We start from the raw sequence: 56,204 nt of genomic DNA on the forward strand, positions 1-56,204 counted from the left end.
TGGAACCAGCGGTAGCCGTCTTCGGCTGCGTTGAACAGGCGGTGTTCCACATCCAGCCCGCCGGTACGCGCACTGTCATGCCAGGCATTCAGGGTCAGCTCGCGCTCGTCCGGATGCACCACCTGCAGCCAGCCCAGTTCCAGGCTCTCGCCATCGCGCTGGCCGGTGTAGCTGGACCATTGCGGGCTGGACCAAGTCCAGCGGCCGCCATCGAGCGAGCGCCACACCAGTTGCGGAATGCCTTCCATCAAGGTGCGCAGCCGCTGCTCGCTGCTGCGCAACGCGCGCTCGGCGCGCGTCAGCGGGGTGACGTCCATGAAGGTCAACACCGCACCGCCGATGAAATTGTTGACGGTGCGGTACGGCAGTACGCGCACCATGTAGCGCGCGCGCGTGGCGGGGTTTTCCACCTCGCGGTCCAGCACCGCCAGCGTGCGGATCACCCGGCGCACATCGTCCTGCAGTTCATCGTAGGCCACGTGCAGCTTGATGTTGCTGATCGGCCGGTGGATGTCACTTTCCACCAGCGGCAGGATGTCGGTGACCGCGGGAGTGAAGTTGGTGACGCGCAGCTCGTTGTCCAGGAACACGGTGGCGATCTGGGTGCTTTCCAGCAGGTTCTTCAGGTCGCTGTTGGCATGCGCGAGTTCCTGCACGCGGTGGGCCAGCTCACCGTTGACCGTGGTGACCTCCTCGTTGACCGACTGCAGCTCTTCCTTGGAGGTTTCCAGCTCTTCGTTGGCGCTCTGCAGTTCTTCGTTGAGCGACTGGTACTCCTCGTTGGAGGACTTGAGCTCCTCGTTGGTGCTTTCCAGCTCCTCGATCATCGACTGCAGACGCTCGCGGGTCATACGCAGCTCGTTCTCCAGCGCCTGCACGTGCGCATTGTCGGACACCGTATCTTTGGGCGGCGCCAGCTCGGCCAGTTCACGCGCTTCCACTTCCTGGAACAACACCACATAGCCGCGCGGCACGTCCGAATCGGAGGTCGGCTCCACGAACAGGTCCACCGCCAGGGTCGCCGCGTCCTCGTGCATCTGGATGCCCCTGGCCTGCACCGGCGTCATGTCCGCTTCGGCACGGCTGAGCGCGCTGCGCAACTCCAGCCGCAGGTCGCGGTGAACCAGGTTGAGCAGGTTGAGGCTGGGTGCGCCGCCGCCGGGACGAATGAAACGCCCGGCCTGGGAAGAGAAATGCAGCACGTCGAAATGCTCGTCCAGCACCGCATAGGCCGGGGCATAGCGATCGGCGATGCGCTCGCCGGCGCGCACCAGTGCATTGCTGACGCTGTGCTGCTGGCGGTTGGCCGCCGGTGCATGGCCGTCCAGTCCCAGCGAAGACGACGGGAAGGTCGCATGCATGCGGCTGTCGGCATCGATCTTCTGGAACACGCGGAAGCTGCGCTCCACCGGTGCGAACAACTTGGCATGCCGCGAGACGTTTTCGGCGTTGCCCAGGAACAGATAGCCGCCGGGCTTGAGGGCGAAGTGAAACACCGGGATCACCCGGTTCTGCAGCTCGGCGTCCAGGTAGATCAGCAGATTGCGGCACGACACCAGATCCAGCCGCGAGAACGGCGGGTCCTTGACGATGCTGTGCTGCGAGAACACGCACAGCTCGCGCAGCTGCTTGCTCACCACATAGGTATCGCCCTCCTTGACGAACCAGCGCTGCAGGCGCTCCGGCCCCACGTCGGCGACGATGCTGGACGAATAACGCCCCACCCGTGCGATGGCCAACGCCCGCCCGTCGATGTCGCTGGCGAAGATCTGGATGCGCGGCGCCACGTCCAGCGTCTGCGCATGCTCGCGCAACAGCATCGCCAACGAATAGGCCTCTTCGCCGGTGGAGCAACCCAGCACCCACACCCGCAGGTGATCGCCCGGCTGCTTGCCCTGGAACAGGCGCGGAATCACCTGCTGCTCCAGAAATTCGAACTCGCGGCGGTCGCGGAAGAACTGGGTGACGCCGATCAGCAGATCGTTGAACAGCAGCAGCGGTTCGTCGAAGCGGCTGCGCAGCTGCTCCAGATACTGTTCCAGCGTGTCCACCTGCACCACCTGCATGCGTCGCTGCACGCGGCGCAGGAACGTGGCGCGCTTGTAGCCGTGGAAATCATGGCCGGTGGCATTGCGCAGGATGCTGGCGACCTGGCTGAGCTGATCGTTCTCGCTGCCGTTGCGCACGCCCACCGGTGCCGGATGACCGAAGCGATGGTGGCGTTGCATATGCGCGGCGATGCGTGCGGCCACGCGCGGCAGCGGCAGGATGTCGTCGCTGATGGCGGCCGGGTTGCCGGAACTGCGCAGATCCATGCCATGTAACGACGGGTCGTCCACCGCCAGCGCCAGACCGCCACATTCCTTGATCGCGGCGGTGCCCAGGGTGCCGTCGCCATCGAAGCGGCCCATGATCAGGCCGATCACGTTGCCGTCCTGATCGTGCGCCATCGAAACGAAGAAACTGTCGATCAAGCCGTGATCGCTGGCTTCCTCCAACGGGCGCAGCCGCAGCCGGCCTTCTTCCAGGGTCACCAGGGTCTGGCTGGGCGGTAGGTAAATGCGCCCGGGATGCAGCGCATCGCCGTCCTCCGGCGCCAGCAGCAGGCTGGATTGCGGGCCGAGCAACTCGCGCAGGCGCGGCTCGTCCAGCAAGTGGCGATCGCGCAGCAACAGCATGATGACCAGATTGGGCGCCCCGGCGACCGCGTCGAGCAGCTCGGCCAGGCGGGTGGCATCCAGGCCATCGGCGCCGACACCGAGAACGAATAACGGCGGTGGCGCCACGGCGTCGTGCACGGGGGGCGCTGCGGTGTCGTCGCAGGAAGTGTCGTCGTCAGTCATCGCATCGATCGCGTCGGGTGTGAGGCGCAATCGTCAATGATGGCGCAAACCCGCCTCTACTGCTACGCGGGGTCTGAGCGGTACAGCTGCCTTGCACGACCGGTTCTGGAAGCGCCTGCTTACGCGCGGCGTTAACCGACGCGACGCGCACTATGGCTTGCGCGTCGCCAGACAGCGCCACCGCTCCAGGAGCTCGCCATGCAGGACAATCCACTCAACGGCCGTCGCATCCTCGTGGTCGAGGACGACTATCTGCTGGCCGAATCGCTCAACGATCTGTTAGTGGAAGCCGGCGTCTATGTACTCGGGCCGGTGGGCAATGTGCCGGAGGCATTGTCGCTGGTGGCCTCCGGCCAGACCATCGACGGCGCTTTGCTCGACGTCAACGTGCGTGGCCAACCGGTGTTTCCGGTCGCCGATGCGCTGCTGGAGCGTGGCGTGCCGTTCTCGTTCTGCTCCGGCTACGACCGCTACACGCTACCGCCGCGCTTTGCGCACCTGTCGTACTGCATGAAGCCCTACAACCCGCGCACCATCACCGCCCTGCTCAGCAACCAGACCCAGCCTGCCGAGCATTACTGATCGGTGCTGTCGGTGGACATCGCATCGTCCTGGCGCAGGGCGCGCTCTTCTTCGCCCAGTTGATTGAGCAACTCCACCGCCGACTGATGGGTAGTGCGCAGGGTCTCCATGGGCTTGGAGGTCTCGTTGCGTAACGCATACAACGCAAAGCCCATCACGTTGAGGCGGTTGCGCAACTGATGCAGCAGCTCGCGCCGCCGCCCCTGGGATGCATCGCCCACTACGCGTCCTTGTCGCTGAGCCGGTTGTGCAGGGTGCGCACACTGATCCCCAACTCGCGCGCCGCTGCCTTCTTGTTGAAACGCGTGCGCGCCAGCGCTGCCTCGATCATGGCGTCCTCGGCCTGGCGCATGGTCCATCCCGCCGGAATCAGCAAGCCGTCTTCGTCGGCCTGCGGCACGGTCTGCACCACATCCGGCGCGCTCAGCAGATCGCCGTCCGCGCGCAGGTACAGATAGCGGATGAACGAGCGCAGCTCGCGCACGTTGCCCGGCCAGGTGTGGTACGCCAGATAGCGTAGCAACGACTTGGTCGGCAGCTTGCGGGTGCCGTACTTGACGTTGAGCTCATCGATCACGCGCAGGCCCAGCAGCCGCGCATCGCCACGACGCTCGCGCAGCGGCGGCACCTGGATCGGGTACTCGTTGAGCCGGTAGAACAGATCCTCGCGCAGCACGCCGTGCTCGCGTTGCACATGCTGGTGGGTTGCCGCGACCACGCGCGCGTCCAGCGGGATCTCCTCGCTGCCTCCCACGCGCATGAAGCTGCGCGACTCGATCGCGCGCAGCAGGTAGACCTGCAGGCGGGTCGGCATCTCGCCGATCTCATCCAGGAACAGCGTGCCATCGGCGGCCTGCTCCAGGAAGCCGGCGTGCCGACGATCGGCACCGGTGAAGCTGCCGCGCTCGTGGCCGAACAACTGGCTGGCGAGCAGCTCCTCGGGAATGGCACCGCAGTTGACCGGCACGAAGCGACCACGCCGGCCGGAGACCCGGTGGATCGCGCGCGCGACCAGATCCTTGCCTGTGCCGGTCTCGCCGGTCACCAGCACATTCAGATCGGTCGGCGCCACGCGCAGGATGTCCTTGCGCAGCAGCACGATGCTGTCGCTGTTGCCGATGATGCCCAGATTGCCCTGCTGCGCGTCGCGCAGGCCGCCGAGCACGCGCTCCAGCCGCTCGGGCGCAAACGGCTTGGTGAGGAACTCACTGACGCCGAACTGCTGCGCGCGGCCCTGGGTTTCGTAGGCGTAATCGCCCGAAACCACCACAATCTGCGGCGTGTGATCCGGGTCGAGCCGTTCGATGAGATCGAAACCGCTACCGTCGGGCAGACCAACGTCCACCACCAACAGGTCGGGGAAGTTGCTGTCCAGCCAACGGCTGGCTTCGCCAAGGGTGTGGATGCCCTTGGCACGGAAGCCGCTATCGGTGGCTAACTCAACCACCTGATCGCAGAACTCCACGTCGTCGTCGATGATGGCGCAGGAAAGACGGTCCATGGGCGCTTCTGTCCGCAATGACTAATACATGTTCAGTTGAGAATTGTGACGGCTGCGCGAAAAACGCGCCTGTACGTCACCACGAGATGGCACATCCGTGTCACGGCCATCCGGCCGTATGGCGCCCGCTTCCCCCCAAGTCGAGCTCGCCGTAAATGGTCGACCGAAGTACGCATGGCGGCGCTGGATTACGCCAGTGCCAAGCGTCATGGTCGGGGTCGGTCAGCGCGTCGTCTTGGGCGAAACGCCAAGGAGCGCAAGGTTTGCGGGAGATGGAGGGCAACCCGGACACGGGTACCGTTGGACTGAACTGACGGATCAGCTCGCTTGGCCTGCGCTACGACGCGCCTGCTGGACTGTCGGCTCGCGCCGACGTGGATCATTGCCGGTGGATGCCTTGTGCACGCCCGGCCGCGAGCCGTCGGATGCGCTGTGTTGCCAATAGCCTACGCACCGGCCGTGGAGAAAACATGCATGGAGCTGCCAAGGCCGGCGCTGTGACACGACGGCAGAGTTGCGTGCGCCTGCATCGCGAACGCCGGAACTGCAGCGTCCAGCGCGACTCAGCGCTTCTCGGAGCCGTCCGGTCGCTCGTAATCGTGCTCGGGGTCGGCCTTGTTCACATCGCGGTCTTCGTCGGGCATGTCGTGCACCTTCCACTCGACATCCTCGTTGCGCTGTTCCTGCGGCGTAAACGGCTTTTGCTGGTCGTCGTCCGGACCCCATGGCTTTTTCGGTTCACTGCCCATCGTCGTTCTCCTGCGTTTGTGGTCGTGAGCCCACGCTAGGCCGGCGTGCATTGCACAGCAGTGAACAAAGCTGCGCGATGGCGTGAAGCAATCGCCACATGCACAGGCGGCGACATCGTCAACACACACGCCGCCGACATCGCCTAGCCCGCCCGTTTACGTCTGCGCACGCACACTGCGGTTCATCGTGATGCGTCACACCGCCAGGAGACTGAAATGCCCGTACCCAATTACCCGCGCCCGCCATTCAAACCGCAGCAGCAGAACTTTCCTGGGCGTACCGAGAAGATGGACCCACGCCCGGATCACGGCGAAGACAGTTATGTCGGTCATGGGCAGCTCACCGGCAAGCGTGCCCTGATCACCGGCGGCGACAGCGGCATCGGTGCGGCCGTGGCGATCGCTTATGCACGCGAGGGTGCCGACGTGGCGATCGCCTATCTTCCCGACGAGCAGGAAGACGCCGCCAGAATCGGCGCATTGATCGAAAAGGCCGGCGTCAAGGCCTTGCTGGTGGGCTGCGACATCAGCGACCCGGCCCAGGCGGCTGCGTTGATCGAACAGGTCAACAGCACGTTCGGCGGCCTGGATATCTTGGTCAACAACGCCGGCTATCAGAAATATTTTGAGAACTTCGAAGACATCACGCTGGACGAATGGCGCAAGACCTTCGACACCAACGTGCATGCCGTGTTCCACCTGGTGCAGCTGTCGGTACCGCTGATGAAGGACGGCGGCTCCATCATCAATACCGCCTCGGTGCAGTCCAAGAAGCCGACGCCGAACATCCTGCCGTATGCCGCCACCAAGGGTGCGCTGGCCAACCTGACGATTGGCCTGGCAGGCGTGCTGGCCGACAGGCACATCCGCGTCAACGCGGTGCTGCCGGGTCCGATCTGGACGCCGTTCATTCCGGCCGGCATGGATGAGGAGTCGGTGGAAAACTTCGGCGGCCAGACGCCGATGGGTCGCCCCGGGCAACCGGTGGAGCTGGCATCGGCGTACGTGATGCTGGCAGCAGATACCGCCAGCTACACCTCGGGCACATTACTCACCATTGCCGGTGGCGCGGTCACGCTGTAACGCCGTCCAGCGCTGCAGCTGCGCGTAAAGCCCGCCTCGCTTGCTTAGCGAGGCGGCAGGCCGCGCGCGTGGGCGGCGAGCTGGTGGATGCGGTGTCCACTGTGTGGACGATCAAGGCGTTTGCGGCGCGCGACCGTGAAAGCGCGCGGCTTGCCGAGCAGATCGGCGACGAGGCGGTCGCCCATCGCCGTAGCTGGATGTACGTGGAAAAGGCCCGCGTGATCCACGACATCTGCCTGTCGGTGATGGCCGGCGGCATGCTGATCTGGACGATCAGCATGTGGCGCGCCGGCACGGTGAGCGCGGGCGACGTGGTGCTGGTCAGCGCGCTGACGTTCCGCATCCTGCACGGCTCGCGCGACCTGGCGCTGACGCTGGTGGACACCACCCAGCAGTTGGGCGCCCTCGCCGACACGCTGCAGATCATCCTGCAGCCACATGCCATCGTCGGTGCGGACGCACCGCTGGCCCTGGCCCAGGGCGATGTGCGGTTCGAAGAGGTGCGCTTTGCCTATCCGGATCGGGCGGCGGTGCTGGATGGATTGAACCTGCACATCCCTGCCGGCCAGAAGGTCGGCATCGTCGGGCCCTCCGGTGCCGGCAAGTCCACCTTGATCGCGCTGATCCAGCGCCTGGACGATGTGCAATCCGGACGCGTGCTGATCGATGGCCAGGACATCCGCAGCCTCAGCCAGGACAGCCTGCGCGAAAAGATTGGGGTGGTTCTGCAGGAAACCGCGCTGTTCAATCGCAGCATTGCCGACAACATCCGCTACGGCCGCCCGGAGGCCAGCGATGCGGAAGTGCAGGACGCTGTGCGGCACGCATTCTGCGATGGCTTCATCCGGCAGCTGCCGCAGGGCTACGACACCCAGGTCGGCGAACGCGGGGTCATGCTCTCCGCTGGTCAACGCCAGCGTCTGGGCATCGCACGCGCGTTCCTGAAGGACCCGCCGATCCTGATCCTGGACGAAGCCACCTCGGCACTGGACACCGAATCGGAAGCGGAAATCCAGGCCGCGCTGGATCACCTGATGCGCGACCGCACGGTACTGGCGGTGGCGCATCGCCTGTCCACGGTGATCGGCTTCGATCGCATCGTGGTGCTGCAGGAAGGCCGCGTGGTCGAGGACGGCAACCCGGCACAGCTGCGTGGTCACGGTGGTGTGTTCGATGGCCTGTGGCAGCGCCAGGCGGCGGGATTCGAACAGGCTGCGCCTGATGCGTCATGAAGACGGCCTTGCGATGCGATCGCCCGGTACCGGCCGAGCATGCTGCAGGTGTGCAGCAGATCGAGTAGACACGCCCCACGCATGCCCACAACGACAACAGGCAGCCGAAGCTGCCTGTTGCCTGCATCGCACCGCGCATCACGCGGTGCTGATCAACATCTCTGCCTGATCAGTGCGGCTGGCTCGACTTGGCGCGCAGCGACTTGGCATGCTCCAGATGCTGGGCGATGGTCTCGCGTGCACGCTGCAATTCCTTGCCCAGATCGCTCGAACCCGGCTCGCTGGCCAGCTGCGCATCCAGCAACGTCAACGCCTGCTCATGGCTGGTCACGCTGGCCTGCAGGTACTGCGTTTCGAACTCCTTGCCGTTCAAGCCTTCCAGACGCTTGCGGGTGCCGTCAGCGCGGGTGGTTGCAGCCTGCGCCAGCGTGCCGCTGCGATCCGGTGCAAACCGGCTGAGATCGGTGAGCGCCGCACTGTGGGCCTCGTCCATCTTGCGCGCGAACTGCAAGGTCTCGCCACCAAGTCCCTTGACGACTGCCAACTGCGCCAGCGTGCGCTCCTGCTCGTTGAAGACCACCAGCGCACCAAGCGCCTGCTTGCGATCGCCGGAGATTGCAGCGGCATCACGCAACGGGTCGCCATGCGGCGGCGTGCTGCCCGCATTGGCCGGCGCGCTCAGCGTCTGCGGTTGAATATCGCGATCGTTGTTCTTCGGGCCGGCTACTTCACCGGACTCGTTCTGACGACGCTGCCATGCCTTGTAAGCCACGTAGCCCACTGCACCGGCGGTCACCATCTTGAAGATTCCCATCGTTGTCTCCTGATTGATCGCGCAAGGCACGATCGTTGATTGTCGGGGTCGCATGGTCGCTTCACGCATGAGCTGCGAACGATTCAGCGTGGCATTCGAGAGTGCGAGCGCGCGGGTTATCCAGGCGTGACACACGCATCAACGCCGCGTCGCCAATCGAACGCGTCCACACCGTGCGCACGTGCCGTGCTGACGGACTTAACGGCGCGCTACCGACACTGACTGTGTTGCCGCACATCGACGGCCTTTCCGGAGAACCCCCATGCTCGCCCTCAATTACCACGGCTCACGCGATGTCCGGGTCGAAACCGTGCCGGACCCGGTCCTGGTCGAACGCGACGATCTCATCCTGCGCGTGACCGCCACCGCCATCTGCGGTTCGGATCTGCATCTGTACCGCGGCAAGATTCCGGATCTGCGGCACGGCGATATCCTCGGCCATGAGTTCATGGGCATTGTCGAAGACGTGGGCCCAGACGTCACCGCCGTCAAACGCGGCGACCGCGTGGTGATCCCCTTCGTGGTGGCCTGCGGGCGTTGCTTCCACTGCATGCTGCAGGAGTTTTCCGCCTGCGAGACCACCAATACCGGCAAGGGCGCGGCGCTCAACCACAAGGACATGCGGCCGCCGGCGGCGCTGTTCGGCTTCAGTCATCTGTATGGCGGTCTGTCCGGTGGGCAGGCCGAATACGTGCGCGTGCCCAAGGCCAATGTCGGGCCGCTGGTGGTGCCCGATGCACTGCATGACGAGCAGGTGCTGTTCCTGTCCGACATCCTGCCGACCGGCTATCAGGCTGTCATCGATGCCGGGGTCAAGCAAGGCTCGACGGTGGCGATCTTCGGTGCCGGCCCGGTGGGCCTGATGGCAGCGGCATGCTGCCGCATGCTGGGCGCCGAGCGCATCTTCATGGTCGACCGGCATGCCTACCGGCTGGACTTCGCGTCCAAGGCCTACGGCATCATTCCGATCAACTTCGACGAGGTCGACGACCCGGCCGATGTCATCGTGTCGCAAACCGATGGCCGCGGCGTGGATGCCAGCATCGAAGCGGTGGGCTTCGAGGCCGAAGGCAGCGCGATCGAAACCGCGTTGACCAACTTGAAGCTGGAGGGCAGCAGCGGTGTTGCAATCCGCCAATGCATCGCGGCAACGCGCCGCTGCGGTGTGGTCAGCGTGCCGGGCGTGTATGCCGGCTTCATCCATGCCTTCATGTTCGGCGATGCCTTCGACAAGGGGCTGAGCTTCAAGATGGGCCAGACCCATGTGCAGAAGCACATGCCGCATTTGCTGGAATGCATTGGCAATGGCGAACTCAAGCCCAGCGCGATCATCTCCCATCGCATGCCGCTGGCCGATGCGGCGCGTGGCTATGAGCTGTTCGACAAGAAGCAGGACGATTGCCGCAAGGTGGTGTTGACGCCGTAACAGCCGGCCAGCAACGCTGCAAACGCAAACGGCGCGGTCGATGACCGCGCCGTTTGCGTTCCCGGCTAATGTGGCCGGGTCAGTCCAGCGGTTTGGCCGGCACGAACGGCGATACCGGATCGCTGGCCGGAAAGGTTTCTTCCAGCGCATCGTCCTGCAAGGCGTCCTGTTTTTCCTTCTCGCTGCGTTGGTCGTCGTGATCGCCGGCAAGATCGGGCGCAGTTGCGTGTTGATGGGCAGTATTCATGGGATCTCCTGTCGCGTTGATGCAGACCACCCAACGCTACGGTGGCCTGACGACGGCGCAGGTGAAAGAGGTCTTCGCATCGGCGCGACAAAGGCAACCGTTTAGGCAAACGTCGGATGCATCGGCACGTTGTCGCAACATGGCGATCGTACGCGCGCGGACCACAGCACGATTGAGCGCGCAGGATGCCGTGCTTGCGTCCACAGGCAGACACAACGCACGGCACTGCCGGCAACGCGATCATCGCGTTTTTACGCCGCGAGAAAACAGCCTGCCGCCGCCACGGCGGGGACCGGTTCACACCCCGGCGCGCCCAGGGTGTATGGTGCAAGGGCGGCCGGACTCCGGTGTCGCCTTCACTCTATCTGGCCTTCTCCATCAAGAATCTCTGCGAACGTTGCGACGCCGTCTGTTGCCGGCTCACCGTCATGGTCGATCCATCCGACCGCATCCCCAACCACTTGACCAGCGTGACACCGCAAGGTTGGCACGTGATGGCGCGTGACGAGGAAGGCTGGTGCGTGGCCATCGATGCAGCGCGCATGTGTTGTTCGATCTACGAGACGCGGCCGGCAATCTGCCGGCGTTTCGTCATGTCCGGGCCGTATTGCCGCGACGTGCGTGCCACCTACGACGACCAACGCCGGCGGGGCATTCCCTTGACGCTGTACAACGCATGAGGATTTCGCCATGAACAACTCCCGCCGTCAGTCGATGACCGTGAGCAATCAGCCAGGCAAGCCGCGTTTGTCCGAGCAACGGCTGGCCGCCGATCTGGAGGCGTTCCAGCAATCCGGTGGCGCGATCGAGCGTCTGGGCGATACCCCGCTGCGTCGCGACAAGAAGCGTGGCGAGCCCGAGGCCGCCCCTGCCAAGGCAGTCAAGAAACCTGCTGCCAAGGCAACCGACGCGTCTGAAGCAGAGACCGCGACAACCGCAACAACCGACGCCGAGTAAGCGCGTCGCAGTGGCAGCACACCTGCGGTGTGGCTGTCGCTGTTGGAGTTGGGTGATCGATGCCGCGCTGCGTGCAGACACCGCGGCCGGCTGAACCAACAGCGCCGGCATCGTCGGCTTCGAAATGACCGCCTTCCGGCACGCAGACCCGCGTCGCCAACAGGGAAGCGCGGATTACAGCAGTTGCGCGTGCTTGGTCGCGCCCAGTCCCTGTGCCAGCGAAGCCATCTCGTTGGCCAGTGTGATCAGATCGCCGCCGGCTTGCGCGGCAAGGGTCATGATGCGTTGATACGCGTCCCAGAAGTCCGGTCCACTGCCATAGGCATCGTGGAACCCTTGTAACTCCAGGACCATGAGATCGGACACCTGCATGTCGCAGCGGTCCATTGTGGTCACCTCGTTGGGGAGTCGTCCCCGGACCGGCAGCCTACACGCGTTCACCTTACAAAACAGGGTCGGCCGTGAGACAGCGCAGTTGGAGCTGAATTGGTCAGAGAGCAGGCGCAGACCGGCGTGATTGTGCTTGATCGCGCCCGCTGTCGCGTGTGCTGGCATGTGCGCTGACCCGAACCTGGCGCTGCATTGCGGCGCGTCGATGTGCACCATGCGCAACCGCTGCCGCGATCATGCACGACCCCACGCCAGGCGCCGCACTCACGCCGCATCCTGCAAGCCCTGCTGCAGGCACTCCAGCAACCGGCTCAGCTTGGGCAGCAGCTGGCGCGCGCGCATCCACACCAGATGCAGCGGCAGGCCTTCGGTATCGCACTGCGGCAGTACCGCGATCAGGCTGCCGCGCTGCAGATGCTGGTCGATCAGCCAGGTCGGCAGCTGTGCGATACCCAGCCCGGCCACCACCGCGTCCACCTGCGCCTCGGCATTGCCGAACACCACCCGCGCGTCCATCGCACGCTGTTCCACCGGCCCTGCGCCATGCCGCAGCAACCACGGGCTACTGCTGCCATCGGCCTTGCCGTAGAGCACCGCATCGTGCGCCAGCAGTGCGGCGATGCTGTCGGGCGTGCCGCGCTGCGCCAGGTACTGCGGCGCGGCGCAGAACACGCGTTTTTCATGGCCCAGATAGCGGTGCCCCAGGCTGCTGTGCCAGTGATCCGGCCCGCCGATGCGCACCGCGATGTCGATGCCTTCTTCGGCCATGTCGACGAAGCGATCGGTGAACGAAATGACCGGTTGCAGGCCGGGATAACGCTGGAAGAACGGCAGCAGCACCGGCAACACCTTGTGCCGGCCGAAGCTCACCGGCAGGTCCAGCCGCAGCCGGCCGGTGGGCGCCTGGCCTTCGGCACGCAGCACATGCTCGGCCTCCTCCAGCTCGTCGAGCACCTTGACGCAGACCCGGTAGAACGCCGCGCCGGCGTCGGTCAGCGCCAGCCGCCGGGTGGTGCGTGCGAACAGGCGCACCCCCAGGCGCGTCTCCAGGCGTGCGATGGCCTTGCCCACTGCCGAGCTGGTCAGGCTGAGCCGCTCGGCGGCGGCGGTAAAGCTGCCGGCATCGGCGGCGCTGACGAAGATATCGATGCCTTTGACGCGTTCAGAGGGATGCATGGAGACACATTCAAGAACTGAAGTCCGCAATGTACGGAAAATACTCCCGATATACGATCTTAATTCTTTCCTATGATGACCAGCCCACACTGCGGCGCATGCCATGTCTGCTGTCGGCTCTACTTCCTCTCCCGTTTCCGCCACCGCGGCACCGGCCGCTGCTCGCAGCGGCCTGGCGATCTTCATCCTGGCGTTTGCCGCGTTCGTGATCGTCACCACCGAGTACCTGATCGTCGGGCTGCTGCCCGGCCTTGCACGCGACATGGAAATTTCCATCTCCGCGGCCGGCCAGCTGGTGACCTTGTTCGCCTTCACCGTGATGCTGTTCGGCCCGCCGCTGACCGCGTGGCTGTCGCATCTGGATCGCAAGCGCCTGTTTGTGATGATCCTGCTGGTGTTTGCGGTCTCCAACGCAGTGGCCGCGCTGGCGCCCAATATCTGGGTGCTGGCCTTTGCCCGCTTCGTGCCGGCGCTGGCGCTGCCGGTGTTCTGGGGAACCGCCAGCGAAACCGCCGGGCAACTGGCCGGGCCGCAGCACGCCGGGCGCGCGGTATCGCGGGTGTATCTGGGCATTTCGGCGGCGCTGCTGTTCGGCATTCCGCTGGGCACGGTGGCGGCCAACAGCATCGGCTGGCGTGGCGCGTTCTGGATCCTGGCCGCCCTGTCGCTGGCGATGGCCGCGGCGCTGGCGCTCTGGATGCCGACCGTGGCCCGCAGCGAGCGGGTGAATCTGCGTCAGCAGGCCGGCATCTTCGGCGAGCGCTTCTTCCTGGCCAATGTGATCCTGTCGGTGGTGGTCTTCACCGCCATGTTCACCGCCTACACCTATCTGGCCGACCTGCTGGAACGCAGCGTGGGCGTGCCGGCGGCGAATGTGGGCTGGTGGCTGATGGGCTTCGGCGCGATCGGCCTGATCGGCAACTGGCTGGGCGGGCGGGTGGTGGATCGCTCGCCGTTGCGTGCCACGGCGGTGTTCCTGCTGCTGCTCGCGCTGGGCATGGCCCTGTGCGTGCCGGTGGCCAAGACCGGCGTGCTGCTCTATCTGACCCTGGCGGTCTGGGGCATCGCCTACACCGCGCTGTTTCCGATCAGCCAGGTGCGGGTGATGAACTCGGTGACCCACTCGCAGGCGCTGGCCGGCACCACCAATGTGTCGGCAGCCAATGCCGGCATCGGCATCGGCGCCATCATCGGCGGGCTGGTGATTCCGGCCTGGGGGCTGGGCAGCACCGGCTATGTGGCCGCCGCAGTGGCACTGCTGGGCGTGGTGCTGATTCCGTTGGTACATCGCGCCCGAGGGTGAGAGATCGCGTTGCGGGCCAGGCGCATCCGGCCCGCAGCGTTGGTCGCGCTCGCTGTGCATGATCACGGAGCGCGCAGGCCAGATACCGCTAAAGATGGACTTGATCCTTGGGCGCTGCGCCCGCTGGATCGCTGCGCTGCACGCTGCAATCGCGCGCACGCCCCCACACCAGGCCGGCTGAATGCCGCCAGGGCCGGCCTGCGCGGCCAAGCCCGCAGCTGCCGGGCAAAGCGCCGAACCGCGCAGTTTCCCGTGTAAAATGCGCGGTCTTTGACCGGAACAATGGCGAAAGCTTCTCCACGGGCGCCCCTGTCGGGCCCGGCGTTCATTCGCCTGCTTGCTCGCCTCACCGATGCCCACGTGGCCCAGTCCAACCATGCGCTCGCCGACCGGCTCAGCCAATGGATCGACTGGACGCGCGCGGTCGCCGTGTCCAAGGCGCTGGATGGCAAGCTGCCGGAGATCGACGCGCTGCCCGACACGCGCAGACTCGACACCGAGGCCTGCGCCCGCGTGCGCACCGGGCTGGCGACCAGCAGCGTGGTCGAGCTGGATGCCGTGCTCGCGCGCGCGCGCCGCGATGCGCGCAGCGCCGCCGCTGTCGACATCGACGCAGCGGCGCCTGCGCTCGACTATGCCCCGTTCCGCCAGCACTACCTGGCGATGCAACGCGCCATGCGCACCGCCACCGGCGACCTGCGTGGCCGCCTGCGCGACATGCTGGCGCTGGAATCGGCGCCGATGGCGCGGCTGGCCGAGGTGGATGCGGTGATGGAGCTGACCTTGAGCCCACGCGAGCAGACCCTGCTGAATCACGTGCCGAACCTGCTCGGCGCGCATTTCGAGCGCCTGCGCGATGCCGCGCAGGCGCAGAACCCGGCACCCGACGGCGAGGCCGCGCCACGCGCGCTCTCCGACGGCTGGCTGGATGTGTTTCGCAAAGACATGCAGAGCGTGTTGCTCGCCGAACTGGATGTCCGTTTTCACCCGATCGAAGGCCTGCTCGCAGCGCTTCGTACCCGCTAACTGGGACCTCATGTTCAGAACTTTCGTCCACCTGTGTGTGTTTGTCGTCGGCCTGTTGGCGGTTTGCTGGGTCGGCATCGGTTATCTGGGCTCCAACCCGCTCGGCGCCTGCGTCGCGGCGGTGATCGGCGCCTGTTATGTGGCCGGCGCGCTGGAGCTGTACCGCTATCGCCAGGCCAGCGCGACGCTGGACGATGCCGTCACCGCATTGACCACCGCGCCATCGGCACTGGGCGAATGGCTGGAGCGCCTGCATCCGAGCCTGCGCAATGCGGTGCGCCTGCGCATCAAGGGCGAGCGCGTGGCGTTGCCGGCACCGGTGCTGACGCCGTATCTGGTCGGCCTGCTGGTGTTGCTGGGCATGCTCGGCACCCTGCTCGGCATGATGGCCACGCTCAAGGGCACCGGCTTCGCATTGCAGAGCGCCACCGACCTGCAGGCCATCCGCGGCTCGCTGGCCGCGCCGGTGGAAGGCCTGGCGTTTGCGTTCGGCACCTCGATCGCCGGCGTTGCAAGCTCCGCAATGCTGGGGCTGTTGTCGGCCTTGTGCCGGCGCGAGCGGCTGCAGGCAGTGCAACGACTGGACCTGAAGATCGCTTCCGAACTGCATCCGCATTCGGACGCGCACCAGCGTGGCGAAGTGTTCAAGTTGCAGCAGCAGCAAAGCGCACTGATGCCGGCGCTGATCGATCGCCTGCAGACGCTGATGCGCAGCATCGAGCAGCAGAGCATCGCCGCCGATGAGCGCCTGGCCGCGCAGCAGGCCGAATTCCACGCCCGGAGCGAAGCGGCGTATGCGCGCCTGGCCACGGCGATGCAGCAATCGCTGCAGAGCGGCGTGGCAGAAAGCGCACGCGCGGTGGGCGCGGCCTTGCAGCCGGCGATGGAAGCGACCATGACCAGCATCGCGCGCGACACCGCCGCCTTGCACGAGCGCCTCACCCATGCCGTGCAGCAGCAACTGGACGGCATCACCAGCGGCTTCCAGCACAGCGCCAGTGCCGCGGCCGCGCACTGGACCAGCGCGCTCGCCGCACAGGAACGCGCGCAGCAAGCGCTCGACACGCGTCTGCAGACCACGCTGGAGCAGATCGCACAGCAGACCGCTGACGTGCAGGACGGCGTCGGCACCGCCGTGCAGCAGCAGTTGCATGCGCTCAACGACGGCTTCCAGCACAGTGCGCAGACGGCTGCCGAGCACTGGCAGGCCGTGCTGGCTGCACAGGACCGTGCGCAGCACGCGTTGACCGAGCAGTTGCAGACCACGCTGGCGCAGATCGATCAGCGCAGCATCGCGGTGCAGGACGGCGTGACCCACGCGGTGCAGCAGCAGCTGGCCGCGCTCAATGACGGGTTCGAACGCAGCAACGCCGCCACGGCCGAGCACTGGGCCGCGGTGATCGCCGAGCAGCAGCGCGCAGGCGCGGCGTTGAACGCGCAATTGCAGGCCACACTCGCACAGCTCGCCCAGCAGACCAGCGCGCTGCAGGACGGCGTGCACCAGGCCGTACAGCAGCAACTCGATGGACTGAGCAGCGGCTTCGAAAGCAGCACCGCCGCTGCAGCCGCCACCTGGACCGCGGCAGTGGCCGAACAGCAACGCGCAAACCACGCGCTGACGCAGGAGTTGCAGGGCACCCTGACCCAGTTCGCCAGCACCTTCGACGCACGCTCCAGCGCCCTGGTCGATGCGGTATCCAGGCGCATGGATCAGTCCAGCAGCGAGACCGCCAGCGCCTGGAGCGCCGCGCTGGCGCAGCAACAGGACGCCAGCGCCGCATTGGCCGACCAGCACCAGCGCGCACTGGCAGCCGCCACCGCCAGCTTCGACGCGCATGCCGCCGCCCTGGTCGGCACCCTGCAGCAATCGCACACCGAGCTGCAGGCCGCACTGGAAGCCCGCGACACCCAGCGCCTGGCGCTGTGGAGCGAGCGCTTCAGCGCGATGAGCGCAGACCTGAGCACGCAGTGGGAGCGCACCGGCGAGCGCGTCACCCAGCAACAGCAGGCGATCTGCGACACCCTAGCCAGCACCGCCAGCGAGCTGTCCACGCAGGCGCAGGCACAGGCCAGTGCCACCATCAGCGAAGTGGCGCGCCTGATGCAGATCGCCTCCGAAGCGCCCAAGGCGGCCGCCGATGTGGTGGCCGAGCTGCGCCAGAACCTGTCCGAGAGCATGGTGCGCGACACCGCCATGCTGGAAGAACGCAGCAAGCTGCTCGCCACCCTGGACACCTTGCTCAACGCGGTCAATCACGCCTCCACCGAACAACGCGCAGCGGTCGATGCGCTGGTCACCACCTCGGCCGACCTGCTGCAACGCGTGGGCACCCAGCTCACCGAGCAGATCGGCAGCGAGACCGGCAAGCTCGGCGCGGTGGCCGCACATGTCAGCGGCAGCGCGGTGGAAGTGGCCAGCCTGGGCGAAGCCTTCGGCGTGGCGGTGCAGCTGTTCAGCGGCTCCACCAGCGAACTCAACGAGCGCCTGCAGCATGTCGCCAGCGCACTGGATGCCTCGCTTGCACGCAGCGACGACCAACTGGCGTACTACGTGGCGCAGGCGCGCGAGGTGGTCGACCTCAGCATGCTGTCGCAGAAGCAGATCATCGAAGAACTGCGCCAGCTCGATCGCGGTCGCGGCGATGCCGGTGAGGCCGCTGCCGGCGAGGCCAGCGCGGCATGAGCGACGAGATCGACATCGACGGCGAATCGGGCACACCGATCTGGGCTGCCTTCGGCGACCTGATGTCGGTGCTGCTGGGCGCGTTCGTGCTGATCCTGGTCGGGGTGATCGGTGTGCAGCTACAGCTATCCAGCCGCCTGGACGAAGAGGTCAAACAGCGTCAGGCCGAAGCGCAGCGCCGCAAGACGCTGGAGCAGGCACTGGCGGCGCCGCTGGCCGCCGGCCGCGTGACCCTGGTCGACGGCCGCATCGGCATCCGCGGCAATGTGCTGTTCGCCTTCAATTCCGATCAGTTGCAGCCGGAGGGCCGCGAGGTGCTGAAGACGCTGGCCGCGCCGCTGACCGAATACCTGGCGGCGCGCGAGGAGATCCTGATGGTCAGCGGCTTTACCGACGACCGCCCGGTGCTGGGCGGCAACCGGCGCTACGCCGACAACTGGGAACTGTCTGCCCAACGCGCACTCACGGTGACGCGTGCATTGATCGCCGAAGGCGTGCCCGCAGCATCGGTGTTTGCCGCAGCCTTCGGCTCGCAACAGCCGGTGGATTCCAATGCCGATGAAGCGCGCCGCGCCAGGAACCGCCGTGTGGAGATCGCGCCGATTGCGCGCCCGTCCACGTCGCGCGCCTCCTCTGCCGCCAAGCCGACAGCAGCCGCAGGCACGCGATGAGCACGCAGGCGACATCCGCGCACGCGCGCCTGCAGCGCTGGCGCAGCCAGGGCGCCGACCAGCTGGACCCGGTACGTTTCCATCTGATGGAAACGCTGGCCGCGCGTGCCGGCACACAGGCCGAGCCGGTGCGCGAGGTGCTGGAAGAAAAGCTGGGCAAGCTGGTCGATGCGTATGCGGCAACGGTGAAGCAAGCCGCGCGCCGCCGTGTCGCCAGCGCTGCCGCACAGCCGTCGCAACGCAGCGCGCTTGGCGCGTTAGCCGACCGGATGGCAGGCCACGCCGCGTTGATGGAAGTGGACAGCAGAAAGACCGCCAGCGCCGAAGCCACGCAGTTTCCCGAGCTGCCGGCGCTGGAGGATTTTCGCCGCACCTGGACCACGGTGCGCACTGCCAGCCAGGTGCGGCAGTCGCTGCAGGACGCCCCCAAGGACGCCGGCCCGCTCAATTCCAGCGTGCTGGTGCATCGCTGCATCAGCCTGATGCGCGAGTGCTCACCGGGCTATCTGCAGCACTTCCTCGGCTATGTCGACGCGCTGTCGTGGCTGGAACAGCTGCACAGCGGTGGCGCGTTGGCCAGCGAGGATGCCGCGCCGGTGGCGCCGGGCAAGAAGCGCAGCAGGCGTGCCCCCACGCGGCGCAGCTAGCGCGACCGGTCAGTCGCGCTGGCGCTGCACGCACATGGCCGTTGGCTGAAACCCGCCTGGCGCATGTGTCCGGCATGATCGCAGCCAGTGCGCGGGTCGTTCGCATCCGCCCGACCGGCGCTGGCGCGGTCCATCAAACGCGCAGAGGCGACTGTCGCCAGTCGGTGTAGTCAGCCAGCGACGCAGCGTGGACAACGAAGGCGGAGGGTGAATCGCAGCTGCCGCTATGACGCAGGATCGGCGCTTGCATCGAAACGTGGCGCGCGCCCGAAGTCCTCGCGCGTAAACGGGCGGTCGCGGAACAGATAGCCGTAATAGAACGTCCGCAGTGCCTGGTGGTAGGCGCGGATGCGGTCCTGGTACGCCAGTTGCGCGCGCAGATCGGTGCCTGCCAGGCGCGTCAACGCGGCCTGCAACGCCACCGGCGGCAACACGCTGGCCACGCGCTGCGCCAGCGCCTCGCGCCGCTGCAAACCTTGGCGATACGCTGCGACCTGTGGGGCCACCTGTTGGTCGCCGTTTTCGTGGAAGGCGAAATACCACTTGTAGTGGAACGCGCCGGTCAGCGGCGCCGAGTCCGCCCACTGCGGGTTCTGCGCGTAGAAGGCGCGCATGGTGTGCTGGCGCGGAATGTCCCAGGCGTGGTTGACCGCCTCGCGCTGCAGCCGCGCGATCTCGCTGCCTTGGTTGACCGGCACTGCCTGATTGATCGCCACATGCGCCAACGCCGGTGCGACCAGCGCCAGCACCACCCAGCAGGTCGCCAGGGCGGTGGCATGCGCGGCCGGGCGCCAGTGGAGGCGCCCGGCCAGCACCGACAGCAACACCCAGAACAGCAGATAGGCGCAGGTCATTGCCAGCACCGCGAGCTGTTGCAGCAGCGGCACCGCATTGAAGGTTGCGGCAATCACAAACGGCACACTCAGACACACCAGCACCGCAGCGGCACGCACCGCCACGCGCCGCACCAGCAACGCCGTGCCCGCACCCGGCAATGCGGCGAGCATGCGGGCACGCCCGGCCTCGCGCTCGCCCGAGCGCAGATCGAACAGCAGCGCGATCACGAACAACGGCAGCAGGAACACCAGCACGAAGGCGTAGTCGAAGCGCCCGGCCAATGCCAGCTCCGGGTTGTAGCTGTCGCCATCGTGGATCTGCGCTTCCAGGCCCAGCGCGCGGACACGCAGGATGTACGGCGAGACATCGCGCATGCCCACCGCGGCAAATGCCAGTGGTGTGGGCACATCCCAGGTCGGATGAAAGCTGTAGTAGGCCGCGCTGCCGGCGTCGTTGGAGCGCGCCACATAGTCCTGCACCGCTGCGATGTCCTCCTGCTGCAGCGCTGCAATGCGCGCGATGTTGGCGCGTTGCGCAGCGATGAGGTGCTGGCCGGAGAGCAGGCTGCACACGGTCAACACCGCCAGCAACAGCAAGCCGGCCAGCGCGGCGCGTGCGCGCAGCAACAGCAGCAGTTCGTATTTCCACAGCAGCATCAGCGCGCCACTCCCACACGCCGGCCGGCCACCACCAGCATGCACAGCGCCGCCAGCAGCCAGGCACCGACCAAGCCGAGCGCCGCGCCCGCGGCGCGCAATACCTCGGTGGTGGCCGGCGGCTGGAATGCGAACACCGGGATCGCATGCCAATGCGCGGAGGAGATGCGCTTGCGTTGGTCGGCACCGGCATCCTGCGCGGTGTCGTCGGCCATGCTTACCGCATCGGCCTGCAGCTGGTTGAGCTGCTGCACCAGCGTGTAGCGGTAATGCTCGGCCTGGGCGAGAAACCGCTCGTGCGCACGCAGGTCGGTTTCTGCCAGCGTCATCGACAGCTCGCGCAGCGCAACCGTGGGGCTCAGCAAGGCGAACGTGCGCACCAACAGATTCTGTTGCTGTTGGATGGCCGAATCACGCGCGGCATAGCGCTCGAACAGGCTCGCGGTGAGCCGCTCGCCTTCCAGCGCCAGCAGGCCCTTGTAGTTGACCGGCAGCTCTTCCACCCGCTGCACGCCATAGCGCGCCAGTGTCTGCTGCTTGAACTGCGCAAAGTGCGGGTCATCCGGGTTGTGGCTGTCGCCGAGCGTGCGCAAGTCGCGCTGGATCGCCACATCGGTCTCCAGCCGCGTCGGCAGGCGGTGCGCCGCACTGGCCACATCCGGCGCCACGCGCGGCACCAGCAGGGCCAGCCACACCCACACCGCCAGCGACACCAGCAACGCATCGCGGCCGCGCCGGCACAGCATCGACACCGACAGCACCAACGCGCACCACACCAGCAGATACACCGCATACGCCAGCACCAGCAGCGCGACCCGCAGCGCCTGACCCGGCAACGACGCGATCGGCAGCAACCCGACCAGGGCCGGCAACAGGCAGGCTGCGGCCACCACCGCGAGCGCGAGATATTTGCCGCCGAACAATTGCCGGCGCGTGGCCCCCTGCAGCAACAGCGCGCGCAAGGTGCCGGTCTCCTGCTCGCGCGCCACCGCGCCATAGCCGAGAAACACCAGCAGCAGCGGCGCCAGCACCTGCAACACGAACGCGGGGGTGAGCTGGCCGAAACGCACCAGCAGCGAGCTCTGACGCACATCGCCAAAGTTGGCGGTGTTCTGGCGATGGCCTTCCAGGAACATGCTGTTGCCGGTGAACGCGTCCACCCCGGCATCGAAGGCGGCCAACGCCGGCAACGGGCGATAGATGAAGTGGCCGTAATGCACCACCCGATGCGGGTGGCGGTCCGGCTGCGCTTCGAAGGCTTGCTGCGCAGCCAGTTGCTGGCGCGCGCGGAACTCGGCCACCTCGCGCTGATGATGCGCGGCGGTCAATGCCGCCACCAGCGTGAGCAGCATCAGCAGCACCACACCGATGGCAGCGGAGCGGTTGCGCGCCATGAAACGTAGTTCTTCGCGCGCGACCAACAGCACAGGACTCATGCAGCCCGATCCTGCGCACGCGCAAAACGCGCATGCAAGCTGCGCACGTCGAAGCCGCTGTCGCCGGCACCGATCTCTTCGGCAATGCGCCCGTGTTCCAGGAACCCGATCCGGTCGGCAACATCCACTGCGCCGAGCAGGTCGTGCGTCACCATCAGCACCGCGCCCCCGCGCTCGCGCACGCTGCTTACCAAGCGGTTGAAGTCACCAATGGCGCGCGGGTCCAGGCCGGAGGTGGGCTCGTCCAGTAGCAACACCGGCACCTGGCGCAGCGTGGCCACCGCAATCGCCACCTTCTGGCGCATGCCCTTGGAAAACCCCGCCAGCCGCTGGCGCCAGGCCTCACGTTGCAGGCCGGCAGCGGCCAGCGCCTGGCCGATCTCGGCCTGGCTGCGGCGCTGGCCGGCCAGTGCGAGCAGGTAGTCGGCATTTTCCAGCGCACTCAGGTGCTCGTAGAGCGCCACGTTTTCCGGCAGATAGGCCAGCCGCGCACGCGCGGCGCCAGGGTCGGCGACCGGGTCGATGCCATCGACCCGCAGGCTGCCGGAGGTGGGTTTGACGAAGCCGAGCAAGCTGGAAAGCGTGGAGGACTTGCCGGCGCCATTACCACCCAGCAAGGCGTAGACACTGCCGGGGGCGACCTGCAGATCCAGCCCCTGCAGCACGGTGCGGCCGCGGTAGGCCACGTGCAGGTTGCTGATCGAGATGGCAGGGGCGGCTTGAGAACTGGAAAGCATGGCAAGGCAGTGGCTTGACGAAATGATACGTTATCACATTGCTTTCAGCGCTTGCAGGGGACCGGGCGACGCCGCGCAAGCGCCCGCCGGAGAGGCGAACGCGCGGTGCGATCCCGCTCGGACGACGGCACCACAGGAAGCAGGCTGGCCGCTGCGGCTGCGCGACCGTCGACGCGAACGCGCCCCATCAAATGTTACTGTATTACGCAAATATCCTGCTGGTCGTTGCGGTGACGGAGACACTCCCTGCACCGCGCGACCCGCGCCCAGGGACCAGCCCTCCGACGCACGCAGCCTGGTGCAACGCGTCGATGCGGCATCGCGCCGTCGAACGCCGCCGCCGGTGCGGCCACCCAGGAGCAGCAAGCCTTGCCACGTTCTCCCTGCAATCGAGATCCCGTACGTCACACATGACTTCCGATACGCGCCCCTCTGCCCCGCACGCCTCGCCCCCTCCCGCACCCGCTTCCGGCAACGCCGCCGGGCCTGCCAGCCGCAGCACCACGCGTGCCGCTGCCGGCCTGCTCGCCGCAACCCTGTTGACTGCCGCCCAGGCCAGCGCGCAGTCCATCGATACCAGCGCGCCGCTGCCACCGGTACGTGCCTGGCATGGGGCCAGCGAGGCGTTGATCGTCACACCGGACGATCCGTGGAGCACCCCGGCAGAGCGCAACGATTTCGCCAGCACCCCCAGCTATGACGAGACGCGCGCGTGGCTGGAACGCCTGGTCGCCGCCTCGCCGCTGCTGTCGCTGGAGGTGTTCGGCAAGAGCAGCGAGGGCCGCGACCTGCTGCTGGTCCGCGCGCACAAGGGCGCGCCCGGCAAGCCGGTGGTGCTGGCGCAGGCCGGCATCCACGCCGGCGAGATCGATGGCAAGGATGCCGGCCTGATGTTGCTGCGCGATATCGCGCAACGCGGCAAGGACCACCTGCTCGACCAGGTGGATCTGGTGTTCGTGCCGATCTTCAATGCCGACGGTCACGAGCAGCGCGGCCCGCTGATCGGCGCCGCATTGCGCGGCCCACAGCAGATGGGCTGGAACACCACCACGCGCGGCATCAATCTCAACCGCGACTACCTCACCCTGGAAGCGCCGGAAACGCGCGCGATGGTCGCGTTGCTGCATCGCCTGGATCCGGCGCTCTACATCGACCTGCATGTCAGCGGCGGGCTGGATCACCAGTACGACATCACCTTTACCTTCGCCGGCTGGGGCACCTATGCGCGCTCGCGCGCCACCGCCGACTGGCTGCAGCAACGCTTTACGCCGGCGGTGAACACCGCATTGCGCAAACAGGGCCACGCACCGGCCATCTACCCGAGCCTGATCGACGAAAACGAGCCGCGCTCGGGCCTGCGTTACGCGCCGGAAGGCCCGCGCTATTCCACCGGGTATGGCGACTTTGCCGGCATCCCCACCGTGCTGGTGGAGAACCATCGCCTGAAGTCGTACCGGCAGCGCGTGCTGGGCGACTATGTGCTGCTGGAAGCAGCACTGCGCCTGGTTGCCCGCGATGCAGGCAACATCGATGCGGCCAAGCGCGCCGATCGCGCTGCCCGCCCGCAGGAACTGATGGTGGCCTGGGAACGCCTGCAGCAGCCGATCGCCCAGGTGCCGTTCAAGGGCGTGAGCTACACCCGCACGTTGTCGCCGGTGTCCGGGCGGCAGGAACTGCGCTGGGAGGGCCGCGATGAAACCTGGACCATGCCGGTGATCGGCTATCGCCAGACCCAGGCGGTGCGCTACCCGCTCGCCTGGTGGATCCCGCCCGGCAACGACGATGTGGTGGAACTGCTCAAGGCGCACGGCATCCGCTACGAACGCCTGCAGCAGCCGCGCCACCTCCAGGTGCAGCAGATCCGCGTAGTGAAGGATGCCGGCACGCAAACGCCGCACGCCGAGCACGTGGAAGAAACCTTCGCCGCCGGCAGCGTCCGCGTGCCTGCCGATCAACCGATGCGCATGCTGGCAGCCGCATTGCTGGAGCCGCAGAGCAGCGACTCGTTGCTGGCCAGCGGACGTTTCCGCAATGCCGGCAGCCCCGACAGCGGCTTGTACGGCGCCGAGTTGGTGGACTTCAGCGAGCGCGTGCTGCGCAGCGACGCCGCCCTGCGCGCCGCCTTCGAACGCAAGCTCGCAGACGATGCCGCATTCCGCGCCGATGGCGATGCACGGCTGCAATGGATCTATGCGCGTTCGCCGTATGCGGCGATCACCGGCTGGCGTTATCCGGTGCGGCGCCAGCTGGCGGAGTGACCCTGCGCATTGCCGATTGCACGCCGTGGGATCGGCAATGCGGCTTGAGCCTCTTTCGTATCGCGCATTGCGCAAGGCCAGTGGCGACGGCAACGGCAACGGCAACCGCAACCGCATCGGCATCGATACCGGCAGCAATGTCGCTTGCATACCGGCAGACAGGATGCTTCACCACACACTGCGCGCTCCATCATGCGTGCGTGCCCTCAAGTCTGTCGCGCACGACCACGACCACATCAGCCACGCCACGCAGCGCGCTCAGCGCAGCGCCGGCGCTTCCACTGGCGCATGCTCGGCCATCAACGCACTCACCCACTCGATGAACACACGCAGCTTGGCACTGACATGCCGGTTGGGCGGGAACGCGATCGACAGCGGCATCGGCTCCATCCGCCAGTCCTCGAACAGCGGCACCAGTTCGCCACTGGCCACGTGCGCCCTGGCCATGTACACCGGCAACCACAGCACGCCCATGCCGGCCAGCCCGGCGGCCAGATAGGCATTGCCGTCGTCGGACGCCACCACGTAACGCCCTTGTAGATGCACCGCCTCGCTGCCGCGCTGCATGACATAGGGCACGGTCTTGCTGCTGCGCCAGCGCATGAAGCCGACACAGCGATGCCGGGTGTTTTCCAGCTCGCGCGGATGTGTCGGCATGCCCAGCCGCTGCAGATACGCCGGCGCCGCGTACACGCCCGCCTGCAGGTCGCCCACGCGGCGCGCGATCAGCGACTGATCGGTGATGGTGCCGCCGCGCACCACGCAATCCACGTGCTCGCCGATCAGGTCCACGCGGCGATCGCTCACGCCCATGTCCAGCTGGATATCCGGATAACGCGCATGAAAGGCCGGCAGTGCCGGCATCAGGATCAGGCGCGCCAACGGGCTGGGCACATCCACGCGCAGGCGGCCACGCGGCAGCGCCGACGCATCGGACAGGCTGGTCTCGGCATCGTCCATGTCCGCCAGCAGCCGCAGCACGCGCTCGTAGTACGCCGCACCATCGGCGGTGACATGCACCTGCCGCGTGGTGCGGTTGAGCAGCCTCACGCGCAGGCGTGCCTCCAACTGCTGCACCAGCTGGGTCACGCTGGCCCGGCTCATGTGCAAGGTCTCGGCCGCCTTGGTAAAGCTGCCGGTCTCCACCACCCGCGCAAACGCCTGCATCGCGTCGAACCGGTCCATCGCCACTCCCGACTCCAAGATTGTTTGGATTCTACAAACAGTGCTGGTCGGCATCGCCGATTTATCGCGCGCAGGCAAGCACCTACGCTGCCTGCCTGTTCCGATTCGCCACCCGATGGAGGTCACCATGGCAACACGTGAAGCAGTTTTTCCGCAGGGGCGGCACGCGCTGTACGAGCGCCACCGCTATTCGCCGGCAGTCCGCGCCGATGGCTTGCTGTTCGTCGCCGGCCAGGTCGGCAGCCGCGAAGACGGCTCGCCGGAGCCGGAGCTGGAGGCAGAGATCGCCCGTGCCTTCGCCAATCTCGATGCCATCCTCGCCGCAGCCGGCTGCAGCACGCAGGACGTCGTCGACGTCACGCTGTTCATGCTCGACCCCGACGTGGTGTTCGAAGCCATGTGGGACAAATGGGTGAGCTACTGGGGCCCGGCGCCCTACCCCACCGTCACCGCAGTGGGCGTGACCTGGCTGGCCGGCTTCCGCTTCGAGATCAAGGTCGTGGTGAAACTCCCGACACGGCAGCAGTAAACGTTTCCAGTAACTTGCCGACTGTATCTCGTCGCGTCTGCATGCAGCCGAAGCAAATCTTCGCCGGCCGCATCGCACCGGCGATAAAGTAACTGGCACACCCACGCGAAATAACTCAGAGAACGCCACGCCTGGCTCGCCAGGGCGTGGCTTTTTTTTGCGCGCGCACTTCGGAGCAAACGCCTCTTTGTCAATTTCCCCCGGGAAAAACTCGGTTTTTTGCTTACCTCGCCCTTCACCGGCTGCGCTACTCATCGGCAGGCCTGCGATGCGGACGATTATGTCCGCCGATATTCATCCCAGCTGTTCAAAGCACCTAAATCGCGCGCCTCGATAGGGCAAAACTATCGTCAGATTCTTGTGGCGCTTTGCTTTCTTAACCGGTTTTTCCAAGTTGTAAAAATCTCGCTAAAGCAATGATGCAGACGGCCGCTACCGCAATCCAGGGCGTTGCGACGCTCATTACCGTTCTGCCCGCGCGCCTCTCATGGCGCTGCGTCCATCACCCACTCAGCCGAGATTCTCAATGAAATTGACCGTCAAGCTTCTCAGTGGCGCCATCGCCCTGGCGTCGTCGACCTGCGCCTACGCGCAGCAGGACTCGATGTTTTCCTTCAGCGGCTTCGGCACGCTGGGCGTGGTGCATTCGACCGAGGACCAGGCCGACTTCACGCCCGACATCCAGACCGTGGAAGGTGCCGGTGCCAGCCACTCCACCTCGGCACGTCCGGACTCGCGTATCGCCGGCCAGGTCAATGCCAACTTCACCGACAAGTTCACCGGCGTGTTGCAGGTGACCAGTGAGTACGCCGAACGCGGCGATTACGATCCCAAGGTCACGCTGGCGCATGTGAAGTATCAGTTCGGCCCGCAGTTCGCTGCGCGCCTGGGCCGCATCACTGCGCCGCTGTACATGCTGTCCGAGTACCAGCGCGTCGGTTACGCCACCCCGTGGGTGCGTCCGCCGTACGAGGTCTACAACTACCTGCTGCCGATGGACGGCGTCGAAGGCGTGTACACCATCAACGCCGGCGAGAGTGTGGTCAGCGTGCAGGGTTTCTATGGCCGCATCAATTCGAAGAAGGCCGATGTGTACGCCATGCGCGGCCTGGCGCTGGGCCTGGAATCGGGTGCGTCCACGTTCCGCGCCGCCTACATCGTGGGCACCACCGATTTCGATACACCGTCGCTGGAGCGCCTGTTCTCGGTCTATCAGCGCATCAATCCCGCACTGGCCGATCGCCTGACCACCTATGGCGTGGACGGCAGCTTTGCCAGCCTGGGTTACGCCTATGATCCGGGCAGCTGGTTCCTGCGCAGCGAAGTGATCCGCGCCGATTACTCGCCCTCGCTCAACGGCAAGACCACCTCCGGTTATCTCAGTGTCGGCGGTCGCTTCGGCACGCTGACGCCGTCGATCACCTATGCCAACGTCGATCGCAAGGGCCCGACCATCGCGGCCGGCCAGGATCCGGTCGGCGTGATGACGCGCGCACTGGCGCAGGCCGAAAGCGGCCGTCACAGCTTTACCGCATCGCTGCGTTGGGACGCGCGTGAAAGCGTCGCGTTCAAGCTGCAGGCCAGCCACATCAACAACAACGCGGGCTCGTTCGGATCGTTGAACAACATCCAGCCGGGCTTCCGTCCGGGCGGCAGCTACAACCTGCTGTCGGCCTCCGTCGACTTCGTGTTCTAAGAGAGCCCCCATGACCATTTCCAAGTGTTTTGCAGTCTCCCTGCTTGCCGCGTTGTCGCTGAGCGCGTTCTGCGCCAATGCCGATGTCGTGGTGGTGATGTCGGCCAAGGGCGGCCCAGACAGCCTCAGCGCCGCGCAGGTGTCGCAGATCTTCCTGGCCAAATCCAACAGCCTGCCCGGTGGCGGCGCGGCGGTGCCGATCGATCAGGAAGAAGGCGTCGCCACCCGCGATGAGTTCTACAAGAAAGTGGCCTCACGCGACGCGGCACAGCTGAAGTCGTACTGGTCGCAGCTGATGTTCACCGGCAAGGCGCAGCGTCCCAAGCGTGTCAGTGGCGACGATGCGGTCAAGAAGGCCGTTGCCGCCACGCCCGGCGCCATCGGTTACATCAGTGCCAGCGCAGTCGACGCCAGCGTCAAGGTCGTCCTGAAGCCGTGACCCGCCACCTGCTCGAGACTCAAGTCATGAGACGCATCCTGTCGCTACCGTTGTTCTGGAAAATCCTGATGCCGGCCGCGGTGGCGATCCTTTGCCTATCGAGCTATGTGGCCTTCAGTACGCTGGTCTTTCACCGCAACAACGACCGCCTGGAAGCGGTACGCGACGTGCATTTCCCGATGCTCGACGCCATGACACGCAACGTGGCTGCGCTGGACAAGCTCATCAACGGGCTCAACGGCGCCGCTGCCGCCGGCGATGCCGACATGTTGGCGGCCACCAAGCCGGTGGCCGACGAGATCCACGCCTCCTACGTGAAACTGCAGAAATCCGATCCTGCCAATGCGACGGAGCTGGCACGCCTGGGCAAGGAGTTCGATCAGTACTACAGCCTGGCGCACGGCGTGGCCGCCGCGTTCGTGGAACAGCGCGAACCCGATGCGGCGCAGATGAGCGCCATGGCACCGGCACTGGAAACCTATCGCACCACCCTGACCGCCATGCAGAAGCGTGCCGATGCACGCTTCCGCGGCACCGTGCAGGAAGCGGTGGACAGCTCGGTGGCGGCAAGCATCGGCGGGCTGGTGCTGGGCCTGGTCGGTGCGGTGCTGTGCATCGCCTTCGGCTGGATCGTGGCACGCGCCATCACCCAGCCGCTGAACCGTGCGGTGGGCATTGCGCATGCGGTGTCGTCGGGCAAGCTGGACAACAGCATCTCGATCGACCGCAACGACGAGGTCGGCCAGCTGCTGCAGGCGATGGACAGCATGCAGCGCCAGCTGCGTCGCGTGATCCAGGCGCAGACCGACATGGGCGACAAGCATGAAGCCGGCATGGTCAGTCACCGTATCGCCGAGCAGGAATTTCCCGGCGAATTCGGCAGCATGGTGCGGGCCAGCAACGCGCTGGTGTCCAGCCATATCGCGGTGACGATGCAGATCGTCGCATTGACCGAGCGCTATGCCGCCGGCGACCTGTCGCAGCAGCTGGAGCCGTTGCCGGGCGAAAAGGCGGTGATCAGCCAATCGATCAACGATGTGCGGGCCAGCCTGTTGTCGATCAATGGCGAGATCAAGCGGCTGGCATCGGCCGCGGCGGCGGGCGACTTCAGCGCACGCGGCGACGAGACTGCGTTCGAGCATGATTTCCGCCAGATCGTGGTCGACCTCAATCACCTGATGAGCAGCTCGGACAAGAGCCTGGGTGCGGTGTCGCAGGTGTTGCAGGCGATTGCGAGCGGCGACCTGACCACGCGCATGCACGGCGACTTTGCCGGCGTGTTCGCGCGCATGCGCGACGATGCCAACACCACGGTGGACCGCCTGACCGACATCGTCGGGCGCATCCAGCATTCCTCGTCGGAGATCGATACTGCGGCCGGTGAAATTGCCGCCGGCAATCAGGACCTGTCGCGGCGTACCGAACAGCAGGCGGCCAGCCTGGAAGAAACCGCCGCCTCGATGGAGGAACTCACCTCCACCGTCAAGCAGAACGCCGAGCATGCGCGACAGGCCAACGAACTGGCACGCAATGCAGCCGGTGTGGCTTCCAAGGGCGGCGAGGTGGTCAGCCAGGTCGTCGGCACCATGTCGGGCATCGAAACCTCCTCGAAGAAGATCGCCGAGATCATCAGCGTCATCGATGGCATCGCCTTCCAGACCAATATCCTGGCCTTGAACGCGGCGGTGGAAGCCGCACGTGCCGGCGAACAGGGCCGCGGCTTTGCGGTGGTGGCCTCGGAAGTGCGCACGCTTGCGCAGCGTTCGTCCGCTGCGGCCAAGGAGATCAAGGAGCTGATCGACGCTTCGGTGGGCAAGGTGGCCGAAGGCTCGGTGCTGGTGCACAAGGCCGGCACCACCATGACCGAGATCGTCGCCAGCGTGAATCGGGTCACCGACATCATGGGTGAGATCACAGCCGCATCCAGCGAGCAATCGGCCGGCATCGAACAGGTCAACCAGACGGTGATCCAGATGGACGAAACCACCCAGCAGAATGCAGCGCTGGTGGAGGAAGCCATGGCCGCGGCACGGGCGATGGAAAAGCAGTCCAGCACCCTGACCCAGCTGGTCTCGCTGTTCCAGCTGCAGCCTGCCAGCGCACCGCAGCTGGAAAAAGAGGTCGCATAGTCGACCGAGCCAATCCTCTCGCGACGTCTTTGACGCCCTCTTCTGCATGGACTGCAGAAGAGGGTTTTTTGTGCCGCCGGTGGCGAACGCGGCGCTGGCAAGGCAGCGTCGCACGGCGCGCATCTTGCGCCGACGAACGGCACTGCGCTGCTCCCGACCTGACGTCTTGCGGTGTCGCCTGCCGATGTGTGCTGGCGTATCCCGACCGCGAGGCGGGCGGTTGTCCGACAGCAGCAACCGCGCTCTGCTGATGGCGCAGCTATGCGCCATTGCAAAAACCCTGGCGCGGAAGGGCATCCGCACGCTCCATGCATAACCAGGGGCTTATCGCCTGTCAGCCCGTATGCCACCCAATGCGCGATACCGGTCACAGTTTTGCCGGAAAAACTGACGTGACCGCACATTCCTCACGCCTACGTCACCACCAAGCAACATTTGCATGCGATAGCTGTCGCGCTCGCTAAAAACAGCGAGCCAACTGTCCCCCTTCCAGCGCGCGTTCCGCTGAGCGTCGATCTGCCCCCCGGCAGCCGGCGGTGGCGTCGTGCGTCCGATTGATTTTCCAGGAGATTCACTGCCCATGCGCTTCCGGACTTTCTTCGCCGTTCTGCTGTTCACCGCTGCCAGTGCCAGCGCAAACGCCCAGGTTGTCACCCTCAACAAGGGCGGCTACACCTTGCGCTACGACTGCACCAACCACACCGCGTTGCGCTACGAGTACGTGCTGCAGGCCGATACCGGCTCGGCCGCGCGCCCGTCCAGTTTCAATCTGGACACCGAACTGCCCAGCGGCTGCGCCGGCCAGACCTCCACCGCCTCCTACGCCAGCGTGCGCACCGGCTACGATCGCGGGCACCTGGTGACCTCCAACCACATGGACTACAACGCGACCTACATCCGTCGCGCCAACCTGATGTCCAACATCGTGCCGCAGGTGTCCAGCTTCAACCAGGGCATCTGGGTACGCGCCGAAAACGTGGCCGAGTGTTACCGCGACATCGCCAGCGTGCAGGTCTACGGCGGTGTGATCTACAGCGACACGACCAACGATTACTTCCTGAGCAGCCACGGCATCCGCACCCCGGACTTCTTCTGGAAGACGATCATCACCGCCAACCCGGGCGGCGGCACCCGCGCGATCAGCTGGCTGATTCCCAACAGCGCCAACCTCGGTTCGCTGGACAGCTACATCGTCAGCATCGACGAGCTGGAAGACCTCTACGGCGCCAGCACCATCGGCATCACCGCACCGGCCGCCGTCAAGGCCATGCTGCCCGCCACCACCTGGCCGCAGCCGAGCAATTGCGACCTGGGCTGAGGGCGGCTGCCCGCTTCTCCAGCCACGTCGATCAAGAGCAGCTGACACCCATGTTGCGAGCAGTCGTCAGGTGGGTGCGGATGGCGCGTCCAGCATCGGAGTGCCCGAATGGCCCTTGCCGATGTCGGGCACCAGCCGTACCCACCTGGCGTTGAGCGCAGCAGCCTGCTCAGCCGCTCTACACCGCTGGGCGTGCGATCCAGCAGACAAGGCCCGGCATTCCCGGGCCTTGTCGTTGCAGGCGGCGGCATACCTGGCCCGCCGCAACGCGCACTCAGGCCTCGGGCGCGGCAAGCGCCGCAAACCAGTCCGCGTATGGCGTGTTCTTGACCAGATGCCGATTGAAGTCTTTGGCACCATCGCTCCACCACACCGGGCCGCGCTCTCCCAGCGCCGTCTTGGCACGATCGACCGCCGCACGCGCTGCAGCCAGCCCCCCGGCATCCTCATCGCGCTTGGCCGCCTTGACCGCGCGTCGCGCGTCCATCAAGGCGCCGACCAGCCCGGCACGCACGTCTTCGCGCAGATGCGGGTTGGCGGTACGCCAGAGCCGGCCACGCACGATCAGATACCGGCCATCGGGCGTGGTGACTGGCGCAGCGGCGGCAGCCGTCATTGCCAACGCACTCGCAAACGGCCCTGTAACATCGTGCAGACCAAGCCGCGCCTACTCGACCCGCGCAAAGCGGGGACGCGCAACGCCGTCCACCTCGACCTGCTCGACGAACATCGCATACGGCCGCACCCACAGACCGACCTCGCTGTCCAACGGGCGATAGAGCACCAGCGGGGCCAGCGTTTCGCTGCAACGCACGACGCCGAGCACGTCATAACGGCCGCCCTTGAAGTGGCGGTACTGGCCCAGCGCGATGCTGGGCAATGGCGACAGGGAGGTGTCCATGGATGTCACAGGATGGGCAATCCGCAAGTCTAGGCAGCATGGCCGGCCACAGCCAGCACATGCCGCGCAACCGGTGCCCTCTGCCGGGTTCAGCGTTGCACGGCCGCGTGCAACACTGCCACGCGCCTACTGGTCGTCGTCTTCGTCTTCGTCGTCTTCCGCGCCCAGGTCGTCATCGTCCTCGACCGGGTCTTCGATGCCATCGTCGTCATCGATCTCGCTGTCCTGTGCAGGCCCTTCCTGGATCGGTGTGTTGTCCCTGCCCGGTGCCTTGATGCCATTGGGCGGGGTCGGATCGTCTATGCCGCGGTTGCCGTTTTCGTCGTTGCTCATGGTCTGCTCCAGCGGTAAAAGACCGCACGGCCACCCTCCTCCCGCCGATGTGACGCGCACGTGTGTCCTGCACGATGGCAGCGCACCCGTGCGGCCACGCGTGAGGCGAACGAGCGCGACTGCATCCGGCCGGCACCTGTGGCCGTAGTGATGAGAACGCCCACGGAGTCACCCGCATGCCGAGCCTGATCTGCGACCTGAAAGACCTGCTCGCCGCCTGGAAGGCCGAGGCCGGAACCTTCGATGCCTGCGACATGCCGGCCTCCGCGCTGGCCTTCCGCGACTGCCATCGTCGCCTGTCCGCGTTGCTGGACGAACATGCACGCCACGCGGCGGCGCCGACGGCCGCGTTGGCTGCGCACGAGCAGCCGGGCTCAGTGCCCCAGCTGCAGGCGCGCGCCATCGCGTCGATGGGTTCCTAAGGTTTCGATCAGCGTGTCGCTGGCCTGATTCACGCCGATTACCTCGACCTCGGCGCCGTGCGCGCGCAGCTTGAGCACCACCCGATCCAGCGCCGCCACCGCGCTGATGTCCCAGAAGTGCGCGTGGCTCAGGTCGATCAGCACCTTCGGCGGCGTGCCCGGGAAATCGAAGCTGGCCACGAACTGCCCGGCCGATGCAAAGAACACCTGGCCGCGCACCGCATACACGCGCACTCCGTCGTCGCGCTCGCTGGCCTGCACCTGCAACATGCGCCCGACCTTGCGCGCAAAGAACAGCGCCGACAGCAGCACTCCGGCCAGCACGCCGCGGGCCAGATCGTGCGTCCATACCGTGACCACGACGGTGCCCAGCATCACCACCGACGAACTCCCCGGGTGCGTGCGCAGATCGCGTAGCGAGCTCCAGCTGAAGGTGCCGATGCTGACCATGATCATCACCGCCACCAACGCCGCCATCGGGATCTGGCGCACCCAGGGCGCGCCATACACCACCATCAGCAGCAGGACGACACCGGCCACCAGGCACGACAAACGCCCGCGCCCGCCCGAGCGCACATTGATCACCGATTGCCCGATCATCGCGCAGCCGGCCATGCCACCGAAGCACCCGGCCAGCAGGTTCGCCAGCCCCTGCCCTGCGCATTCGCGGTTGCGCTGCGACGGGGTGTCGGTGAGGTCTTCGACAATCTGCGCGGTCATCAACGACTCCAGCAGGCCCACCACGGCCAGCGTCGTCGACACCGGCAGCAGGATGCGCATGCTGTCCCACGTCAGCGGTACGTCCGGCAGCAGGAACACCGGCAGGCTGTCGGGCAGACGACCCATATCGCCCACGTTGCGGATGTCGATGTGCCAGTACGCGCACACCGCCGTCAGCACCACGATGGCGACCAGCGGCGAGGGAATCGCCGTGGTGAAGCGCGGCAGCAGATAGATGATGGCCAGGCCCGCTGCACACACCGCATGCACCGGCCATGGCATGCCGACCAGCTCCGGCAACTGCGCCAGGAAGATCAGGATCGCCAACGCATTGACGAAGCCGGTGATCACCGAGCGCGAAACAAAGCGCATCAATGCGCCCAGGCGCAATGCCGCGGCGATCAGCTGCAGCACGCCGGCCAGCACGGTGGCCGCCAGCAGGTACTGCAGGCCGTGGTCCTTGACCAGGTCCACCATCAACAACGCCATTGCGCCGGTGGCGGCCGAAATCATGCCGGGCCGGCCACCGGCGATCGAGGTCACCACCGCAATGCAGAACGCCGCGTACAGCCCGACCTTGGGGTCGACGCCGGCAATGATCGAAAAGGCAATGGCTTCGGGAATCAGCGCAAGCGCGACCACGATGCCGGCGAGCACATCGCCACGCACGTTGCCGAGCCATTGCTGGCGCAACGAGAAAACTCTGGACATTGAAACGACTCCGCGCACCGGCAAACACACGGCGCGAATACATGAACGTCAAACACCTGGACCTTCGCAGCAACTGCGAGCGCGTGATGCCTTAGGTCAGGGTGGTGTCATGTGTCGGAGGAAATCGCTCTGGACGAGGCTGCATGCTAACGCGCTGAGGTCGGTCTGCACAACCCGATGGCGCGCTGCTGCGCACGCGCGTCCAATAGTGGAGACCGAGCAACGCTGCCAATGCGTGAGAACACCAGCGCTCAGGCCGCTGGAAGCTGCGTGCTGGCATCGCATGCTGCCGCTGGCGAGGGCAAGCTGCATGCGTCGCGGGCGCAGGGCGTTGCGTGAGACACCTTCTGCACGCGGTAGATCTACCGGGCCAGCATGCGCCCCGTCGCTTCAGCCGCTGCCGGCAGCGCGTGGCTCAGTCGTCGCCGAGCACACGCTCGCCCATCAGTTCGCGTTCGCGCTTTTCCAGTTCTTCGGCATAGCGCTTGCGCACGAAGCCTTCCGACAACACGCCCAGCACCTTGCGTTGTGCATCGATCACCGCCAGCTCATCGGCCTGCGTAGCGTCGAAGACCTTCATGACCGCCACGATGTCGGTGTCTGCCAGCAATGCCGCATCGCGGTGCTTGGCGTAGTCGCTCACCGGCGCATCGGCCTGCACGTTGTCCGCATACAGCACTGCCAGCGGCACCACACCGGCGTAATGGCCGGCGGCGTCTTCCAGCACCACGCGCTGCGTGGATCCCAATGGAAACCGCCGGCGAAACTCGCTCACCGTGGTGTCGTGCGCAGTGTGGTTGGCGTCCTTGCGCATCATCTTGCCGGCCGACAGATTGCGCACCCACCCCACGTCGCGTGCGCTGCGGATGTTCTCGCCACGCAGATGCAGGCGCCAGGTGGAGAACGAATAGCCGAACACCTGGCGCACCACGGTATTGGCCACCAGCACCGCCACCATCACCGCGCTCGCCAGCACAAAGTCGTGCGTGCCTTCCAGGATCAGCATGGCCATCGTCATCGGCGCACCGACAATGGCCGCCGCCAACGCGGCCATGCCCACCAACGAAGCGCTGGTGATGTCCACCGCCGCGGCGCCGACCAGCAGGTTCAGGAACACCGCAAACAGGCTGCCCACCAGCGAGCCCATGAACAGCGAAGCGAAGAACAGGCCGCCACGGAAGCCGAAACCCAGCGAGATGCCCGACGCGATGCATTTGAGCACCAGCAAACCGGCCAATACCTGCAGCGTGCTGCTACTGGTCAGGTCAAGATGCAGGGCGCCATGTCCCGACGACAGCACTTGCGGCGAATACATCGCCAACGGAATCAGCAGCAACCCGCCCACCACCGGGCGCCCCCAGATCGGCAGCTCGATCCGCCCCACGGCGCGTTCGATACCGGCCACCAGCCGCATCACCGCGATGCCGATCAACGCGCAGGTCAGCCCCAACGCGATGTAGATCGCATAGTCACGCGGCTGCAATTGATAGGCGACCGCCGCCGGCAACGAATACGGCGCGGCACCGAGCGCGTTGGCCATGAACGCGCCGGCCAGCGCCGCTGCGGCCACCGGCGCAAGCGCCGACGGCGTATAGGCGCCGATCACGATCTCGAACGCGTAGAACGCACCGGCCAGCGGCGCCCCGAACGCACCGGCGATCGCGCCTGCCGCGCCGGCACCGACCAGCGTGCGCATGTCGGCCCGGCGTACCCGCAGGACACGGCCCAGCTGCGAACCGGCGCCTGCGCCCATCTGCGTGTAGGTCGCCTCCAGCCCCACCGATGCGCCGAAACCGTTGGACAGCAGCGTCTGCACCGCAACGATCAGGTTGTCGCGCATCGACATGCGCCCGCCGTGCAGGGCATTGGCTTCTACCGCATCCACCAGCGGCCGCTTGCGCCGCCGCGCCAGCAAGGCCACCAGGCCCACCAGCAGGCCGCCCAACGGCAACACCAGCAACTGGGTGGCGGTGATCGATTCGGCGGTACTGAGCCGCTCGCCCGGTGCAAGCGCGTACAGCCAGGCCTGCAGCGCATGCGCCATGCCGGCCTGCACCACCATCAGTGCCGCCGCGATCAGCCCCACCACGGCTGCCAGCCCGATGAACCACAGATCGTTGGCGCGCAACTGCCGGCGCAACCACTCCAGCGGCCGTCGCCAGGATGCTGCCGCCGGGTGCACGGCGTGCGTGGGGTTATGAGGAAGTGGCTGCATGGAAGACCAGCGCTCCGCCGGATCAGGGTGCCGGCGCACGGGAGACGTCAGCGATACGGCCTAGTGTGCAGCAACCTGGCTGACCTGCCGCAGTCTGGCCGCGGCAGTGCACGCAACGAACACAGCGGCGGCAGCGGGCGCAGGCCACACGCCGGGGGACGGCGCGCTCACCCCAGCGCACACAGCGGCTTTTCCCCGGGGCGCAAGGTCAGCACACGCACACCGGTACGCGTGACCGCCACGGTGTGCTCGAACTGCGCCGACAACTTGCCGTCGCGCGTATGCACTGGCCATTGATCCGGCTCGGCGCGGATCGCCGCCCTGCCCTGATTGATCATCGGCTCGATGGTGAACACCATGCCTTCCTGCAGCTGCATCCCGGTGCCGGCATGCCCGTAGTGCAGGATCTGCGGCTCTTCATGCATCTGCCGGCCGATGCCATGCCCGCAATATTCCTTCACCACGCTATAGCCCTGCTCGCGCGCATGCCGCGCAATCGCATGACCGATGTCGCCCAGCCGCGCGCCCGGACGCACCGCCGCAATCCCCTTCCACATCGCCTGATAGGTAGCCTGCACCAGCCGCCGCGCCGGATACGCCACCTCGCCCACCAGATACGTCGTGCTGGAGTCGGCGATATAGCCGTCCTTTTCCAGCGTGATATCCAGGTTGACGATCTGCCCGCTCCGCAGCACGTCCCCGGCCGCGGGCACGCCATGGCACACCACATCATCGATCGAGGCATTGAGCACGAAGGGAAAGTCGTACTGCCCCTTGCTGGCCGGCCGCGCGCCCAGCTCGTCGACAATCATCCGCTCGACGAAGTCGTTGAGTTCCAGCGTGCTGCGGCCTGCCAGCGGCAGCTGATCCAGCGCATGGAACACCTGCGCCAGCAGCGCACCGGCGTTGGCCATCAACGCAATCTCCGCCGGCTGCTTGATCATGTCCGCGCCGGTTTCAGGGATTGCGGCCGCACGCCTGCCGCGCGCAGTTCCTGCGCCACGATGTCCTGGAACGAGGATTCCGGATGCATCTCGCACAGCATGCCGACCTTGATCCAGAAAGTGGCCTGCGCGTTGATCGACCGGCTGGTCACCGTGCACGCGCGGCGCAGCTGATCGTGCAGTTCGTCATCGATATTGACGATGCCCATGCAAGCTCCAATGTCATGAATATACGAATCGTATATGAAACGTATAAACACCTGCAATGCCGGCAGCTGCCTGCGGCTGCGCTCGCTGGGTACCAGGCGAACGCAGCCGGGAAGACATCAGGCAGGGCAGCGCTAGTGACCGGCAACCGGCGCGCGTGCGCCAGTCGCAAAGCCGTGCTGTCGGGCACGCCATGCAATCAGCAGCCCGATTGCCAGCAGCAAGGCCATGGCAACCGGAAAGGTCTGCGCGCCCCATTGGTCCAGCAGCACGCCGCCCACCACGCCACCGCCGGCGATGACGCTGTTCCAGGCAACCACGTTGAGCGACAGCGCAACATCGGCGCCTTTGCCTGCGCTGTCGGCAAGCGCGGTCTGCAGCAGGGTCGCCGCGCCACCAAAGGTCAGGCCCCACACCGCCACACAGACGTAGACCACAGGCTGCACGTCTTGCAGCAACGCCAGCACCACTGAGATCGCAAGGAACGTCGCCAACGACACCAACACCGTGCCACGCAGATGCTGCTCCACCAACTTTGCCGCCACGCCGATGCCGACCAGTGCCGCAACGCCGAAGATCAACAGCAGCACGTCAACGCGATGTGCCAGCCCCGCGTGTGCGGCGAACGGCGCCACATAGGTGTACAGGATGTTGTGAGCCAGCATCCACGCCATCACGGTGGCGAGCACCGGGCGCACGCCGGGCGTGCCGAGCACCTTGCGCAGCGGCACCCGCTGCGCTGCGGACTGGCCGGGGTAGTCGGGCACCTTCAGCAGCACCCACACGATCAGAATGAGCGTCAGTCCGGACATCGCGGCGAACGCGCTGCGCCAGCCCAGTATGCCGCCCATCCAGGTGCCCAGCGGCACGCCGAGGGAAAGCGCAACCGGCGTGCCCACCATCGCAATCGCCATGGCCCTGCCCTGCTGGTCCGGCTGTACCATGCGCCGCGCGTAACCGGCAAGCAGGCTCCACGCCAGGCCTGCCGCTGCGCCGGCAAACAAGCGCGCCACCAGGGTCAGCGCGTAACTGGTCGACAGTGCGGTGACCGAGTTGAACAGCAGGAAGCCGACGATGGTGAGCAACAGGACGTTACGCCGCCTCCACTGCTGGGTCGCAATGGTCAGCGGAATTGCGGCAATCACCGACCCAAGCGCGTAGGCGGTCACCGTCTGCCCGGCCAGTGCCGGGCTGATACCGAGGCCTACGGACATCTGCGGCAGCAGTCCTGCCGGAAGGGTTTCGGTCACGATGCAGATGAAGCCGGTCATGGCCAGCGCCAGCAGCGCGGCGACGGGCAATGGCGGCGGGATCGCGCCGGCGGTGGATGCAGTTGAAGAGGTCACACGCTGTCCTTTGTTGGGGAGGGAAGATCTCGGTCGGACCACTAGATATATATCGATCGATACACATAAAGACCGAAAAAAGCAGGTCTTCGTCCTGAGACCTGCCGGCCGGCACCACTGAGTGCCTACATATGTATCGCTCGATATATATCTACATGGTGGCTGCGTTGTCAACGACATCTGTATCGATTAGTCTTGATGTAGAGATTGGAGGGCGCCATGGCGCAAATGGGAAGGCCACGCAGCTTCGACCGTGACGCCGCGGTGGAAGAAGCGCTTCACCTGTTCTGGGAACAGGGCTACGAGTCCACCTCGTTGAGCCAGCTCAAGGCCGCGATTGGTGGCGGCATCACCGCGCCCAGCTTCTATGCCGCCTTCGGCTCGAAGGAAGCGCTCTTCAAGGAATGCATGGACCGCTACCTGGCGACATACGCCAAGGTGACCCACTGCTTGTGGGACGCCGCGCTCGGCCCCAGGCAGGCGGTGGAGCTTGCGCTGCGCCGCTCCGCCAAGATGCAGTGCGAGCGTGGTCACCCGAAAGGCTGCATGGTCACGCTGGGAGTGATGAGCGCGCCGTCGCCGGAGCTCTCGGCACTGTGCACACCGCTGACGCGCTCGCGCGCACGCACGCGCGCCGGCATCCGCGCCTGCGTAGACCGCGCCATCGCCGGCGGCGAACTCGGGCCCGCCGTGGACGCCGCCGCACTGACCTGCGTGTTCGACAGTTTCCTGCTCGGGCTATCCACGCTGGCCCGGGATGGCATGAGCTTCAAGGCGATGGATGCCGCAATCACGCAGCTCATGGTGTTTTGGGACGCCCAGGCGCGCTAGGTAGCGCTTCGACCTTGCCGCCGAGCAAGGCTGGAAGTCGATGCGCGTGTGCTCAAGCGTATCCGCAAGTGCTGTGGCTGAAGCCCCTGCCACAGCCGGTGGCCCCGGCTAATCCCTGATGCACTGGTCCTACGGCGGTTGGTGCGCGGCACCGGCCTCCGCCGTGCAGGCGCAAACTGAACCAACTATTGCACTTTGCAACTATATTTGTAGAGTAGCGCAATGAAAGACGATTCCGCTGTTGCAGCCCTCTCTGCTCTCGCACACACCGATCGACTGGCCGCATTCCGAATGCTTGTTCGCGCAGGCCCTGACGGCATGCCGTCAGGGGAGATTGCCGAGCGGCTTACGATCCCCCCAACACGAATGAGCTTTCACCTCGCAACGCTGGAGCGTGCTCGCCTGCTGCGCTCCTGGCGCGATGGGCGACGTGTCCTTTATGCGGCGAGCTACGAGGACATGCGCCAGCTGCTCTCGTTTCTCACCGAGGACTGCTGCTCGGGGAACCCAGAGATCTGTGGTGTGGCCCTGACTCGTTGCACATCGGAAACCTGCGTTTGAGCCTTCCTCAGCCTTAATGCCCGTCGGCCTGACACGGCCCAGCTCAAGGAGATCATTGCGATGCTGACGATCTATCACAACCCTGCCTGCGGCACGTCCCGGAACGTCTTGGAGATGATGCGCCAGTCTGGCGAGGACCCTGAGATCATCGAATATCTGCACACCCCGCCGACGCGCGAGAAGCTGGTCGAGCTAATTGCCGCCATGGGCATCGCGCCGCACGATCTGTTACGCCAGAAGGGAACCCCGTACGCGGAGTTGGGCTTGGACAATCCTGCCCTCACTGACGAACAGCTGGTGGACGCGATGATCGCGCACCCAATCCTTATCAATCGTCCCATCGTCGTTTCCGATCGGGGCGTGGCGCTCTGCCGGCCATCCGAGAAAGTGCTCACTTTGCTGGCCCACCCGGTCGCGTCCTTTACGAAAGAAGACGGCGAAGCGGTGACAACAGGCGGAGCGTCGAAGTGATGGGTGGCGTTGCCATGGATCTACCCGGCATCGATCCGACACACCTCACTCCAATCGACGTCAACGCACTGGCCACGCCCGGCGACCCCAGACATCCGCCCCGCATCCTCATCCTGTACGGCTCGTTGCGCGAGCGCTCCTATTCGCGGCTGCTGGCAGAGGAAACTGGCCGCTTGTTGCGCTGGTACGGCTGCGACGTACGCATCTTCGATCCACACGACCTGCCGCTGCCCGACGGGGCGACTCCAGACCACCCGAAGGTGAGTGAATTACGCGAGCTCGCCTACTGGTCGGAGGGTATGGTTTGGGTCAGTCCGGAGCGCCATGGCGCGATGACAGGGATCATGAAAGCGCAGATCGACTGGATTCCTCTCACCGAGGGCGCCAAGCGCCCGACGCAGGGCAAGACGCTGGCCGTCATGCAGGTTTGCGGCGGTTCGCAAAGCTTCAACGCTGTGAACCAGCTGCGCGTGCTCGGCCGGTGGATGCGCATGCTCACGATCCCGAACCAGTCATCCGTTGCCAAGGCGTTTCAGGAGTTCGATGAGTCCGGGCGGATGAAGCCGTCTGCCTACTATCAACGCGTCGTCGACGTTTGCGAGGAACTGGTCAAATTCACCTGGCTTGTGCGTGGCCGCTCGGCGTATCTGACCGATCGCTATTCTGAGCGAGTTGAAAACGCTGAAGAATTGTCCAAGCGCGTAAATCAGCGCTCCATCTGACCACTGCGGAGCGCTGCATGCTTGCCCTCGCGATTTTCATCGTCACCCTTGTTTTCGTCATCTGGCAACCGCGCGGGATTGGCATCGGCTGGTCGGCCCTCGCCGGTGCAGCAGTCGCTTTGGCTACCGGCGTCGTCGGGTGGAACGACGTCGGCACCGTGTGGGGGATCGTCTGGGATGCGACCTTTACCTTCGTCGCCCTCATCATCATCTCGCTCATCTTGGACGCGGCCGGCTTCTTTGCCTGGGCAGCACTGCACGTGGCTCGATGGGGCGGCGGCAATGGTCGGAAACTGTTTCCACTGATCGTTCTGCTAGGCGCCACGATCGCTGCGGTTTTCGCTAACGATGGCGCGGCATGAAGCGAACCCCGCTCCATAACGGACGCCGCAAAAATTAGGCGTTGCACGTGCCCATTGCCATCGAGAAACGGATGAACCAAGCCAAAAATGTAGAAAAGCCGCACTATTTCAAGCTGTACGGTGTCTGCGTTCGTGCTTAATGGCATGGTGAAAATCTTCCTAGCCTGATCCGCCACCATGCTTATTAACTGATCCACCTTTTCGGGAGCAGCAAATTCTTGATAAAAGCCATCTTCGCGAAAAACCCCGCTGCGGCGCCCCTCAAGAGTTGTCCCAAGTGTTCCGCGATACGTTCCCGCATACTCAGGATGCTCTGCAGGCGCTAGCGCTGAATAGAGTCGGTGATGTACCTCCCTACTATCGCAAATGAAGCCCAAGCGCTCCTGCGAACTCGCGCGTGCCAGACGTTGGAGCTCGGCACTGCACGTCACCTCTAAAACTTCGTCATACGTCGATTGCACATGCGGAAGCCACTTCAATGGTTGATCCACTCGGCCGTAATCGTTCATGCATTCATCGTATCAAAGCGGCGTCGTTGGTTGGCTTGCGCTTGGGTTTAACAGTTAGGATCATTCAGACACAACCACGGCTTCGCGATCGCGTGCTCTGAAGAGGCCAAGGCCTTAGGCATCCCCTCGGATAACCCGGTCCACAAGGTCGATCGCGCTGAAGACGCGTTGGAACTTCTTGAACTCGGCGCACACCTGGGCGGAATAGTGCATCGCACGGATTCCGGCTGACAGGTGCCCCAGCATAGTCGTGGTCGTCGCAGGTGATGCGACGACACACGACAGTGGCTCTCGACTACTTCAAAACCTTGTTCACGTGCGTAAACATTTTGGTGAACGCTTCGATTTCCGCCTCCTGCAAGTCCGAAAGACCATGGTCGCGGCTCCAGCTAAGAAAAGCCTTAGCGAGCTTGTACTTGCTGAAATCCGCAACGTTCTTCTTGAAAAGGTCGACAATGGGCTGATCAGGCATGCTCGCCGCAATAGCCTTGATGTCCCACTTAAGTGTGAAGCACGCCACTTCAATCAGCGTCGCGCGCAATAGATCCTCAATCTCACAGTTCTTCGGCAAGTCATCTGCGAAGTCCTTAGTTCGAAGGATAGCCTTCTGGCCAAGCGAATGGACCAAAGTATCCTGCTTCGCGGCTTGCTCTCCGGCAGAATCTGAATCCAGCAACGCAGCGACCTTCAAACTGTGCGCATGGAGGATGGTTGCAAAGTAGACCACGCGCGAGGCATTACCTGCGGGCACCAGAGCAATCTTGTCCAATGCCTTCTGCTTAGCTTTGGAGTCGAGCATCATCTGATTGATGGCCTCGACGTACCAGAAGTCAGTAAGTCCTTCCAGGATCAAGTTGCGCTGTTGATTAAACAGGCTCTGTGCCATGTCGTAGCCCAGCGCCTCCTGCAGAGGCAGCAGAGCCGGCGAGTCAGAAGCAGCCACGCTAGTCGAAACTTTCGTTCCTGATTCGCGATCGCGCATCTCAATAACACGTACTAGATCGAGTTCGCCGGGACCGACCAGGAAAGGCGAGTGTGTAGTGAATATTGTTTGGTTCTTCATGGCTAGCTTGGACAACGTCTGCCGAAATTCGCGTTGTTTCAATCCGTGCAGACTCACGCCTGGCTCATCCAGCAACAAAATTGCATTCCTATGCTTTTCCCCAGCCTCCGCGAAGAAGACAACAAAAAATGAGACCAGCCACTGAAATCCTTCTGATCGCTGGTCTAGCTCTACTTCTACGCCAACGGAGTCCTCGACAATCAGCTTCAGATACTGCCCATCCGAGATGATCTTGACCTTGGAGGCTTCACCTCGCGACTCATCTGGCGCCCAGATTGATCGAATCTCTTGTGTGAGCCTCAGACTAGCAGCGTTGAGTTGATATTGCCGATCGTCACGTTTTGCTTGGTAGGCCTCAAGTTCGGCCTGCCTGTTAGCCGCAGGAGAGCTCTCTGCAACGGCATCAGACAGTTCACGCGGCGTGAATCCGAGAAGCTTCAACAGACATAGATTGCCGTAATCGTAAGTGGCGTCATCGAGCAATCCACTTTCCACGCGCTGGGCAAGGTGGTCTAGTTGGATGCGAGGCCGGACACGGAAGTAGTTGTTGAAGAGCACGAACTTTGGAGTTCGCTTCGACAAGGTCTTAAGAGCCAAGTCATGAAGACGCTCAACTTCACACACAGCCTTCAAACGATCATAGCGCTCCTCCTCCGCACTCGTTGCTTCGTCAATGTAGGGCAGAGCCGAATCGAGAGTTCTCCGAAATTCAGCGGCCTGTTCTGCACTCAAATAATGCCCGGCCTGCAATCCTGCATGGAAAGATTCGACTGCTTGGGCCGCGGCACTAGCCTTCGACTTGTGCTCTTCCGGAATAGTGTCCCGCTGCAGATGCGCAACGAACCTGACAACATCCTTCGACATACCTTCCTTAGTGCTTCGAATCGGTGCCTTCTCGATCCAGTGAACTACTCTATCGTCCGCGTAACGCGCCCGAACATACACAGCTTCGGCGTATCCGTCCGACAGTTCAGCCCGGTCAGCATCGTCCAGCTCAAACCAACCTTGTACAACTAGCTCATTGGCTGGAGTGATCTCGCCGGTGCGAATGAGGTGATACCTGGCCCGCGGAAAGTCTTTAAGAGGGACAAGTGGACCTACCTCCTCCGGGCGGCTTAGGTGCTGAAGGGCCTGCAGGATGGCAGTCTTTCCAGCCTCGTTGGCGCCAACCAAGATTGTTTTATTTTCTTCAAGAGCAAAGACACCAGTGTCTGTGATGCTTCGATAATTCTTTACATGCGCTTTGACCAATCGCATAGCTGTCCCCTGTCGTCCTAGGTCGTTGATAGTAGCTATTAGGATTGCCTCCTTGAAACAGAAGTCTGACCCTGAGAAAGGCTCTTTCAGGATCCGCCAAATAGGCGACAACACCCGTCACAAGCTGCCCCCCGATTAGCGGCGGCGGTCTCACTCGCGGTTCAGCGATTCGCCAAAACGACCGCCAGTCAGCCGTCTTCTGACTTAGTTCCCTAGCGCCCGCTTTAGCTCGGAAGCCGCCTGCAGGGTATCAGCGTGCTATCCGAGATAGCTTGCGTACCACCAAGATGGGGTTGGGGATGAAGTCGCTGCGGGAAGTTGTGAAAATTTTGAAGAGATTCGGCGCGGTATCGCAGAATCTCGAAGAGCGCCGGCTTGCCGTCGAGCACTCTAAGGCGCGCTATCGAGTGCCGCGGAGGATCCGTCACCAGACGCCTTGGACCTCGTCGGAATAGGGCAGGACCAGGCCGCGAAGATCGTGCAACGGGTGTTGCGCAACATTGGCGTACGGGAAATTCGGAGGGGTCTCCAACCCTCCTACGCCAAGCCGTCGCACAGGTTCCTGGAGGATCCTATCCAGCGGATTCCTAAGATTTTTCGCGGGCACATGTCGAATGCTCTGGTACAGAATTCGCCGTTCGGCTTCTTGTACCGTCAGCGAAAATTCCGTAAGCGATTGTTTGGACAGTAATTTCTTGTCATCGGCGACGCCGGCCCGGCCTTGCGCCGTCGGTGTCGCTGGTTGCAGCGGACAACTTATGCATACATTGACATCATAAGTTGTCCGATCTGGCCAACTTATGCTTACAAGAACACTGTGGAATCGCAATCCCTGTTTCTATGGTGGGCCCACCAGGATTCGAACCTGGAACCAAAGGATTATGAGTCCTCTGCTCTAACCGTTGAGCTATAGGCCCGGCAGGGTGGGTGGCGAGATGCGGGGCATGTCGGACCGTCCAGCGGAGGCGAAAGTTTACCTGTCCGCGCGCGTCGCTGTCTGCTGACATCAGGCATCGATGAGGAGAAGCGCCCGCACCCACCCGTGCCCGCGCATGCCCACGAAAAAGCCCGGCGCGAGCCGGGCTTTTAAATTTGTATGCGATCAGTGCGCTTTGCGCACCATTCTCTGTAGGTGATCCGGTGCTACAAGCACCTCAGCAATCAGCACCTCAGCAATCCCGAATCCCCACTCCCAAATCCCGGCCTCTAAGCCACCTCAAGCTGCGCATCGACCAATTGCCGGCCTGCACGGAATCCCTGCGCGATGGCTTCCTGGTAGGTCTCCCATCCCTGTTCCCGGCCACCGATGCGTGGCTGGCGTTTGCCGCCCAGTGCATACACGTCGACCCACAGCGTCCACCTGGCGCCCGGGGACGCCTGTTCGGTGCGTACGCGAATCTCGTGCTCGCGGTATGTGGTGGTTTCAAAGCGGCTTTGCCTGCTCATACGACGGCCTCGTTCCATTCGTCCATCAACTTAGAAGCCACGGCTAGAACGTCACGTGAGTCAGGCAGAAACATCGGCTTCATGTTGCGCCGCTGTCTGGCTTCGTCGCCGGGGCGTGAATGTCGCCTGCGCCATCCCCGGCGCGTCCGTGCTTCGGCGACGTCCACCCGGGCAAGCATAGCGCGCAGCATGCCCCACAACGCAACAGCCCCGCATGTGCGGGGCTGTTGTGTGATCACTGCACCGATACGGCTACCGGATCAGTCGATGTCCAGGAACGAGCGCAGCTGTTCCGAACGGCTCGGGTGACGCAGTTTGCGCAACGCCTTGGCCTCTATCTGACGGATCCGCTCGCGGGTGACGTCAAACTGCTTGCCCACTTCTTCCAGCGTGTGATCGGTATTCATGTCGATACCGAAGCGCATCCGCAGCACCTTGGCCTCGCGCGGGGTCAGCCCTGCCAACACGTCCCGCACCGTCTCGGAGAGATTGATGTTGGTGGTGTTGTCGATCGGGGACTCCACGTTGGTGTCCTCGATGAAGTCGCCCAGATGCGAATCCTCGTCGTCGCCGATCGGGGTTTCCATCGAGATCGGCTCCTTGGCGATCTTCATCACCTTGCGGATCTTGTCCTCGGGCATGTCCATTTCCTTGGCCAGCTCCTCCGGCGTGGCCTCGCGGCCGAACTGCTGGAGCATCTGGCGGGAAATGCGGTTCAACTTGTTGATCGTTTCGATCATGTGCACCGGAATACGGATGGTGCGCGCCTGATCGGCGATCGAACGGGTGATGGCCTGGCGGATCCACCATGTCGCATACGTCGAGAACTTGTAACCGCGGCGGTATTCGAACTTGTCCACGGCCTTCATCAGGCCGATGTTGCCTTCCTGGATCAGGTCGAGGAACTGCAGGCCGCGGTTGGTGTACTTCTTGGCGATGGAGATGACCAGGCGCAGGTTGGCCTCGACCATTTCCTTCTTGGCCTTGCGTGCCTTGGCTTCGCCATAGGCCATCGCGCGGCTGATCTCCTTGATCTCGCCCAGGGTCAGGTAGTTGGCCTTCTCCATCTCGATCGAGCCCTGCTGCTCGGAGACGATCTGGTCCTTGACGTCGCGCAGCGCCGACGACCACTTCTGCTTGCGCTTGAGTGCGTCTTCCACCCATTCCAGGTTGGTCTGGTTGCCTTCCCAGGAGCGGATGAAATCCTTGCGCGGCATGCGTGCCACGGTGGTGGCCAGGTGCAGCACCTTGCGCTCGTGATCCTTGATGCCGTTGACCACGCCACGCAGCTGGGTGACCAGCGCATCGGTCAGCGGCAGCGGCAGCTTGAGCGTGGTGAAGATGGCGGCCATGTCTTCGCGCGCCTTGACCACCAGCTTGTGCTCGGCGCCGTTCTTGGCATAGATCTTCTTGAACTTGGCGTATTCGTTGGCCAGGTTCTCCATGCGCGTGGCAACTTCCACCGGGTCCGGACCGGTCGGGCCGGCCTCTTCCTCGGCAGCGTCGTCATCGCCGTCTTCGTCGTCGTCTTCATCGACCGCGTCTTCGTCGACGGCGACCGGGCCGGCGGCGGCCAGCGCAGCAGCGGCGGCGTCGGCTTCTTCGATCAGGTCGTTGAAGCCGACCACGATCTCGGCCAGACGCTTCTTGCCTTCCTTGTGCGCTTCGTAATCAGCCAGCAGCATTTCGGTCGACAGCGGGAACACGCCCAGCGCTGCCTGGACCTGGCTCAGGCCTTCTTCGATACGCTTGGCGATGGCGATTTCGCCTTCGCGGGTCAGCAGCTCGACCGTACCCATTTCGCGCATGTACATGCGCACCGGGTCGGTGGTGCGGCCACCTTCGGTGTCGAGCGCGGTCAGCGCGGCGGCAGCTTCTTCGGCTGCGGTGTCGTCAACCTCGCGGTTGCCGGTGTTGCCATCGTTGAGCAACAGGGTTTCAGCATCGGGGGCAACTTCATGGACATCGATGCCCATGCCGTTGATCATGCTGATAATGTCTTCGATCTGCTCCGGGTCGACCAGGTCGTCGGGCAGGTGGTCATTGACTTCGGCGTAGGTCAGATAGCCCTGTTCCAGGCCCTTGCTGATCAGTAGCTTGATGTCGGATTGCTGGGCAGGACGTTCGTTGGCCATGAGTGCTCGCGCCACCGGCTTTGAGATTGGAAAGAGAACCTAGCATTATACCAGCGTGAAGCCCGGTCTGCCGGATTCAAGACAGGACCGCTGGTGGACGTGGGTTTCTAGGGTCTGAGAAGGAAGGTCACCGGGCCATCGTTGACCAGGTCGACAACCATATGGGCACCAAAGCGCCCGGTTTCCACCCCGCCGCGATGTTTTTGCCGGCAGATCGCCACCAATTGATTGAACGCCCGTTCAGCCTCCAACGGCGGCGCGGCCGTGCTGAAGCCGGGGCGATTGCCGGAACTAGTGTCTGCGGCCAGGGTGAACTGGCTGACCAGCAGCAGGTCGCCGCCGGTGTCGGTGAGTGAGCGGTTCATCTTGCCGGCGTCGTCGGCGAACACGCGGTAGCCGAGCAGGCGCTCGGCCAGGCGCCGGATCTGCGCGTCGCTGTCGCCGGGTTCGACCCCGACCAGAGCCAGCAGCCCGGGACCGATCTGCCCGACGGTCTGCGCATCGACCGTGACGGCGGCGCGGGTGACACGTTGGATCAGCGCAAGCATGGGCACTCTCCGGCAGCAAACTGTGCCGCGCAGCATGCCCAGCACGATTGGCACTGTCACGCGCGGGTCATCGCCGGCCGCGCTGTTTAGAATTGCGCGGATGAAACCCGATGTTCGCGCTCGCCTGCTCTACGCTACCGCCGCCACCGTGGGCCGCCTGCCGTGGCCGTTGCTCAAACGTGTTGCCGACGCGCTGGCCTGGAGCTGGCGCAAGCTCAATGCGCGCGAGGCGCGCGTGGCACGCCGCAACCTGGAACTGGCGTACCCGGAACTGGATGCCGGCCAGCGCGCGCAGCTGCATGCGCAGGTGCTGCGGTCGACCGCGCGGCAGACGCTGGAAGTGCTGCGCACCTGGACCCGCCCGCCGGCCGAGAACCTGGCGCGGCTGCAACGCAATGGCCAGGCGCTCTACGATGCCGCACTGGCTTCCGGGCGTGGTGTCATCGTGGCCGCGCCGCACTTCGGCAACTGGGAGCTGCTCAACCAGTGGCTGTCCGAACGCGGGCCGATCGCCATCGTGTATCGCCCGCCCGAATCGGACGCGGTGGACGGCTTCCTGCAACTGGCACGCGGCGGCGACAACGTGCGCCAGGTGCGTGCCGAAGGCCCGGCGGTGCGGCAGTTGTTCAAGGTGCTCAAGGACGGTGGCGCGGTCGGCATCCTGCCCGATCAGCAGCCGAAAATGGGCGATGGCGTGTTTGCGCCGTTCTTCGGCATCCCCGCCCTGACCATGACCCTGGTCAACCGACTGGCCGAGCGCACCGGCGCGATCGTGCTGTATGGCTGGTGCGAACGTGCCGGTAGCGACCTGCAATTCGCGTTGCATGTGCAGCCGGCCGACCCGGCAGTGGCCGACGCCGACCCGGTGCGCGCGGCCAGCGCGCTCAACGCGGGCATCGAACAGATCGCCCGGCGCGACCCGGCGCAATACCAGTGGACCTACAAGCGCTACACGCTGCGCCCGCCGGGCAGCGGCGAGCCCAATCCGTATGCGACCGAGCGGCATCCGCACTGACGCCGGCTGACTGAAGACGGATCCGCCTGCGCATGGCGCGGCGTTGCCGGCGGCTCAATCGTCGTGCGGATCGGCCGGCGTGGCGAGGATGCGCTGATAGAACGCCAGGTCCAGCCAACGGCCGAACTTGAAACCGGCCTCGCGCACGGTGCCGGCATGGGTGAAGCCGAACTGTTCGTGCAGGGCGATGCTGGCCTGATTGCTGGCATCGATGCCGCCGACCAGCACATGCACGCCGCGCTGCTCTGCCGCCGCGATCACGCCCTGCAACAGCAGGCGTCCGAGCCCCTTGCCGCGGTGGTCGCGGTGCACGTAGATCGAATGCTCCACGCTGTACTTGAACGCCGGCCAGGCGCGGAAGGTGCCGTAGCTGGCGAACCCCATCAGGCTGCCGTCGGCAGCTTCCACCCCGATCACCGGAAAGCCGCCCGCGCGCTTGGTCGCAAACCAGCCGACCATGCTCTCCGGTGGCCGCGGCTTGTAGTCGTACAACGCCGTCGAGTTGGCGATGGCGTCGTTGAAGATCTCCAGGATGGCGCTGGCGTGGCGGTCTTCGCTGCAATCGATGAGAGACATGGGGTCCGGTGCGGGCAGAGGGTCTTGGGATTAAAAGGCATTGCCGGGCGATGAACAACGCAGCCGGCATGCAACCAATCCACGCCTGCCGCGCAACTCAAACGGCGGGCGCTGGATGCAGCGTTCCACCCGGCCGTGGCGACTGGCGCTTGCGAACCACGCGACAATGGCCGCACGCGGCAGGCAACGGCCGCGGCGGCGTCCGCCTTGAAGCGGCCGTGGCAATCCCCATCTGGAGTCGTGCATGAGCAGCCCCGTCCCCTCCCCCAGCGCGCAGGCCTTCGGTGATCCGGCGGCGATCCGTTGCGAGCGCGCCGCCTCCGAACTGCGCGCCGGCCGCCCGGTGCTGCTGACGGCGGCCAGCGGGCAGGCGCGCGCGGTGCTGGCGCTGGACAGCAGTACTGCGCAGTCCTACGCGGCCTTCGCGCGTGCGGCGCAGGGGCGGCACTATCTGTTCGTCACCCCGACCCGCGCCCAGGTGCTGGGCCTGAGCGCGCCGCAGGGCGCACGCGTGGCGCTGGTCGAACACGACTACGACCAGCTCGCTGCCCTGGCCTACCTGCGCGACACCCCGGTACCGACGCAGTGGACCCCGGGCGATGCACTGGATGCCGGCGCGGTGGAAATCGCGCGGCTGGGACTGCTGCTGCCGGCGATGCTGGCCGTGGAACTGCACGACGCGGATGACCACGCCGCCTTCGCCGGTTGCCAGTCGCTGGCACTGGACGATCTGGGCAGCGGCTGCGCCAAATCCGCCGCGGCCGGCTACGAGCTGGTCACCCGCACGCCGGTGCCGTTGCGCGGGCTGGGGATGAGCGAGTTCGTGGTGTTTCGCGGCGGGGTGGCGCAGCGCGACCAGGTGGCGATCGTGGTCGGCCAGCCCGACCTGTCGGCGGCAGTGCCGGTGCGCGTGCATTCCTCCTGCCTGACCGGCGATCTGTTCGGTTCGCTCAAATGCGATTGCGGCGACCAGCTGCGGCATGGCCTGGCCAAGCTGAAGGAACTCGGCGGCGGCGTGCTGCTGTATCTGGACCAGGAAGGCCGTGGCACCGGCATCGCCGCCAAGATGCGCGCGTACGGTTACCAGCATGCCGGCCTGGACACCATCGATGCCGATGCGCAGCTGGGCTTCGGCCCGGACGAGCGCCGCTACGGCAGTGCGGTGGCGATGCTGCGCGGCCTGGGCATCGGCCGGATCCGGCTGCTGACCAACAATCCCGCCAAGGCCGAGCGTCTGCGTGCGGCCGGCATCGCGGTGGAAGACCGCATCCCGGTGACCGGCGACATCACTCCGGAGAACGAGCAGTACCTGCGCACCAAGGCCGCGCGTGCCGGGCATGCGCTGGATGTGGATGCGCTGATTCTGGCCGCGCAGTAAGCGCCGCTGCGCCGGATGCGCCCGTCCGCGGCGCCCGGCTATGCTTGCGCACCGCTCCTGCAGGCCAACCTTGTGCACGACGCTCCACCGCCGCACCCCGAGGTCATCGTCGCTGCCGCGCCGGAACAGGCTCCGGCGGTGGACCACACCCAGTGGCAACCGCTACCGCAACGCGGTGCGTATGTGGCCGGCGTCAACGGCGCGCTGGGCGGCGGATGTGCCGGGCTGATCGCCGCCGGCGTGACCGTCACCGTGCTGCACGCCTGGCATGACTGGCCGGTGGTGCTGGGCGTGACCGTGGTGGCCGCGCTGCTGGGTGCGTGGTTCGCGGTCAAACGGCATCGGCTCACCCACTGGAAACTCGACCAGCACGGCCTGGCGCTGCAACGCGGCCATTTCTGGCAGAGCGACACGCGCATTCCGATTTCGCGCGTGCAGCACGTGGACCTGCGCCGCGGCCCGATCGAACGCGCCACCCGGCTGACCACGCTGGTGGTGCATACCGCCGGCAGCCGGCTCAACGCGGTGGCCTTGTCCGGCCTGGATCAGGGCGATGCCGAACGCCTGCGCGACCGCCTCGCCCGCCAGCTCGATCACGACGACGACGCGCTGTGAGCGCCATCGAACACCCCGGCCAGGACGAGCAGCGCCTGCATCCGCTGTCGTGGGTGTTCGTGTTGTTGCAGCAGATCCGCCAGTTCCTGATTCCGCTGGCGGCCCTGGTGCTGTTCGGCAGCCGCGATGGCAGCCGCGACTCGGCCGACCACATCGCCACCGGCGTGGTGATGGCAGTGCTGGTGGCAATCTCGGTGCTGCGCTATTTCACCTATCGCTACCGCATCGGCACCGATGGGGTGGCGATCCGCAGCGGGCTGCTGGAACGCAGCCGGCGCGATATCCCGTTCGCGCGCATCCATAACGTGGTGGTGCATCAATCGCTGCTGCACCGGCTGGCCGGCGTGGCCGAGGTGCGCCTGGAATCGGCCGGCGGCCACAAGCCCGAAGCGGAAATGCGCGTGCTGCGGCTGGACCAGGCACTGGCGCTGGAAGACCTGATCCGTCGCCGCACGCATGACGCCGATGCCGGCACGCCGCAGATCGAGGCCGACAGCAACACGCTACTGCGTCTGCCGTTGGGCGAAGTGATCCGGCTGGGGCTGATCTCCAACCGCGGCATGGTGGTGGTGGCTGCCAGCTTCGGCGTGATCTACCAGATGATTCCGCGCCGCACGGTGTCCAACTTCGTCGAACACAACGGCGAGCTGGCGTACCGCTACGTCAGCCAGATCCATCCGGGGGCGGCGGTAACCGCCGCGTTGGTGGTGCTGGGCGCCCTGGCCGTATTGGTCGCGATGCGCGCGCTGTCGGTGGCGCTGGCGGTGGCGCAGTACCACGGCTTTCATCTCAGCCAATCCGAGCGCCGCCTTACCGTGGAGCGCGGCCTGCTGACGCGCATCCGCAGCAGCGTGGCGCTGCGGCGCATCCAGTCGTGGACACTGTACGAAAGCCGCCTGCATCGCCTGTTCGGCCGTCGCCAGTTGCGGGTGGAGACTGCAGTAGCCGGCAGCGCCGACCGCGAAGGCAGCGCATTGAAGGAGCTTGCGCCGATTGCCGACCCGCAGCGCTGCGATGCCTTGTTGCAGCGCCTGCTGCCGGGGATCGCCTGGCCGCCGGCACAGTGGCAGGCGATCGCCACGCATTGCTGGTGGCGATTGAGTCTGCCCACGCTGCTGTTGCTGCTGCCGCTGGTGATCGGCCTGGCCTGGCAGTTCGGCAACCAGGCGGCGTGGTTGCTGCTGTGGTTGCCGTGGAGTGCGTTCAAGGCGCATCGCCAGGTGCACCGCATGGGCTACGCGGTGGATGCACGATTTGTCGCCGTGCGCGGTGGCTGGTGGAAACGCTGGTGGCGGCTGGCCGAGCTGGACAAGCTGCAGGCGCTGCAACTGCAACGCTCGCCGCTGGACCGTCTGTCCGGCACCGCAACGCTGTGGCTGGACACTGCCGGCGCCAGCGCGGCCGGCCCGGGGTTGCGGCTGCGCTTCGTGCCGTTGGCGCAGGCGCAGGCACTGCAGGCGCAGTTGGGTGCCGCGTTGGCGCGGCGCAAGCTGCGTTGGTGATTGGGAATCGGGATTGGGAATCGGGAATCGGGATTGGGTGAAGTGCTGATTGGCAGCGGTATCTCGTCGATGCGCAACTCGCAGTGATCAGCGTTGTGCCGGGCCCCAGTATCCGAGTTCGCGGCGGATCTGCAGGCCTCGCCACACTGCGCCCAGCGGCTTGCGCCGCAGTGGGCCGAGCTTGCCGGCGATGAAGTCCTCGGTCGCTGCGATCACCCGCTCCGACGACTGCCCGTCGCGGTACGGGTGGATCGCGTCGGCATAACGGGCGAGCGCATCGCGCAGCGACGCATCCGGCGCCAGCGCGCGCGCCAGCTGCTGCGGCAATTGCCCGGGCTGCTGGAAGTCCAGCATATGCGGCTGCGGCACGCGGTTGCGGAAGGTCACCACCGGCTTGTGCTGCACCACGAACTCGGACACGATCGACGAGGTATCCGACACCAGCACATCGGCCGCACGCTGCGCGGCCATCACTTCTTCGGGTTCGACAAAACGGGCATGCGGCCCGGCCAGCGCGCGATAGCGATCGAACAGCTCCGGCGCGCACTTCGGATGCAGCGTCAGCAGCCAGTAATGCGCACCGCGCGCGATATCGGCGGCGATCTCGTCGTAGAGCGCGGGCGCAGCGCTCAAGCGCTCGGTAAACGTGGAGCCGAACAGGATCACCGGCCGCCCGTTGGCGGGCGCGCGCAGTGCAGCGCTGCGGCCGCCATCGTCGCGGAACACCGGGTCGAGCTTGGGCCAGCCGGTTTCGACCACGGCAAAATGCCCTTCGCGCTCGGCGAGTGCACGAAACGGCGCCGTGGTGGCCGGGCCTTGCGTGCAATAAAGATCGAACAGCCCGCGCACGCGGAAGTGCCCGCG

The 56,204-nt window shown here is 65.3% G+C and carries 50 protein-coding genes, 1 tRNA gene, 1 other RNA gene and 4 pseudogenes (2 of these 56 cut by a window edge); 27 read left to right on the forward strand and 29 right to left on the reverse strand.

Translation table 11 applies throughout. The features are described 5' to 3' along the window. Positions 1-2,843, reverse strand: partial view of a CheR family methyltransferase gene (locus ABQ039_RS17255; RefSeq protein ID WP_184433339.1) — the 5' portion only. The gene continues 712 nt to the left of window position 1, outside the view; only the first 2,843 of its 3,555 coding nucleotides appear in the window; its start codon is at positions 2,841-2,843; its stop codon lies beyond the left edge, outside the window. A 198-nt stretch (positions 2,844-3,041) separates the two neighbouring features. Here ABQ039_RS17255 and ABQ039_RS17260 point away from each other — a divergent pair, with 198 nt between their 5' ends. Next, positions 3,042-3,425: a response regulator gene (locus ABQ039_RS17260; RefSeq protein ID WP_024938475.1), complete on the forward strand. Its 384-nt coding sequence runs from the start codon at positions 3,042-3,044 to the stop codon at positions 3,423-3,425. On the opposite strand, the gene ABQ039_RS17265 is transcribed toward ABQ039_RS17260, so the two are convergent. The 3 genes from ABQ039_RS17265 to ABQ039_RS17275 form a co-directional block, all read right to left on the reverse strand. Further along, positions 3,419-3,646 carry a hypothetical protein gene (locus ABQ039_RS17265; RefSeq protein ID WP_065032933.1) on the reverse strand — a complete coding sequence of 76 codons (228 nt, stop codon included), beginning with the start codon at positions 3,644-3,646 and terminating at the stop codon, positions 3,419-3,421. The two genes, ABQ039_RS17260 and ABQ039_RS17265, sit on opposite strands and share 7 nt — an antisense overlap. Further along, positions 3,646-4,926, reverse strand: a complete 1,281-nt coding sequence (locus tag ABQ039_RS17270; protein WP_046344551.1) for a sigma-54 dependent transcriptional regulator — start codon at positions 4,924-4,926, stop codon at positions 3,646-3,648. The genes ABQ039_RS17265 and ABQ039_RS17270 overlap by 1 nt, the downstream gene beginning before the upstream one ends. Positions 4,927-5,489: 563 nt before the next feature. Continuing rightward, positions 5,490-5,675 carry a hypothetical protein gene (locus ABQ039_RS17275; protein ID WP_016900925.1) on the reverse strand — a complete coding sequence of 62 codons (186 nt, stop codon included), beginning with the start codon at positions 5,673-5,675 and terminating at the stop codon, positions 5,490-5,492. Positions 5,676-5,891: 216 nt separating this feature from the next. Between ABQ039_RS17275 and ABQ039_RS17280 the strand changes: the two genes are divergently transcribed. Then, a complete protein-coding gene (locus ABQ039_RS17280; RefSeq protein ID WP_166770184.1) occupies positions 5,892-6,758 on the forward strand; it encodes an SDR family oxidoreductase in 867 nt (288 codons plus the stop codon). A gap of 56 nt (positions 6,759-6,814) precedes the next feature. Continuing rightward, positions 6,815-7,990: pseudogene (locus ABQ039_RS17285) on the forward strand (ABC transporter ATP-binding protein); the annotation flags it as partial. 169 nt (positions 7,991-8,159) lie between these two features. Here the strand turns inward: ABQ039_RS17285 and ABQ039_RS17290 are convergent. Next, positions 8,160-8,804 (reverse strand): DUF4142 domain-containing protein, encoded by a 645-nt coding sequence (locus tag ABQ039_RS17290; RefSeq protein WP_349778375.1) that lies wholly within the window; start codon positions 8,802-8,804, stop codon positions 8,160-8,162. Between the two features lie 262 nt (positions 8,805-9,066). Between ABQ039_RS17290 and ABQ039_RS17295 the strand changes: the two genes are divergently transcribed. After that, positions 9,067-10,230 (forward strand): zinc-dependent alcohol dehydrogenase, encoded by a 1,164-nt coding sequence (locus tag ABQ039_RS17295; protein WP_126966585.1) that lies wholly within the window; start codon positions 9,067-9,069, stop codon positions 10,228-10,230. A gap of 79 nt (positions 10,231-10,309) precedes the next feature. Here ABQ039_RS17295 and ABQ039_RS17300 read toward each other — a convergent pair whose 3' ends face one another. Further along, positions 10,310-10,477 carry a hypothetical protein gene (locus ABQ039_RS17300; protein ID WP_016900935.1) on the reverse strand — a complete coding sequence of 56 codons (168 nt, stop codon included), beginning with the start codon at positions 10,475-10,477 and terminating at the stop codon, positions 10,310-10,312. 347 nt (positions 10,478-10,824) lie between these two features. On the opposite strand from ABQ039_RS17300, the gene ABQ039_RS17305 reads away from it, so the two are divergent. Continuing rightward, positions 10,825-11,157, forward strand: coding sequence for a YkgJ family cysteine cluster protein (locus ABQ039_RS17305; protein WP_226427509.1), 333 nt, complete (start codon positions 10,825-10,827; stop codon positions 11,155-11,157). 10 nt (positions 11,158-11,167) lie between these two features. Beyond that, positions 11,168-11,434, forward strand: coding sequence for a hypothetical protein (locus ABQ039_RS17310; protein WP_039518701.1), 267 nt, complete (start codon positions 11,168-11,170; stop codon positions 11,432-11,434). Positions 11,435-11,608: 174 nt separating this feature from the next. Here ABQ039_RS17310 and ABQ039_RS17315 read toward each other — a convergent pair whose 3' ends face one another. Then, positions 11,609-11,821 carry a hypothetical protein gene (locus ABQ039_RS17315; protein ID WP_024938481.1) on the reverse strand — a complete coding sequence of 71 codons (213 nt, stop codon included), beginning with the start codon at positions 11,819-11,821 and terminating at the stop codon, positions 11,609-11,611. 267 nt (positions 11,822-12,088) lie between these two features. Continuing rightward, positions 12,089-13,000 (reverse strand): LysR family transcriptional regulator, encoded by a 912-nt coding sequence (locus ABQ039_RS17320; RefSeq protein WP_349778376.1) that lies wholly within the window; start codon positions 12,998-13,000, stop codon positions 12,089-12,091. A gap of 103 nt (positions 13,001-13,103) precedes the next feature. Between ABQ039_RS17320 and ABQ039_RS17325 the strand changes: the two genes are divergently transcribed. The 5 genes from ABQ039_RS17325 to ABQ039_RS17345 all read left to right on the forward strand — a co-directional run bounded on the left by ABQ039_RS17325 (position 13,104) and on the right by ABQ039_RS17345 (position 19,330). After that, a complete protein-coding gene (locus ABQ039_RS17325) occupies positions 13,104-14,303 on the forward strand; it encodes an MFS transporter (RefSeq protein ID WP_349778377.1) in 1,200 nt (399 codons plus the stop codon). A 282-nt stretch (positions 14,304-14,585) separates the two neighbouring features. Next, positions 14,586-15,329, forward strand: coding sequence for a DUF3348 domain-containing protein (locus ABQ039_RS17330; RefSeq protein WP_349778378.1), 744 nt, complete (start codon positions 14,586-14,588; stop codon positions 15,327-15,329). A 10-nt stretch (positions 15,330-15,339) separates the two neighbouring features. Beyond that, positions 15,340-18,012: a DUF802 domain-containing protein gene (locus ABQ039_RS17335; RefSeq protein ID WP_349778379.1), complete on the forward strand. Its 2,673-nt coding sequence runs from the start codon at positions 15,340-15,342 to the stop codon at positions 18,010-18,012. Continuing rightward, on the forward strand, positions 18,009-18,683 hold the full coding sequence (locus tag ABQ039_RS17340) for an OmpA family protein (protein ID WP_102580459.1): 675 nt from the start codon (positions 18,009-18,011) through the stop codon (positions 18,681-18,683). The genes ABQ039_RS17335 and ABQ039_RS17340 overlap by 4 nt, the downstream gene beginning before the upstream one ends. Continuing rightward, entirely contained in the window at positions 18,680-19,330 is a 651-nt protein-coding gene (locus ABQ039_RS17345) for a DUF2894 domain-containing protein (RefSeq protein WP_349778380.1), read from the forward strand. The genes ABQ039_RS17340 and ABQ039_RS17345 overlap by 4 nt, the downstream gene beginning before the upstream one ends. Positions 19,331-19,554: 224 nt before the next feature. On the opposite strand, the gene ABQ039_RS17350 is transcribed toward ABQ039_RS17345, so the two are convergent. From ABQ039_RS17350 to ABQ039_RS17360, 3 genes are read right to left on the reverse strand one after another with little or no spacing between them, the layout of a single operon-like run. After that, positions 19,555-20,823 carry a DUF3526 domain-containing protein gene (locus ABQ039_RS17350; protein ID WP_349778381.1) on the reverse strand — a complete coding sequence of 423 codons (1,269 nt, stop codon included), beginning with the start codon at positions 20,821-20,823 and terminating at the stop codon, positions 19,555-19,557. After that, positions 20,823-22,259 (reverse strand): DUF3526 domain-containing protein, encoded by a 1,437-nt coding sequence (locus tag ABQ039_RS17355; RefSeq protein ID WP_221232453.1) that lies wholly within the window; start codon positions 22,257-22,259, stop codon positions 20,823-20,825. The genes ABQ039_RS17350 and ABQ039_RS17355 overlap by 1 nt, the downstream gene beginning before the upstream one ends. After that, entirely contained in the window at positions 22,256-22,996 is a 741-nt protein-coding gene (locus tag ABQ039_RS17360) for an ABC transporter ATP-binding protein (protein WP_349778382.1), read from the reverse strand. Before ABQ039_RS17360 ends, ABQ039_RS17355 begins: the two co-directional genes overlap by 4 nt. A gap of 410 nt (positions 22,997-23,406) precedes the next feature. On the opposite strand from ABQ039_RS17360, the gene ABQ039_RS17365 reads away from it, so the two are divergent. Then, positions 23,407-25,254, forward strand: coding sequence for a M14 family metallopeptidase (locus ABQ039_RS17365; RefSeq protein ID WP_374057814.1), 1,848 nt, complete (start codon positions 23,407-23,409; stop codon positions 25,252-25,254). Between the two features lie 258 nt (positions 25,255-25,512). On the opposite strand, the gene ABQ039_RS17370 is transcribed toward ABQ039_RS17365, so the two are convergent. Further along, complete coding sequence (locus ABQ039_RS17370; RefSeq protein WP_374057815.1) at positions 25,513-26,439, reverse strand: LysR substrate-binding domain-containing protein; 927 nt, start codon at positions 26,437-26,439, stop codon at positions 25,513-25,515. 127 nt (positions 26,440-26,566) lie between these two features. On the opposite strand from ABQ039_RS17370, the gene ABQ039_RS17375 reads away from it, so the two are divergent. The 5 genes from ABQ039_RS17375 (at position 26,567) to ABQ039_RS17395 (ending at position 32,550) form a co-directional block, all read left to right on the forward strand. Then, a complete protein-coding gene (locus tag ABQ039_RS17375) occupies positions 26,567-26,968 on the forward strand; it encodes a Rid family hydrolase (RefSeq protein ID WP_039529666.1) in 402 nt (133 codons plus the stop codon). Positions 26,969-27,494: 526 nt separating this feature from the next. Then, complete coding sequence (locus ABQ039_RS17380) at positions 27,495-28,664, forward strand: hypothetical protein (RefSeq protein ID WP_102251167.1); 1,170 nt, start codon at positions 27,495-27,497, stop codon at positions 28,662-28,664. Between the two features lie 10 nt (positions 28,665-28,674). After that, positions 28,675-29,103 carry a substrate-binding domain-containing protein gene (locus ABQ039_RS17385; protein WP_024938495.1) on the forward strand — a complete coding sequence of 143 codons (429 nt, stop codon included), beginning with the start codon at positions 28,675-28,677 and terminating at the stop codon, positions 29,101-29,103. Next, the gene (locus tag ABQ039_RS17390) at positions 29,100-31,232 is read left to right on the forward strand and encodes a methyl-accepting chemotaxis protein (protein ID WP_184615211.1); all 2,133 of its coding nucleotides are present in this window, start codon (positions 29,100-29,102) and stop codon (positions 31,230-31,232) included. The genes ABQ039_RS17385 and ABQ039_RS17390 overlap by 4 nt, the downstream gene beginning before the upstream one ends. A 580-nt stretch (positions 31,233-31,812) precedes the next feature. After that, positions 31,813-32,550: a DNA/RNA non-specific endonuclease gene (locus ABQ039_RS17395; RefSeq protein ID WP_039518674.1), complete on the forward strand. Its 738-nt coding sequence runs from the start codon at positions 31,813-31,815 to the stop codon at positions 32,548-32,550. 39 nt (positions 32,551-32,589) lie between these two features. Here ABQ039_RS17395 and ABQ039_RS17400 read toward each other — a convergent pair. The 4 genes from ABQ039_RS17400 to ABQ039_RS17415 form a co-directional block, all read right to left on the reverse strand. Then, positions 32,590-32,667, reverse strand: a non-coding RNA gene (locus ABQ039_RS17400) — sX9 sRNA. A gap of 157 nt (positions 32,668-32,824) precedes the next feature. After that, entirely contained in the window at positions 32,825-33,166 is a 342-nt protein-coding gene (locus tag ABQ039_RS17405; RefSeq protein ID WP_102251169.1) for a hypothetical protein, read from the reverse strand. A gap of 51 nt (positions 33,167-33,217) precedes the next feature. Then, complete coding sequence (locus tag ABQ039_RS17410; RefSeq protein WP_054592652.1) at positions 33,218-33,451, reverse strand: DUF1653 domain-containing protein; 234 nt, start codon at positions 33,449-33,451, stop codon at positions 33,218-33,220. Positions 33,452-33,577: 126 nt separating this feature from the next. Then, positions 33,578-33,784 (reverse strand): hypothetical protein, encoded by a 207-nt coding sequence (locus ABQ039_RS17415; RefSeq protein ID WP_349778383.1) that lies wholly within the window; start codon positions 33,782-33,784, stop codon positions 33,578-33,580. 176 nt (positions 33,785-33,960) lie between these two features. Here ABQ039_RS17415 and ABQ039_RS17420 point away from each other — a divergent pair, with 176 nt between their 5' ends. Continuing rightward, positions 33,961-34,206 carry a hypothetical protein gene (locus tag ABQ039_RS17420; protein ID WP_046344581.1) on the forward strand — a complete coding sequence of 82 codons (246 nt, stop codon included), beginning with the start codon at positions 33,961-33,963 and terminating at the stop codon, positions 34,204-34,206. Here ABQ039_RS17420 and ABQ039_RS17425 read toward each other — a convergent pair. The 5 genes from ABQ039_RS17425 to ABQ039_RS17445 form a co-directional block, all read right to left on the reverse strand. Further along, positions 34,159-35,637: a SulP family inorganic anion transporter gene (locus tag ABQ039_RS17425; protein WP_349778384.1), complete on the reverse strand. Its 1,479-nt coding sequence runs from the start codon at positions 35,635-35,637 to the stop codon at positions 34,159-34,161. The genes ABQ039_RS17420 and ABQ039_RS17425 overlap by 48 nt on opposite strands. 415 nt (positions 35,638-36,052) lie before the next feature. Further along, entirely contained in the window at positions 36,053-37,852 is a 1,800-nt protein-coding gene (locus ABQ039_RS17430; RefSeq protein ID WP_054592654.1) for a chloride channel protein, read from the reverse strand. Positions 37,853-38,019: 167 nt separating this feature from the next. Next, positions 38,020-38,796, reverse strand: a complete 777-nt coding sequence (gene map / locus ABQ039_RS17435) for a type I methionyl aminopeptidase (RefSeq protein ID WP_349778385.1) — start codon at positions 38,794-38,796, stop codon at positions 38,020-38,022. Then, the gene (locus ABQ039_RS17440; RefSeq protein WP_024938505.1) at positions 38,793-39,005 is read right to left on the reverse strand and encodes a ParD-like family protein; all 213 of its coding nucleotides are present in this window, start codon (positions 39,003-39,005) and stop codon (positions 38,793-38,795) included. The genes map and ABQ039_RS17440 overlap by 4 nt, the downstream gene beginning before the upstream one ends. 132 nt (positions 39,006-39,137) lie before the next feature. Continuing rightward, on the reverse strand, positions 39,138-40,529 hold the full coding sequence (locus tag ABQ039_RS17445) for an MFS transporter (RefSeq protein ID WP_374057816.1): 1,392 nt from the start codon (positions 40,527-40,529) through the stop codon (positions 39,138-39,140). Positions 40,530-40,568: 39 nt separating this feature from the next. Here ABQ039_RS17445 and ABQ039_RS17450 point away from each other — a divergent pair, with 39 nt between their 5' ends. The 5 genes and pseudogenes from ABQ039_RS17450 to ABQ039_RS17470 all read left to right on the forward strand — a co-directional run. Next, positions 40,569-41,180, forward strand: a complete 612-nt coding sequence (locus ABQ039_RS17450) for a TetR/AcrR family transcriptional regulator (protein WP_349778387.1) — start codon at positions 40,569-40,571, stop codon at positions 41,178-41,180. Between the two features lie 222 nt (positions 41,181-41,402). Next, positions 41,403-41,741: a helix-turn-helix transcriptional regulator gene (locus tag ABQ039_RS17455; RefSeq protein WP_104552820.1), complete on the forward strand. Its 339-nt coding sequence runs from the start codon at positions 41,403-41,405 to the stop codon at positions 41,739-41,741. A gap of 54 nt (positions 41,742-41,795) precedes the next feature. Then, positions 41,796-42,212: an arsenate reductase (glutaredoxin) gene (arsC, locus tag ABQ039_RS17460; RefSeq protein WP_202975123.1), complete on the forward strand. Its 417-nt coding sequence runs from the start codon at positions 41,796-41,798 to the stop codon at positions 42,210-42,212. Beyond that, positions 42,212-42,934: an arsenical resistance protein ArsH gene (gene arsH, locus ABQ039_RS17465; RefSeq protein ID WP_374057817.1), complete on the forward strand. Its 723-nt coding sequence runs from the start codon at positions 42,212-42,214 to the stop codon at positions 42,932-42,934. Before arsC ends, arsH begins: the two co-directional genes overlap by 1 nt. A 17-nt stretch (positions 42,935-42,951) precedes the next feature. Continuing rightward, positions 42,952-43,293: pseudogene (locus ABQ039_RS17470) on the forward strand (ArsB/NhaD family transporter); the annotation flags it as partial. 89 nt (positions 43,294-43,382) lie between these two features. Here ABQ039_RS17470 and ABQ039_RS17475 read toward each other — a convergent pair. The 6 genes and pseudogenes from ABQ039_RS17475 to dtd all read right to left on the reverse strand — a co-directional run. Next, positions 43,383-43,805 (reverse strand): annotated as a pseudogene (locus ABQ039_RS17475) (hypothetical protein); the annotation flags it as partial. Between the two features lie 295 nt (positions 43,806-44,100). After that, positions 44,101-46,125: an AAA family ATPase gene (locus ABQ039_RS17480; RefSeq protein ID WP_349778389.1), complete on the reverse strand. Its 2,025-nt coding sequence runs from the start codon at positions 46,123-46,125 to the stop codon at positions 44,101-44,103. 841 nt (positions 46,126-46,966) lie between these two features. Next, a tRNA-Ile gene (locus ABQ039_RS17485) sits at positions 46,967-47,042 on the reverse strand. Between the two features lie 289 nt (positions 47,043-47,331). Further along, positions 47,332-47,645 (reverse strand): annotated as a pseudogene (locus tag ABQ039_RS17490) (hypothetical protein). 186 nt (positions 47,646-47,831) lie between these two features. Further along, positions 47,832-49,706 carry an RNA polymerase sigma factor RpoD gene (gene rpoD, locus ABQ039_RS17495; RefSeq protein WP_016902493.1) on the reverse strand — a complete coding sequence of 625 codons (1,875 nt, stop codon included), beginning with the start codon at positions 49,704-49,706 and terminating at the stop codon, positions 47,832-47,834. 107 nt (positions 49,707-49,813) lie between these two features. After that, positions 49,814-50,254 (reverse strand): D-aminoacyl-tRNA deacylase, encoded by a 441-nt coding sequence (gene dtd / locus ABQ039_RS17500; protein WP_166773082.1) that lies wholly within the window; start codon positions 50,252-50,254, stop codon positions 49,814-49,816. Between dtd and ABQ039_RS17505 the strand changes: the two genes are divergently transcribed. Further along, positions 50,253-51,269 (forward strand): lauroyl acyltransferase, encoded by a 1,017-nt coding sequence (locus ABQ039_RS17505; protein WP_349778390.1) that lies wholly within the window; start codon positions 50,253-50,255, stop codon positions 51,267-51,269. The two genes, dtd and ABQ039_RS17505, sit on opposite strands and share 2 nt — an antisense overlap. Before the next feature lie 54 nt (positions 51,270-51,323). On the opposite strand, the gene ABQ039_RS17510 is transcribed toward ABQ039_RS17505, so the two are convergent. Further along, complete coding sequence (locus ABQ039_RS17510) at positions 51,324-51,845, reverse strand: GNAT family N-acetyltransferase (protein WP_016902496.1); 522 nt, start codon at positions 51,843-51,845, stop codon at positions 51,324-51,326. Positions 51,846-52,089: 244 nt separating this feature from the next. Here ABQ039_RS17510 and ribA point away from each other — a divergent pair, with 244 nt between their 5' ends. The 3 genes from ribA (at position 52,090) to ABQ039_RS17525 (ending at position 55,340) form a co-directional block, all read left to right on the forward strand. After that, a complete protein-coding gene (gene ribA / locus ABQ039_RS17515; RefSeq protein WP_115511691.1) occupies positions 52,090-53,223 on the forward strand; it encodes a GTP cyclohydrolase II RibA in 1,134 nt (377 codons plus the stop codon). A gap of 138 nt (positions 53,224-53,361) precedes the next feature. Further along, entirely contained in the window at positions 53,362-53,838 is a 477-nt protein-coding gene (locus ABQ039_RS17520; RefSeq protein ID WP_349778409.1) for a PH domain-containing protein, read from the forward strand. Next, a complete protein-coding gene (locus tag ABQ039_RS17525) occupies positions 53,835-55,340 on the forward strand; it encodes a PH domain-containing protein (protein ID WP_104575557.1) in 1,506 nt (501 codons plus the stop codon). Before ABQ039_RS17520 ends, ABQ039_RS17525 begins: the two co-directional genes overlap by 4 nt. An 87-nt stretch (positions 55,341-55,427) precedes the next feature. On the opposite strand, the gene ABQ039_RS17530 is transcribed toward ABQ039_RS17525, so the two are convergent. Further along, positions 55,428-56,204, reverse strand: the 3' portion of a protein-coding gene (locus ABQ039_RS17530; protein ID WP_184632661.1) for a CDP-glycerol glycerophosphotransferase family protein. 282 nt of this gene lie beyond the right edge of the window; only the last 777 of its 1,059 coding nucleotides appear in the window; its start codon lies beyond the right edge, outside the window; it ends in the stop codon at positions 55,428-55,430.

It is taken from the genome of Xanthomonas sp. WHRI 6108 (assembly GCF_040202385.2).
GTDB lineage: Bacteria > Pseudomonadota > Gammaproteobacteria > Xanthomonadales > Xanthomonadaceae > Xanthomonas > Xanthomonas arboricola.

What these genes read in the sequence shown, in the direction of transcription:
- ABQ039_RS17260 (WP_024938475.1), top strand. Translation starts at nt 3,042, where the DNA reads ATGCAGGACAATCCACTCAACGGCCGTCGCATCCTCGTGGTCGAGGAC.
- ABQ039_RS17270 (WP_046344551.1), bottom strand. Translation starts at nt 4,926, where the DNA reads ATGGACCGTCTTTCCTGCGCCATCATCGACGACGACGTGGAGTTCTGC.
- ABQ039_RS17275 (WP_016900925.1), bottom strand. Translation starts at nt 5,675, where the DNA reads ATGGGCAGTGAACCGAAAAAGCCATGGGGTCCGGACGACGACCAGCAA.
- ABQ039_RS17280 (WP_166770184.1), top strand. Translation starts at nt 5,892, where the DNA reads ATGCCCGTACCCAATTACCCGCGCCCGCCATTCAAACCGCAGCAGCAG.
- ABQ039_RS17290 (WP_349778375.1), bottom strand. Translation starts at nt 8,804, where the DNA reads ATGGGAATCTTCAAGATGGTGACCGCCGGTGCAGTGGGCTACGTGGCT.
- ABQ039_RS17295 (WP_126966585.1), top strand. Translation starts at nt 9,067, where the DNA reads ATGCTCGCCCTCAATTACCACGGCTCACGCGATGTCCGGGTCGAAACC.
- ABQ039_RS17300 (WP_016900935.1), bottom strand. Translation starts at nt 10,477, where the DNA reads ATGAATACTGCCCATCAACACGCAACTGCGCCCGATCTTGCCGGCGAT.
- ABQ039_RS17310 (WP_039518701.1), top strand. Translation starts at nt 11,168, where the DNA reads ATGAACAACTCCCGCCGTCAGTCGATGACCGTGAGCAATCAGCCAGGC.
- ABQ039_RS17315 (WP_024938481.1), bottom strand. Translation starts at nt 11,821, where the DNA reads ATGGACCGCTGCGACATGCAGGTGTCCGATCTCATGGTCCTGGAGTTA.
- ABQ039_RS17320 (WP_349778376.1), bottom strand. Translation starts at nt 13,000, where the DNA reads ATGCATCCCTCTGAACGCGTCAAAGGCATCGATATCTTCGTCAGCGCC.
- ABQ039_RS17325 (WP_349778377.1), top strand. Translation starts at nt 13,104, where the DNA reads ATGTCTGCTGTCGGCTCTACTTCCTCTCCCGTTTCCGCCACCGCGGCA.
- ABQ039_RS17330 (WP_349778378.1), top strand. Translation starts at nt 14,586, where the DNA reads ATGGCGAAAGCTTCTCCACGGGCGCCCCTGTCGGGCCCGGCGTTCATT.
- ABQ039_RS17335 (WP_349778379.1), top strand. Translation starts at nt 15,340, where the DNA reads ATGTTCAGAACTTTCGTCCACCTGTGTGTGTTTGTCGTCGGCCTGTTG.
- ABQ039_RS17340 (WP_102580459.1), top strand. Translation starts at nt 18,009, where the DNA reads ATGAGCGACGAGATCGACATCGACGGCGAATCGGGCACACCGATCTGG.
- ABQ039_RS17345 (WP_349778380.1), top strand. Translation starts at nt 18,680, where the DNA reads ATGAGCACGCAGGCGACATCCGCGCACGCGCGCCTGCAGCGCTGGCGC.
- ABQ039_RS17350 (WP_349778381.1), bottom strand. Translation starts at nt 20,823, where the DNA reads ATGCTGCTGTGGAAATACGAACTGCTGCTGTTGCTGCGCGCACGCGCC.
- ABQ039_RS17355 (WP_221232453.1), bottom strand. Translation starts at nt 22,259, where the DNA reads ATGAGTCCTGTGCTGTTGGTCGCGCGCGAAGAACTACGTTTCATGGCG.
- ABQ039_RS17360 (WP_349778382.1), bottom strand. Translation starts at nt 22,996, where the DNA reads ATGCTTTCCAGTTCTCAAGCCGCCCCTGCCATCTCGATCAGCAACCTG.
- ABQ039_RS17365 (WP_374057814.1), top strand. Translation starts at nt 23,407, where the DNA reads ATGACTTCCGATACGCGCCCCTCTGCCCCGCACGCCTCGCCCCCTCCC.
- ABQ039_RS17370 (WP_374057815.1), bottom strand. Translation starts at nt 26,439, where the DNA reads ATGGACCGGTTCGACGCGATGCAGGCGTTTGCGCGGGTGGTGGAGACC.
- ABQ039_RS17375 (WP_039529666.1), top strand. Translation starts at nt 26,567, where the DNA reads ATGGCAACACGTGAAGCAGTTTTTCCGCAGGGGCGGCACGCGCTGTAC.
- ABQ039_RS17380 (WP_102251167.1), top strand. Translation starts at nt 27,495, where the DNA reads ATGAAATTGACCGTCAAGCTTCTCAGTGGCGCCATCGCCCTGGCGTCG.
- ABQ039_RS17385 (WP_024938495.1), top strand. Translation starts at nt 28,675, where the DNA reads ATGACCATTTCCAAGTGTTTTGCAGTCTCCCTGCTTGCCGCGTTGTCG.
- ABQ039_RS17395 (WP_039518674.1), top strand. Translation starts at nt 31,813, where the DNA reads ATGCGCTTCCGGACTTTCTTCGCCGTTCTGCTGTTCACCGCTGCCAGT.
- ABQ039_RS17405 (WP_102251169.1), bottom strand. Translation starts at nt 33,166, where the DNA reads ATGACGGCTGCCGCCGCTGCGCCAGTCACCACGCCCGATGGCCGGTAT.
- ABQ039_RS17410 (WP_054592652.1), bottom strand. Translation starts at nt 33,451, where the DNA reads ATGGACACCTCCCTGTCGCCATTGCCCAGCATCGCGCTGGGCCAGTAC.
- ABQ039_RS17415 (WP_349778383.1), bottom strand. Translation starts at nt 33,784, where the DNA reads ATGAGCAACGACGAAAACGGCAACCGCGGCATAGACGATCCGACCCCG.
- ABQ039_RS17420 (WP_046344581.1), top strand. Translation starts at nt 33,961, where the DNA reads ATGCCGAGCCTGATCTGCGACCTGAAAGACCTGCTCGCCGCCTGGAAG.
- ABQ039_RS17425 (WP_349778384.1), bottom strand. Translation starts at nt 35,637, where the DNA reads ATGTCCAGAGTTTTCTCGTTGCGCCAGCAATGGCTCGGCAACGTGCGT.
- ABQ039_RS17430 (WP_054592654.1), bottom strand. Translation starts at nt 37,852, where the DNA reads ATGCAGCCACTTCCTCATAACCCCACGCACGCCGTGCACCCGGCGGCA.
- map (WP_349778385.1), bottom strand. Translation starts at nt 38,796, where the DNA reads ATGATCAAGCAGCCGGCGGAGATTGCGTTGATGGCCAACGCCGGTGCG.
- ABQ039_RS17440 (WP_024938505.1), bottom strand. Translation starts at nt 39,005, where the DNA reads ATGGGCATCGTCAATATCGATGACGAACTGCACGATCAGCTGCGCCGC.
- ABQ039_RS17445 (WP_374057816.1), bottom strand. Translation starts at nt 40,529, where the DNA reads ATGTCGTTGACAACGCAGCCACCATGTAGATATATATCGAGCGATACA.
- ABQ039_RS17450 (WP_349778387.1), top strand. Translation starts at nt 40,569, where the DNA reads ATGGCGCAAATGGGAAGGCCACGCAGCTTCGACCGTGACGCCGCGGTG.
- ABQ039_RS17455 (WP_104552820.1), top strand. Translation starts at nt 41,403, where the DNA reads ATGAAAGACGATTCCGCTGTTGCAGCCCTCTCTGCTCTCGCACACACC.
- arsH (WP_374057817.1), top strand. Translation starts at nt 42,212, where the DNA reads ATGGGTGGCGTTGCCATGGATCTACCCGGCATCGATCCGACACACCTC.
- ABQ039_RS17480 (WP_349778389.1), bottom strand. Translation starts at nt 46,125, where the DNA reads ATGCGATTGGTCAAAGCGCATGTAAAGAATTATCGAAGCATCACAGAC.
- rpoD (WP_016902493.1), bottom strand. Translation starts at nt 49,706, where the DNA reads ATGGCCAACGAACGTCCTGCCCAGCAATCCGACATCAAGCTACTGATC.
- ABQ039_RS17505 (WP_349778390.1), top strand. Translation starts at nt 50,253, where the DNA reads ATGGGCACTCTCCGGCAGCAAACTGTGCCGCGCAGCATGCCCAGCACG.
- dtd (WP_166773082.1), bottom strand. Translation starts at nt 50,254, where the DNA reads ATGCTTGCGCTGATCCAACGTGTCACCCGCGCCGCCGTCACGGTCGAT.
- ABQ039_RS17510 (WP_016902496.1), bottom strand. Translation starts at nt 51,845, where the DNA reads ATGTCTCTCATCGATTGCAGCGAAGACCGCCACGCCAGCGCCATCCTG.
- ribA (WP_115511691.1), top strand. Translation starts at nt 52,090, where the DNA reads ATGAGCAGCCCCGTCCCCTCCCCCAGCGCGCAGGCCTTCGGTGATCCG.